Source organism: Pseudorhodoferax aquiterrae (genome assembly GCF_014652235.1).
GTDB lineage: Bacteria > Pseudomonadota > Gammaproteobacteria > Burkholderiales > Burkholderiaceae_C > Pseudorhodoferax > Pseudorhodoferax aquiterrae.
The window spans coordinates 1-55,392 of sequence record NZ_BMYK01000033.1; the positions used below are offsets into that span (position 1 = coordinate 1).

Here is a 55,392-nt window from a genome sequence, read left to right on the forward strand (position 1 = left end):
CGCGCCTCGGCACGAGGCTGCCGACCCCTTCTTCACGAAAGATCCGGGCTAGAGCGTGAGAGGCAATTGATTGGGCTCACGACGCGGTGCCCAAAGGCGCCGGGCAAGGCGCGTCGCGCGGCCCATATCGGGATATGGGCAAGCGGCGCAACGCCGCCCGGCGCCTTTGGGGGCCGCGGCCCGAAGGGCAAGACCTCGCACCCCTCGGTCGGCATGGAGAACTGCGTCTGAAGAGGTCTTGCGTGAGTTCAAGCGATTGCCTCTCACGCTCTTAGGCGACCTTGCCGGTCCAGCTGTCGCGCAGTTCGCGCTTGAGGATCTTGCCGATCGCGCTGCGCGGCAGCTCCTCGGTCAGTACCAGGTCGGACAGGCGCTGGGTCTTGCCCACGCGCGCGTTGACCCAGTCCTTGAGTTCGGCGGCACCCACGGACTGGCCGGGCCGCAGCACGACGAAGGCCACGGGCGTCTCGCCCCAGGCTTCGGACGGCACGCCGACCACGGCGCTTTCGAGCACGGCCGGGTGCTCGCGCAGCTGGGCTTCCATGTCGCTCGGGTAGATGTTGAAGCCGCCCGAGATGATCATGTCCTTCTTGCGGTCGAACAGCACGAGGAAGCCGTCGGCGTCGAAGCGGCCGATGTCGCCGGTGCGGATGAAACGCTTGCCGCTGGGGTCGAACCATTCGGCTTCGCGTGTCTTCTCGGGCTGGCGGTGGTAGCCGTTCATCATGCCGCCGGAATGGCCGACCACCTCGCCGGCCTCGCCGGCGGGCACTTCCTTGCCGGCATCGTCGATCAGGCGGATGTCGCTGGTGGCGGCCGGCCTGCCCACGGTGTGCAGCTTGTCGGGGTGCAGGTGGGCGTCCAGGATGCAGCTGCCGCCACCTTCGGTCATGCCGTAGAACTCGACCAGGCCGCCAGGCCAGCGCTTGAGCACGTCGGCCTTGAGCGCGGGCGAGAACGGCGCGCTGGTGCAGAACTTGAAGCGGTAGCTGGACAGGTCGTGCGCGTCGAAGTCGGGCAGGGCCAGGAGGCGCTGGTATTGCACGGGCACCAGCATGGTGTGGCTCACGCGGTGGCGCACGGCCAGCTTCAGGTACTCGGCCGCGTTGAACTTGGCCATCAGCAGCACGGTGCCGCCGAAGGCCAGCGTCGGGAAGAACAGCACCAGCGTGGTGTTGGAGTACAGCGGGGTGGACAGCAGCGTGACGGTCTGCGGGCTGTAGTCGTACTGCCGGCCGCGCTGGATGTGGGCCCAGCGCATGCCGTGCGATTGCACGATGCCCTTGGGCGCCCCCGTGGTGCCCGAGGAATAGATGATGTTGAAGGGGTGCGACGCTTCCACCGGCGCGGGCTGCGGCGTGCGGCCTTCGGCGGCCAGCCAGTCCGCCAGCGGGCGGCCGGCGGCGGCGTTGCCGTCCAGCGCGATGCGCTGCGGGTTCAGGCTGCCGGTGGCGATCTCGCTGGTGGCGTCGCAGAACAGCAGCCGGGCCTCGGCGTTGTCCACCATCTGGGCCAGGCCCTGCGGCGTGGTGCTGGGCGCGAGCGGCGCCACGACCACGCCGGCGCGCAGCGCGCCCAGGAACACCGTGGCGTAGGCGATGGACGTGGGTGCACAGATGGCGATGGCCTCGCCCGGGCGGATGCCTGCGTCCTGCAGGGCCACGGCCACCTGGTCCATGCGGCGGTCCAGCGTGGCGTAGTCCAGGCGCTCCTCGCCCTGCACGAAGGCGGGGTGCTGCGGCTGGCGCTGTGCGTGCTGGGCGATCAGGTCGGCAATGCGGGCGAAGGGCTGGTCGATGGTGTCTTGCATGGTGTGAAGGCGATGGACGGACGCGGCGCACAGCATGGGGAGCGCGCGGCTACCATCGCCTGCTTCCATGACGACCGATACCGCTGTCTCCGCGCCCGACCCGGCGCTGCGCGCGCCGATTCTGCGGCCAAGCGCGCGTTTCATGCTGTCGCATCCGGCGCATTGGATCGCGCTGGGCTTCGGGTCCGGTCTCTCGCCCAAGGCGCCCGGCACGGCCGGCACGCTGTGGGCCTGGTTGGCGTACTGGGTGATGCAGAGCCGGCTCGACACGGCGCAGATCGGCTGGCTCATCGCCGCCTCGCTGCCGCTGGGCTGGTGGGCCTGCACCACCTGTGCGCGCCACCTGCGCGTGGCCGACCCCGGCGCCATCGTCTGGGACGAGATCGTCGCGTTCTGGCTGGTGCTGTGGCTGGTCATGCCCACGGGTTTCTGGGGCCAGCTCGCGGCCTTCGCGCTGTTCCGCTTCTTCGATGCCGCCAAGCCCGGGCCCGTGGCCTGGGCCGACCGCCAGTTCAAGGGCTTCGGCGCGCGCGGCGGCTTCGGCATCCTGTTCGACGACCTGGTGGCGGCCTTCTGCACGCTGCTGGTGCTGGCTTTGTGGAGGTGGGTATGGTGAACGACTCCGTCGATGTGTTGGTGCCGCGCCTGGCCGATGTGCTGCGCGCGCGCGGCCTCCTGCTGGCCACGGCCGAAAGCTGCACGGGCGGGTTGATCGCCGGCGCCTGCACCGATCTGGCGGGCTCCAGTGACTGGTTCGACCGCGGCTTCGTGACCTACTCCAACGCGGCCAAGACCGAGATGCTGGGCGTGGACGCCGCGCTGATCGCCGCCCATGGTGCCGTCAGCGAGCCGGTGGCGCGGGCCATGGCCGAGGGGGCCGTGCGGCATGCCCGTGCCCAGCTGGCTGTGGCCGTGACGGGCGTGGCCGGGCCGGGCGGCGGCAGCGTCGAGAAGCCCGTGGGCACGGTGTGGTTCGGCTGGCGCCTGCCCGACGGCACGCACAGCGAGCAGCGCCGCTTCGGCGGCGACCGCGCCGCCGTGCGGGCGGCGACGGTGCAGTACGCGCTGGAACGCCTGCTGATCCTGCTGGGCTGACTTTCGCGCCGATGCATTTTGTTACTCGCAATTATGTTGCGTGCAATTTAATTGCGAATTAGAATTCAGCGCATGGCATCGAACCCCGCACTCGGCGAACAGGCATTGCAGCTGGACCACCAGCTCTGCTTCGCGCTGTATTCGGCCTCGCTGGCGATGACCAAGCTCTACAAGCCGCTGCTCGAGCCGCTGGGCCTCACCTACCCCCAATACTTGGCCATGCTGGCGCTGTGGGAAGAGGACGGCGCGATGGTGTCCACGCTGGGCGAGCGGCTGCGGCTGGATTCCGGCACGCTCACGCCCTTGCTCAAGCGGCTGGAGGCGGCCGGCCTGGTGCAGCGTGCGCGCGCGGCGGCGGACGAGCGCCGCGTGCACGTGCACCTGACGCCTGCCGGCCGTGCCCTGAAGGCCCAGGCGCTGGACATTCCCGCTTGCGTGCTGCAGGCCAGCCAATGCACGCTGGCCGAGATCTCCGAACTGACACAGCAGGTGCGTACGCTGCGCGACCGCATCGCCTCGGTTTCCGTTTCACCCCCAACCGCTTCGACCGAAGCACTTTCCCAGGAGTCACCATGACCACCACGCTCGACAAGGTTCTGTACACCGCCCAATCCCACACCACGGGCGGCCGCGATGGCGGCGCCGGCAAGTCGTCCGACGGCAAGCTGGACGTCAAGCTGAGCTCGCCCGGCACCTCGGGCGCGGGCACCAACCCCGAGCAGCTGTTCGCCATCGGCTACTCGGTCTGCTTCATCGGCGCCATGAAGGCCGTGGGCGGCATGAAGAAGATCACCGTGCCGGCCGACGTGGCCGTGGATGCCGAGGTCGATCTGGGCCCGACCGCCAAGGGCTACGGCATCGCCGTGCGCATGAAGGTTTCGCTGCCCGGCATGGACCGCACCGCCGCCCAGGAACTGGTCGATGCGGCCCACCAGGTCTGCCCGTACTCCAACGCCACGCGCGGCAACATCCCGGTCGAGATCACGCTGCTCTGACACCGGCAGGGCATCCGCCAGCGCGGCGGGTGCCCGGCGACAATCGCGCGATGTCTTCCGACACCCTCTTCACGGACGCATCGCGCCACCCCTATGACAGCCTCACGCCCGACCGCGTGCTCGACGCGCTGGACAGCATCGGCCTGGTCGGCGACGGCCGGCTCATGGCGCTGAGCTCCTACGAGAACCGGGTCTACCAGGTGCAGCTGCAGAGCGCGCCCGCGGGCGTGCCCGAGACCGTGGTCGCCAAGTTCTACCGACCCGGCCGCTGGAGCGAGGCGCAGATCCTCGAGGAGCATGCCTTCGCCGCCGAGTTGGAGCAGGCCGAGGTGCCGGCCGTGGGGCCGCTGGCCATCGCCGGCGCGACGCTGCACCGTTTCGAGGACTTCTGGTTCGCGGTCAGCCCGCGCCGTGGCGGCCGCGCACCCGAGCTCGACGACTTCGAGGTGCTGGAATGGATCGGCCGCTTCCTCGCCCGCATCCACAGCGTGGGTGCCGCGCAGCCGTTCGCCGAGCGACCCACGCTGGACCTCCAGAGCTTTGGCACCGCGTCCAGGGACTGGCTGCTGGCCCACCACATGGTGCCGCTGGACGTGCAGGCCGAGTGGGAGCGCGTCTGCACCGAAGCGCTGCAGCGTGTCGAGGCCAGTGCCTTGCTGCAGGTCGGCCAGGCCGGCGGCATCGCCAGCCTGCGCCTGCATGGCGACTGCCACCCCGGCAACATCCTCTGGACGCCGACCGACCGTCCCGGCGGCGGCCCGCACTTCGTCGACCTGGACGATGCGCGCATGGGCCCGGCGGTGCAGGACCTCTGGATGCTGCTGTCGGGCGACCGCAAGCAGCGCACGCTGCAGCTGTCGGGCCTCCTGGACGGTTACGAGCGATTCCGTGATTTCGACCGGCGCGAACTGGCGCTGATCGAGCCGCTGCGCACGCTTCGGCTGATCCACTACAGCGCCTGGCTCGCGCGCCGCTGGAGCGATCCGAGCTTTCCGGCGAACTTCCCGTGGTTCGGCAGCAGCGACTACTGGCAAGGCCAGGTGGTGCTGCTGCAGGACCAGATCGAGGCGATGGACGAGGCGCCGCTGAGCGCCTGAGCGCGCGGGGCTATGGGCCGCCGACGTTGTCGGCGTTGGTGTTGGCCGGCGGGGCCCGGCGAGGGTCCTTGGGGTCGTAGATCACGGTGCCGGTGCCCACGCCGGCGCCCACGCGCGCGCCGCTGTTGCCCACACCCGTGCTGACGCCCACGCCAGCGCCGGCCGAGACCTGGCCGCGCTGGTTGACCCCCACGCCCACGCCGACGGGCCCGACACCGGTGCCCACGCCCACGTTGACATTGCCGCCCGAGCCCACGCCCACGCCGAGCGAGACCCCCGGAAACACGGGCACGCTGACGCCCACGCCGGCCGCGCAGCCGCCCAGCAGCACAGCGCAGGCGAGGGCGGCAGGGACGGTGCAGCGGCGGGTGGCGTGGGTCATGCCAGCTTGGACCTTCAGGCCAGCAAGGCGTTCACCCGGCGCACGTAGGCCGCGGGATCGTCCGGCAGTCCGCCTTCTGCCAGCAGGGCCTGGTCGAACAGGATGTGGGCCAGGTCGTGGAAATGCACGGAGCCGTCCAGCTTCTTGACCAGCGGGTGCTCGGCGTTGACCTCGAGCACGGGCTTGACGTCCGGTGCCTTCTGGCCGGCCTGCTTGAGCATGCGGGCCAATTGCGTGCTCATGCCGTGGTCCTGCACCACCAGGCAGGCGGGCGAATCCACCAGGCGGGTGGTCACGCGCACGTCCTCGGCCTTGTCCTTGAGCGCTTCCTTGAGCTTGGCCAGCAACGGCTTGAAGGTCTCTGCGGCTTCCTCGGCGGCCTTCTTTTCCTGCTCGTCCTGCAGCTTGCCCAGGTCCACGGCGCCCTTGGCGACGGACTGCAACGGCGTGCCGTCGAACTCGGTGAGGTAGTTCAGCGCCCACTCGTCGACACGATCGGTCATGAGCAGCACCTCGATGCCCTTCTTCTTGAAGACCTCCAGCTGCGGGCTGTTCTTGGCCGCGGCCAGCGTGTCGGCCGTGATGTAGTAGATGGCCTCCTGGCCTTCCTTCATGCGGCTCTTGTAGTCGGCGAAGGAAACGGTGACGGCATCGGACTGCGTACTCGCGAAGCGCAGCAGCTTGGCCAGGCGTTCACGGTTGGCGAAGTCCTCGCCCAGGCCTTCCTTGAGCACCGAGCCGAACTCGGCGTAGAAGCGCGCGTACTTGTCCGATTCGTCGGCGAACTGTGCGGCGGCGTCGGCGGCCGTGGCGGTCTTGTCCACCACGTCGGTGACCTCGGCGTTCAGGGCCTCGGTCGGCTCGGGCGCCGGCACGGCGTCGCCCGACCCCACGTCGATCTTGCCTTCCTGGCTCTCGGGCGCGGTCTTCTGCTTCTTGGCCAGGTCTTCCAGCATGGACAGTACGCGGCGCGTGTTGCCGTCGCGGATGGCGCGCACGTCGCGGCTTTCCTGCAGCAGCTCGCGGCTCACGTTGAGCGGCAGGTCGGCCGAGTCGACCACGCCCTTGACGAAGCGCAGGTAGCTGGGCAGCAGGGCCTCGGCCTCGTCCATGATGAACACGCGCTTGACGTAGAGCTTGAGGCCGCCCTTCTTGTCGCGGTTCCACAGGTCCATCGGCGCCTTGGCCGGGATGTAGAGCAGCTGGGTGTACTCGGTGCCGCCTTCCACGCGGTTGTGCGAGTGGGCCAGAGGCGCCTCGTGGTCGTAGCTGATCTGCTTGTAGAACTCGGCGTATTCCTCGGCCGTGATGTCCTTCTTGGGGCGCGCCCACAGGGCCGTCGCCTTGTTGACGGTCTCCCACTCGTCGGTGAGGACCATGTCGCCGCCCTTGTTGTCCTCGCCTTCCTTCCACTCTTCCTTGCGCATCAGGATGGGCAGGGAGATGTGGTCGGAGTACTTGCCGATGATGGACTTGAGCTTCCAGGTGTTGAGGTATTCCTCGGCATCGGGGCGCAGGTGCAGCGTGACGCTGGTGCCGCGCGCGGCGCGCGTGATGGTCTCGACCTCGAAGTCGCCCGTGCCGCCGGAGACCCAGCGCACGCCCTGCTCGGCGGGCAGGCCGGCGCGGCGCGATTCCACGGTGATCTTGTCGGCGACGATGAAGCCGGAATAAAAGCCCACGCCGAACTGGCCGATCAGCTGCGCGTCGACCTTCTGGTCGCCCGACAGCTTGCCCATGAACTCCTTGGTGCCGCTCTTGGCGATGGTGCCCAGGTTGGCGATGGCCTCGGCCTCCGACAGGCCGATGCCGTTGTCCGTGATGGTGATGGTCTTGGCCGCCTTGTCGAAGGAGACGCGCACTTCCAGGTTGGGCGCGTCCTCGTAGAGCTTGCCGTCGTTGAGCGCTTCGAAACGCAGCTTGTCGCAGGCGTCCGAGGCGTTGGAGATCAGCTCGCGCAGGAAGATCTCGGGATTGGAGTACAGCGCATGCGTGACGAGGTGCAGCAGCTGGGCCACTTCGGCCTGGAAGGACAGGGTTTGCTTGGTCATGTCTTTGTCGGTGTCAGGTCAGGCGCCCGGGCGGCACGCCGGGCAGGGCCGCAATTATGGGCGGCGCAAAAGTCTTCAAGTCCGTGAACTAATCCGTCGTGGCTTGCCAACTGGTTACAAACTGCGCGAAAGCGGTTACATGTTGCGTGCAGTTACGTGTCGACAATTTTTCGTCCCGTGCATGTGCACTGCATCCACCTTCAAGAAAGATCAAACAGATGGACAGCAACATCAAGAAATGGACGGCTGAATTCCTCGGCACCTTCTGGCTCACCTTCGGCGGTTGCGGCAGCGCCGTGCTGGCCGCGGCGTTCCCCCAGGTCGGCATCGGCCTGCTGGGCGTCTCGCTGGCTTTCGGCCTGACGGTGCTGACCGGTGCCTATGCCTTCGGGCCGATCTCGGGCGGCCATTTCAACCCGGCCGTGTCGGTCGGCCTGGCCGTCGGTGGCCGTTTCCGCTGGGCCGAGCTGCCGGGTTATGTCATCGCCCAGGTGTTGGGCGCCATCGCCGCCGCGGGCGTGCTGTACCTGATCGCCACGGGCAAGCCGGGCTTCGAGGTCGGCGGCTTCGCGAGCAACGGCTTCGGCGAACTGTCGCCCGGCAAGTACGGCATGACGGCCGTACTGATCGCCGAAGTGGTGCTGACGGCCGTGTTCCTGCTCGTCATCCTGGGCAGCACGGCCAAGCGTGCGCAGGGCGGCTTCGCCGGCCTGTCCATCGGCCTGTGCCTGACGCTGATCCACCTGGTCTCCATCCCGGTGTCCAACACCTCCGTCAACCCGGCGCGCAGCACGGGCCCGGCGCTGTTCGCCAGCACTGCAGCCATCGACCAGCTCTGGCTGTTCTGGGTCGCGCCCATCGTCGGCGCCGTGCTGGGCGCGCTGATCTACCAGGCCGTGCTCAGCGACGACTGAAGTTCAGAAACTCTCGCCGGGGGCCAGGTAGCGCCACTGCCCCGGCGGCAGGCGGCCCAGCAGCACCCGGCCCATGCGGATGCGCTTCAAGCCCACGACCTTGAGGCCGACCTGCTCGCACATGCGGCGGATCTGGCGCTTCTTGCCTTCGGTCAGCACGAAGCGCAGCTGTTCGGCGTTCTCCCACTCCACCACGGCGGGCTTGAGCGGCTTGCCGTCCAGCGACAGCCCGTGCCGCAGCCGGGCGAGCTGTGCGGCCGGGAAGGCGGCGCGCACGTCCTGGGCCAGATCGCCCCATTGCACGCGCACGAGGTATTCCTTCTCCATGCGGCTGTCTTCGCCGATCAGCTGGCGCGCGACGCGGCCGTCCTGCGTGAGCACCAGCAGGCCCACGGAGTCGATGTCCAGCCGGCCCGCAGGTGCCAGGCCCCGCAACTGCGCAGGAGTGAAGCGGATCGGTGTGCGGTCCTCGGCCCAGCGGTTCTGGGCCGTGACCAGCGTGACGGCTGGCGCATGGCCGTCTTCGGCCTGGCCGCTGACATAGCCCACGGGCTTGTGCAGCAGGATGGTCACTTGGCGCGCCTGCTGGCCCTGGGCCGCGCGTTCCACGGTGACGCGGTCCGCGGCCGAGACCTTCTGGCCCATGGTGGCGGGCTGACCGTTCACGCGCACCCAGCCGCGCTCGATCCAGTCGTCGGCCTCGCGGCGCGAGCACAGGCCCTGGTCGGCCATGCGCTTGTTCAGGCGCACGGGCTCGGATGGGCCACTGGCGGGAGCGGCCGCTGCGGCTTTGGGAATGCGGCGGATCGCTGGCGGAGAGGGGGGCTTGGGAGCGTTCATGCGAAAAGCCGGCGCGGGCGCTGCGGGCGGCGGCGCAGTCTACGCCAGGCCTTGGCCGCGAGGGTCTTGCGCGCCAGCGGCCGACGGCGGCGCCCATGCACGCTAAAATCGCTGCCCTCGCCACGCGGCAGCTTGCCGATGCGGCGAACGGGTCCGGCGCGCTGCGCCCCTCGACCTGCCTCTGACCGGCTGGCTGCGCCGATCGCCAGTTTGCCGATTCCCTGCGAGCGGCGAACGCCCGGGCCGGCGCTTCCCATTTTTCCGTCCCAACTGTTGCCAGGCGGCCAGCCGTCTGGCGTGTGCGTCCGGCCGATGGCGGCCGGGCCGTGTGATGAACCGAAGGCCGTGCCTGCAGCAAGCAGCACGGCCACTGCGAGGAGCTTTGAATGAGCAAGGAAGAACTGATTGAAATGCGCGGCAAGGTCGACGAGGTCCTGCCCGACTCGCGCTTCCGCGTGACGCTGGAAAACGGCCACCAGCTCGTGGCTTACACCGGCGGCAAGATGCGCAAGCACCGCATCCGCATCCTGGCTGGCGACAACGTGTCGCTGGAACTGTCGCCCTACGACCTGACCAAGGGCCGCATCACCTTCCGCCACCTCGAGACGCGCGGCCCGGCGCCCACCTCGCGGCCTGGGTCGCGCTGACCGGGTGACAAAAACGTCAGGTCGTGTTCCATAAATGGCCGGAACATGCGGGCCTGGCGTCCGTTTTTGGGTGGAAAAGCGAGAAAAATGTCGCAATCCATGGGGCTGGAGGCAGCGATTCGAAGCTGGCACGCAACCTGCACGGAAGTGCCGGTTGTTTCATCCACCAGTTTCGAGGAGTTCCGAATGAAGCGTTCCATGCGCTCCCTGCAGAAGGGTTTCACCCTGATCGAGCTGATGATCGTGGTCGCGATCATCGGCATCTTGGCGGCGGTGGCGCTGCCGGCGTATCAGGATTACACGGTGCGGGCCAAAGTTTCGGAAGTGATCCTGGCGGCATCGTCTGCGCGGACGTCCATCGCGGAAGCTGCGCAGGTAAATGGCACCATGCCGTCCTCGACGGCTAGCGTTGTTGATACGCAGTCGTCTACTTATGTCGACAAGGTCGAATACGCGCAGGGCTCCACTGCATCGATTGGCGTCATAACCGTCACGGCCAAGGGTGATTCCAAGATCTCTGGCAAGACGATTCGGATGACTGGCACGCTGCAGACTAATGGCCAGGTGACCTGGACCTGCGGCCCCGGCGCGAGCAGCCCCATCGACACGAAGTATTTGCCTGCAAGCTGCCGATCAGCTACCTGAAGCAGCGCTTGATTGCATCGAAAGGGCCCCGGTAGGGGCCCTTTTCTATGTAGGCATGAGGGTCGGCTGTTTAGCCCACTGATGAAGGCTTCATGACTTCCCTTTGGCTGCCTCTATGGGCGTGCCTGCTCGCCGTTGGCTGGCTGCTGCCCAATCATTACTTGCCCTGGTCCGCATTCCATCTGGAAGCCTGGTCTGCCGTGGCGATGCTGGTCGGGTCGGCTGCCCTCACATTTCGGGTCCGGCGCCGGTTCAGCTGGCATCCGATTGACTGGATGTTGGTGGCGCTGGTCTTGGTTCCCCCATTGCAATATGCCTTCGGCCTGGTGACGTTTCTGGGCCAGATGGTCGTCGTGACCAGCTACCTGTTCGGACTGTGCCTGGCTGTGCTGGTTGGCCGGCGCTGGGAAGAGATGTATTCCCGTCAGGCAGCCAATGGTCTGTTCCTCGCAATTGCCCTTGCGAGCCTGGTTTCCGTCAACCTGCAGCTGAGAACATGGTTGGGCCTGATGCAAACCGGCATGTTCGACATCTGGTCCATGGGGCTCAGCGGCTCGCGCCCTTACGCGAACATCGGGCAGCCCAATCAATTGGCAACGCTGTTGCTCTGGGGTGTCCTGGCCAGTGCTTGGGCCTTTCAATCTCGCCTGGTCGGTGCACTGGCCTCCACGACCATGGCGGGTTTCTTCCTGCTTGGCGTTGCGTTGACGCAGTCCCGGACGGCCTGGATCGGCCTGGTGCTTTTGCTGGCATCGACTTGGGCCTGGCGCGCCTATTGGCGATCACGGGCACTGCCGTGGGTGGCCAGCAGTCTGTTTCTGTACTTCTGGGTCTGCTACTTCGCTCAGCACTTCCTGGCACTGTGGCTGGACTTGAGAGATGACGATGGCCAATTGCGGGGCGCGATTGGCGGTGACCTGAGATTCCCGGCTTGGCGAATGCTGGCGGCCGCGGCCGCGGAGCGCCCCTGGTTCGGCTATGGCTGGGCAGAAATTGGTCAGGCGCACTGGGCGGTCGCAGACAGATTTCCCACGCTGTTCCCCGTGTTTGGGTATTCCCACAACATAGCGCTCGACCTGATGCTCTGGCTGGGTATTCCGCTCGGCCTTGGGGTGTTCGCTGTTCTAGTCATCTGGTATTTCAAACGGCTCTGGGCGGTGAACAATGCTTTCGATGCCTTGCTGGTCATGCTCCTAGGTGTGGTGGGCGTCCACGCCATGCTCGAGTTCCCACTGCACTATGCTTACTTTCTGCTGCCGGTCGGCCTCGTGGTCGGTGTTTTGACGCGGCAGGCCCTAGGCCTGCGTGGCTGGAGCCTTCCCGGTTGGACGCTGGCCGTGGGCTGGTGTGTCGGGGCGGTCCTGACGGTTGGCATCGTTCGCGACTATTTCAAAGTGGAAGACAGCCATCGGGCAGCGCGCTACGAAGCTGCGCGTATCGGTACATTGCCAATCGGCGATCCGCCGGAAGTGCTGCTTCTTACGCAACTGCGGGACAACATCAATTTCATGCGCTACGACGTCCGTGCAGGAATGACGCAGTCCGATCTGGATGCATTGGCATCTGTCGCAACGGCTTATCCCGGCCCTGGAAGGGCGTACAAGGTTGCGAGGGCGCTGGCACTCAATGGCCACCCTAAAGAAGCCGGGGCCTGGTTGCAGAAGATCTGCAAGATCACGGACCCGGATCAGTGCGCGTTGATCCAACGCGTCTGGTCGAAAGACTCCGAGGAAAACGTGTCCATTGCTGCAGTTCCGTGGCCGGCACTGAATTGAAAGGTGCAGCGTACCAGACCGGTGTCGTCAGCCTGCTCTGCACACTGCCCTGGCTCAACCCGTTCGCTTTCGGGCCTGTCGCGTCAGTCCCTCCCTGGCTCTCCAGTGCGTTTGCAGCAGCTTTGGCTGCGCTGGCATCGTTGCTGCTGGCAAAGCCCTGCCCAAGATCTCAGGGACCATGGTGGTGTTTGGGGGGCGCCGCCGCACTCCTAGTCCTGGCCGTGTTCCCACGTGCCGCCACGTTGCAGCCCTACGAGGCCTTCGCCCTGGCCGGCGCATTCGGCCTCATCGGCCTGGCCACGGCGTTTGCCCGGCAGTGTCCTCTTTCGACTGCTCCCGGTGGCTTGCCCTGGCTTCGGTGGTGCATGCTGGTCCCCTGGATCGCTGCCGGTCTCGTCAGCAGCGCTTTCGCTCTGCTGCAGTACTTCGATCTGGCAGGCCTGTTTGCCCCCTGGATCAATTCGGCTCCGATGGGCGAAGCCTTTGCCAACCTGCGCCAGCGCAATCAGTTCGCCTCGCTGACCAGCATTGCGCTGGCTGTCTTGCTCGCGGTCTGGGTGCTGGCGCCGCACCGTCGCGTGCACGGTCAGCGTGTCTGGTTGGCCATTGCAATGGCTTTGTTGGTGATCGCCAATGCAGCCTCTTCCTCGCGTACTGGCCTGATGCAACTGCTGGTGCTGTCCGTCGTCGCGTTGGTCTGGCGGCGCGACGGGCGCACCTTTGCCTGGCTCGGCGCCATGTTGGCCTGCTACGCCATCGCCACTCTCGTTCTCCCCTGGCTCGCAGGCCTCGACCCCGCCACCCACGGCATGTTCTCCCGCCTGCGCGAAGGCGACACCCTGTGTGCCAGCCGCCTCACGCTGTGGCGCAACGTGCTGCATCTGATCGCGCAGAAGCCCTGGCTGGGCTGGGGCTGGGGCGAACTGGACTACGCCCACTACATCACGCTCTACGACGGTCCGCGCTTTTGCGACATCCTCGACAACGCCCACAACCTGCCGCTGCACCTGGCCGTGGAACTGGGCATTCCCGCGGCCGTCCTGGTCTGCGGCGGCGTGCTGGTCTGGATCCTGCGCGCCCGGCCCTGGCGCGAGACCGACGCCGCGCGGCGCGCGGCCTGGATGGTGCTGGCCGTGATCGGCGTGCACAGCCTGCTCGAGTACCCGCTCTGGTACGGCCCGTTCCAGCTCGCGCTGGGGCTGTGCCTGGGCCTGCTCTGGCGTGACGACCCGGCCGCACGGCCCGCCCCGGCCGCGGCGCGCCACCTGCCCACGGTGCTGGCCGTCGTCTCGCTGGCCCTGGTCGCCTACGCCGCCTGGGACTACCGGCGCATCAGCCAGGTCTACCTGCCACCGGACCAGCGGGCTCCCGCCTACCGCGACGACACGCTGGCCAAGGCGCAGCAGAGCTGGCTCTACCAGCGGCAGGTGAAGTTCGCGGCGCTCAGCGTGGCGGAGGTGACGCCGGACAACGCCGTGTCCATGCACGCGCTGGCGACCGAGCTGCTGCACTTCTCGCCCGAGCCGCGCGTCATCGAGAAGCTGCTCGCCAGCGCGCAACTGCTGGGCCTCGAGACCGAGGTCGCGTTCCACAAGCCGCGCTTCGCGGCAGCCTTCCCGAAAGACTACGCGCGCTGGCTCGCCGCTCAGCCCGACGATCCGCCCGCCAGGTAGTCCCCCGATTTCCCGCCGCGCTTCTCCAGCAGCCGCACGTCCGTCATGACCATGCCGCGGTCGGCCGCCTTGCACATGTCGTAGATGGTCAGCAGCCCCACCTGCACGGCGGTCAGCGCTTCCATCTCCACGCCCGTGGGGCCGATGGTTTCGGCCGTCACGGTGCAATCGACCCAGGCCGCGCTCTCGTCCTCGCCGGGCAGCGCGAACTCCACGGCCACGCGCGTCAGCGCCAGCGGGTGGCACAGCGGGATCAGCTCGCTGGTCTTCTTGGCCGCCTGGATCGCGGCGATGCGCGCGATGCCCAGCACGTCGCCCTTCGTGGCGTTGCCCTGGCGGATCAGAGCCAGCGTGGCGGGCTGCATGGCGATGCGGCCGGTGGCCACCGCCACGCGACGCGTGGCGGGCTTGTCGGCCACGTCCACCATGTGGGCCTGGCCGTGGGTGTCGAAATGTGTCAGCGTGCTCATGGGGGGAAAAGGGCAGAGGCGGCGCGCCGGTGGACTGAACCCGGCGCCGGATCGCGCATCATAGAGGGCATGGTTTCCACATTCCTGCGCGGTGCGCAGCGCCTGGTGTGCCTGGCACTGGCCTGCTCCATGACCCTGTCCACGGCCCAGGGCCTGCCCAGTCTGGGCGACGGCAGTTCGATGACCACGGCGGCCGAACGCAAGCTCGGCGAGCGCATCGCGCGCGAGCTCTACCGCGATCCGGACTACATCGACGACGCCGTGCTCGAAGACTATGTGCAGAGCATCTGGCAGCCGCTGCTGGCGGCCGCCCGGCAGCGCGGCGAGCTGACGTCCGAGCTCGACGAACGCTACGCCTGGGAGATCCTCATGGGCCGCGACCGCACGATCAACGCGTTCGCGTTGCCGGGCGGCTACCTGGGCCTGCATCTGGGCTTGATCGGCGTCGTTGCGTCGCGCGACGAGCTGGCCTCGGTCCTCGCGCACGAGCTGAGCCACGTCACGCAGCGCCACATCTCGCGGCTGATGGACCAGTCCTCGCGCGTTACGCCCCTGGCCATCGGCGCCATGATCCTGGGTGCGCTGGCCGTCAGCAGGAGCCCGGACGCGGCCGGCGCCGTGATCATGGGCGCCCAGGGCGCCGCGGTGCAGAGCCAGCTGAACTTCTCGCGCGACATGGAGCGCGAGGCCGACCGCATCGGCTACGGCGTGGCCACGCAGGCCGGCTTCGACCCGGCCGGCTTCGTCAGCATGTTCGACAAGCTGCAGCAGGCCAGCAAGCTCAACGACAACGGTTCCTTCCCCTATCTGCGCAGCCACCCGCTGACCACCGAGCGCATGGCCGACATGCAGGCGCGCCAGGCCTTGCTCGAGCGCCGGCCCGCGGCGGCCCAGCCCGATCTCGTGCACGCCATGATGGCGGCACGCGCGCGTGTGCTCTCCAACCCCGGCCCGGACCGGCTGCGCTCCTGGGTCGGCGAAGCCGGTGCGCTGGGCGAGGTGCCCGCGGCGCAGGCCGTGCCGGTGCTGTACGCAGGCGCGCTCTCGGCCAGCCGCTTGCGCGACGATGCGGCGGCGCGCAGCCTGGTCGTGCGTCTGCGCGCGGCGGTGCAGTCCGATCCCAAGGCCCTGCGCCAGGTGGCGCTGCTGGATGCCGAACTGCGCGCCGTGGCCGGCGATGGCAGCGGCGCGCTGGCGGCGCTGGCCGCCATCCCCGCGGAACTGGTGGGCCGGCCCGAGATGCTGCTGGCCGCGCCGCTGCAGATCCGCAGCGGCCATGCGGCCGAGGTGGCGCAGCGGCTGCAGGCGCGCGTGGCGCTGGACCCGCGCGATGCCGCTGCCTGGCAGCAGCTGGCCAATGCCTACGAACAACAGGGGCAGACGCTGCGCGCCATCCGCGCCGAGGCCGAACTGCAGGTCGCGCGGCTCGACTACGCCGGCGCGCTGGACCGCCTCAAGGCTGCGCAGAACTACGCACGCGGCCCGCGCCAGGGCAATGCGCCCGGCGACCACATCGAGGCCTCGATCATCGACGTGCGCGCACGCGCGATCGAAGCCATCGTCAAGGAGCAGGAGAAGGAGCGCCAGGCCGAGCGTTGAGCCGGCCGGGCCTCACTCCGCCAGCACCAGCATCAGGCCGAACATGCCGGCCACGGCCCCCGGCAGCGACCAGGGGCGCTTTGGTTCCGCTGCGGCCGCCTGCGGCGGCGCGACGACAGGCGCCATGTCGTGGCCCAGCTTGGGCCGGCGCGCGTCCAGCAGGTGCTGTGTGCAGTGTTCGGTGGCCAGCTGGGTCTGCAGTTCCGTCAGCGGCCCCTTGGCCAGCACTTCGGTGATGCGGTCGCCGCGCTGGCGCAGCCAGGGCGACACCTCGTTGAACAGTTTCTCGGACCACTTGGCGCGCCAGTGCTCGCGTGCGCTGTGGCTCACCCATTTGCTGATGCGGTGGGTCATGCGCGGCGCGCAGGCCACCAGCACCCAGTGGACGGGTGGCAGCGGCGTGTCGGTCGCACCGGCGGCGAGCACGCTGGCCAGTTGCTGGCGGGCGTAAGCAGCATCGTCGATGTACACAATGACCGTTTCCATGGGGTCTCCAGTCCAGGTCGGCGGGTGGGGGGTGGGGCACCGGACTGCCGCCGCAATCCAGTGCCCGGGTCAGGCCGCTCAGGCCGCCTGCTGCCGGCCGACGTCGCGGCGCTCCTTGAGCCAGCCTGCGGCCAGCACGCCGACGATGACGGCGGCCGTCAGGCCCCAGCGGGCGGCCGGATTCTCGGAGAACGTCGTGCCCAGCACCGGCTCGTTGACGATCATTTTGGCCGCGGTGAACGCCAGCACCGCAGCACCAACCTTGATGATCATGGGGAAACGCTCGACCAGCTTGAGCACCATGGTGCTGCCGAAGACGACGATGGGCACGCTGATCAAGAGGCCGATGACCACCAGGTCCATGGCGCCGTGCGCGGCACCGGCCACGCCCAGCACGTTGTCCACGCCCATCAGCGCGTCGGCGATCATGATGGTCTTCATCGCGCCCCAGAAGGTGGTGGCCATGGGGCCATGGTCCTCTTCGCCGCCCTGGTTGTCCGCCAGCAGCTTGTAGGCGATCCAGACCAGGCCGAGGCCGCCGACCAGCATCAGGCCGGGGATCTTGAGCAACCAGACCACGCCCACCGTCATCACGGCGCGCACCGTGATAGCGCCGACCGTACCCCAGATCACGGCCTTCTTCTGCAGGTGCGGCGGCAGGTTGCGGGCCGCCAGGGCGATGACGATGGCGTTGTCGCCGGCCAGGACCAGGTCGATGAGGATGATGGCCAGCAATGCCGACCACCATGCGGTGGACATGAACTCCATGAACAAAACTCTCCGTGTTGTAGATCAAGTACAACCAGAAACAGGCGAGCCTTGGCGGAGTGGTGGGGGATGCCACGCAAGCGCGCTTCGACCGCGCCCCTTCCAGGCGTGGATCGAAGGTCTTGCTCGGCATGTCGTTGTCCGGTGTCTGCCCGACCTGCCGGAAGCGTGCGCTTCGTCATGACGGCGAGGTCGAATGGGAGCTACTCCCCTTCGCGGCGCGGATTAGAGCACCGGCTGCAGCATTTGCTTGCAAGTCCCCGCGCCGCGCAAGGGGCTTGACGGGACGGCGCAAGGGCCACTACGCGCGCGACCGCTGCCCCCGGTGCCGGCGGCGCTATGATCCGCGCCCCTATGGCCGGCATCCACATCACCGACATCGAAGCCGCCATCAACTTCTGGCGCGAGCGCACGCCCTCGCCCGATGGCATCACGCTGGGGCCGGAGCTGCGCGCCCTGGCCGAGGTCTATGCCTTGATGGTCTACTACCACGAGGACGAGGCCGACGAAGCCACCATGCCCGCGAAGGCCCGCCAGGCCTGGCTGGACTGGTACGCCACCCAGCCCGACACGCCCTGCATCGCGATCTGCTCCACGAGCCAGGGCGACGACGACTGCAAGGGCTGCGGCCGCACCTTCGAGGAGGTGCAGCTGTGGCCCGAGATGACGCCGGCCGAGAAGCGCGCCACCTGGCGCCGCATCACGCTGCACGGCCAGGCCTGGCGCTTCAACCGCTATGCCGAGCGGGCGGCCGAGAACCAGGCCGCAGACCCGCCCGACCCGGCCTGATCAGGGCCGCCAGCGTTCGCAGTTCAGCTCGAGCGTCTGGCTGGCGTTGGACAGCAGCAGCTGGCCGTCCTGCACCGTGGCCTGCAGTTGCATGCTGCGCTCCGCCATCGCGGCCAGTGCCTGGCTCGTGGCCGTCGGAATGCGCCAGACCGTGAGCTTGTCCAGCCGCGTGAGCTTGCCGCGGATGCCCTGCCACCAGATCTCGGCCGGACTCTGGTAGGCGTAGACCGCTACCGCGTCGGACTTGCCGCAGGCCTTGGCCAACGCGCGTTCCTCGGGCAGGCCGACCTCGATCCAGAGCCGGGTCTGGCCCGTGAAGTCGCGCAGGATCACGTCGGGGTCGTCGGGGTCGGACAGGCCGGCGCCAAAACCCAGGGTCCCGTCGCCGTTGCAGACCGTCTGCAGCGCGTGGGCGTTGAGCGCCAGCGCAGCCAGCCGCACCATCATGCGTTCGTCGGTCTCGCTCGGGTGGCGGGCCAGCGTGAAGGCGTGGTCGGCGTAGTAGTTGTGGTCGATGTCGGCGATCGACAGCGCGGCCTTGAAGACCGTGGACTTGAGGGCCACGGTTTAAATGCGCTTGGCCAGGTCGATGGCCTTGCCGATGTAGCTGCCCGGCGTCATGGCCAGCAGGCGATCCTTCTCCGGTTGCGGAATCTCCAGCGAGCGGATCAGCGCATGCAGGTCGGCAGCCTGCACGGTCTTGCCGCGCGTGACTTCCTTGAGCTTCTCGTAGGCACCCTGCACGCCGAAACGGCGCATCACGGTCTGGATCGGCTCGGCCAGCACTTCCCAGGCACTGTCCAGGTCGGCGTCCAGCGCCTCGCGGTTCAGTTCCAGCTTGTTCAGGCCGGTCAGCAGCGACTGGTAGGCGAGCACGGCATAACCCAGCGCCACGCCCATGTTGCGCAGCACCGTGGAGTCGGTCAGGTCGCGCTGCCAGCGGCTCACGGGCAGCTTCTCGGACAGGTGGCGCAGCAGCGCGTTGGCCAGGCCCAGGTTGCCCTCGGCGTTCTCGAAGTCGATCGGATTGACCTTGTGCGGCATGGTCGACGAGCCGATCTCGCCGGCCTTCAGGCGCTGCTTGAAGTAGCCCAGGCTGATGTAACCCCAGACATCGCGCGACCAGTCCACGAGGATGGTGTTGGTGCGCGCCACGGCGTCGAACAGCTCGGCCATGTAGTCGTGCGGCTCGATCTGGATGCTGTAGGGTTGGAAGGTCACGCCCAGGCCCAGCGGCTCGGGCGTCTCGATGACCTTGCGGCTGAAGGCCTCCCAGTCGAAGTCGGGCCAGGCCGAGAGGTGGGCGTTGTAGTTGCCCACGGCGCCGTTCATCTTGGCCAGCAGCTGCACGCCGGCGATCTGCGCGCGCGCCTTCTCCAGGCGGCGCAGCACATTGGCCACTTCCTTGCCCACGGTCGTGGGGCTGGCGGTCTGGCCGTGCGTGCGCGAGAGCATGGGCACGTCGGCAAACGCCTGGGCCATCTCGCGCAGCTTGGCCAGGATGGCGTCCAGCGCGGGCAGCAGCACGGTCTCGCGCGCGGCCTTGAGCTGCAGCGCATGGCTGGTGTTGTTGATGTCCTCGCTGGTGCAGGCGAAATGCACGAACTCGGCGGCGGCCAGCAGTTCGGGCCGGGCCTCGAACTTGGACTTGATCCAGTACTCCACGGCCTTCACGTCGTGGTTGGTCGTCTTCTCGATCTCCTTGATGGCCTGGGCGTCGGCCTCGCTGAAGTTCTTGACCAGGCCCAGCAGGTAGGTGCGGGCGCCCGGCGTCAGCGGCTTGAATTCGGCGAAGCCGGCATCGCTGAGCGCGATGAACCAGGCGATCTCGACCTGCACGCGCCGGTGCATGAAGCCCTGTTCGCTCATCAGGGGGCGCAGCGGCGCGAGTTTGGCGGCATAGCGGCCGTCCAGCGGGGAAAGGGCGGAGATCGTCGAGAGGCTCATGGGGCCGAATTGTAGGTTGCGCACCACGCCGGGCCCGGACCGGCCGCCTAGAATCTGCCCGCCTGGGGCCTTGCCCAGGCGGCCCCCCAAACCCCATGCCCATGAAACTGATCGGTTCCCTCGCCAGCCCCTACGTCCGCAAGGTACGCATCGTCATGGCGGAGAAAAAGCTGGACTACCAGTTCGTGGACGAGGACGTCTGGGCCGACGCCACCACCATCGCGCGCTCCAATCCCCTGGGCAAGGTCCCCTGCCTGGTCATGGAAGGCGGCGAGGCCGTGTTCGATTCGCGCGTGATCGTCGAGTACCTGGACACCTTGTCGCCGGTCGGCCGGCTGATCCCGACCCAGGGCCGCGAGCGTGCCGAGGTCAAGACCTGGGAGGCGCTGGCCGACGGCGTCATGGACGCCGGCGTACTGGCCCGGCTGGAGGCCGGCTGGGCGCACCGCGCCGAGGGCGAGCGCAGCCAGGCCTGGATCGACCGCCAGCTCGGCAAGGTCCACGCCGGGCTCAAGGCCATCAGCCAGGGGCTGGGCGACAAGCCCTATTGCAGCGGCATCCACCTGAGCCTGTCGGACATCGCGGTCGGCTGCGCGCTGGGCTGGCTGGAGTTCCGCTTCCCCGACATCGCCTGGCGCAACACCCACCCCAACCTGGCGCGGCTGCAGGACAAGCTCATGCAGCGCGTCAGCTTCGCCGACACCGCGCCGCGCTGAAGCGCAAGGTGCAGATCAGAACAGGGCCCCGCGGGGCCCTGTCGTCATTGGCGGTGTATGAAAGGCTGCGAAGCGCCCCGGAGCGAACGAGGGGGAGGGAGGAGGAGGAGAACCACTCCGGGATTGCTTCCATCGAAAGGAAGGCTTCGCAGCGAAAAAGGGCGATGCCCTACAGGCACCGTACCCCATGGAGCACGGAGCGCGCGGGAAAGTTCCGGCAATGTTCCGCCCGGGCCGTAAAAAAATGTTCACGCATCGGTGCTTGCCCTGGGACCGGCGCGGAAAAAGGCCCCTCCAGGGCCCGCTTGCCTACAATCCCCGCCTCAATGAAGACTGCCATGCTGTACCCGGAACTGTTCAAACAACTCGAAGCCGTGCGCTGGAACATGGAGAAGGACATCCCCTGGGACCAGTTCGACGCCGCCAAGCTCACGGACGAACAGGCGCAGACCATCAAGATGAACGCCATCACCGAGTGGTCGGCGCTGCCGGCCACCGAGATGTTCCTGCGCGACAACCAGGGCGACAGCGATTTCTCTGCCTTCATGTCGGTCTGGTTCTTCGAGGAGCAGAAGCATTCGCTGGTGCTCATGGAGTACCTGCGCCGCTTCCGGCCCGAGCTGGCGCCCACCGAGGAAGAGTTGCACGAGGTGCGCTTCGAGTTCGACCCCGCGCCCGCGCTGGAAACGCTGATGCTGCACTTCTGCGGCGAGATCCGCCTGAACCACTGGTACAGGCGCGCCAGCGAGTGGCACACCGAACCCGTGATCAAGAAGATCTACGACACGCTCAGCAAGGACGAAGCCCGCCACGGCGGCGCCTACCTCCGCTACATGAAGCGCGCGATCCAGAACGCCGGCAACGAGGCGCGGGCCGCCTTCACCAAGGTCGGCGTGCTGATGGCCAGCGCGCGGCGCACGGCCCAGGCCCTGCACCCGACCAACCTGCACGTGAACCAGGCCCTGTTCCCGCGCGACACGGTGCAGTCGCGCCTGCCCAACCCCGAGTGGCTGGAGCACTGGCTGGACCAGCAGATCAAGTTCGACGCCGTCTGGGAAGGCAAGGTCGTCGAGCGCATCCTGCACAACCTGAGCCTGCTGATGGACCGCAGCTTCAAGACCGTGCAGGAGCTGAACCGCTACCGCAAGGAAATCACGCGCGAGCAGGCTGCGGCGGCGCCCAGCGCCGCCTGATCAGACCAGCGCCAGCAGCCGGTCCAGCGGCACCTGGACCTTCACCTCGCGCTGCGGCACGCTGGCCGCGATCTTGTACTGCGGCAAGGCCGTGTCGCGCAGCATCATGGTGCCGGCCGGCAGGCCGTCCCGGTTGACCAGCACGGCCACGCGCGGCGTGCTGGTGTTCTTGCCGCGCTGGACCACCACCGCCAGCTCGTTGTTGACCAGCCGCACGTACAGGCCCGGGGAATAGACCCCCACGGCCTTGATCAGCGCGGCGCCGGCCTCGTCCACCTGCTGCGCCTCGTCGAAGTAGCAGCCCTGCATGGCGGCCGAGGTGGACATGGGCGTGCGCGACACGCGCGGCGCCAGCCGGCTCGTGAACATGTCGGCGCGCTGGATCAGCCGCGCCAGCCGCAGCGGCACGGTCTTGGCAGCCAGCGGCCCGGGCGCCCGGTCGTGGTGGTGGCGCACGGCCAGCAGCCAGTTCTCGTCGGTCACCCCGAGTGCCAGCAGCTGCGAGAAGCTGCGCTGCGCGTGCTGCTCGATGGCCTCGATCTGGGCGGCCGTCAGCGCATCGGCCTGCTGGGCCAGCTGGTCCTGCAGTACCGTCATGCTGATGTTCATGGTCAGCGCGGCCTTGCCCAGGGCTTCGTCGAGTTCGGCCGGCCACTGCAGCACCTCGCGCGCGGCCAGGCTGCACACCGCGTAGACCACCATGGCGTGGGTGGCGCTGTACAGCCGCGTCTCGGTGGCCGACAGGTGGTTCAGCGCGAGCAGCGTCGCGTCCGGGTGGTGCTGCAGCGCCTCGCGCAGCTCCTGGTAGAGCCTGTCCAGCCGGCCCAGGAAATCTTCGCCCTGCACGTCGCGCAGCAGGCCGTTGGCGCGCGATTGCAGCGCCACCCAGTCGGGCCGGTCGGGCTTCTCGGGGCGCACGTTGCTGGAGAACAGGTCGTCCGGCGCGATCTTCACGTTCTGGATCTCGCCCAGCGTGCGCTCGGAGCGCACCATGTCGTGCAGCTTGCCCATGTAGGCACGCTGGCGGTCGTCGCTGGCGTCCATGTCGATGCACACCGTGATGCCGCGCGAAGTCCATTGCGTGAACTCTTCGCGCGTCTGGATCACGTAGCCCTTGTGGGCCAGCAGCACCCCGCGCTCGGTGCGCAGCTCGAACGGCAGCGGATGGCCGAGCTTGATCGAGTTGATGTTGACTTCGACAAGGTTCATGGACGCACGATTATGGGAGCCGCGGCGCCGGCCGCACGGCCCGAAATGGCAGGCCATGGCGCGCCATTTCGGCTGCTAGCATCGCCGCCCATGAGCGCCTTCGCCCCGCCCGCCTTCCTGGACAAGATCTGCGCCCGCCGCGACGCGCCCGCGCGCCTGGCCGCCTTGCCGCGCCCCTGGGTGTTCACCAACGGGGTGTTCGACGTCCTGCACCGCGGCCATGTGCAGTACCTCGCGCAGGCGCGCGCCCAGGGCGGCAGCCTGGTCGTGGCGCTCAACAGCGATGCCTCGGCGCGGCGGCTGGGCAAGGGGCCGGACCGGCCGCTCAACGCCGAAGCCGACCGTGCCGTGATGGTGGCCGCGCTCGGCGCCGTCGACCTCGTGACCTGGTTCGACGAAGACACGCCGCAGGCGCTGATCGGCGAACTGCGGCCCGACCTCATCGTCAAGGGCGGCGACTACGACATGGACAAGCTGCCCGAGACCGCGCTGGTGCGCAGCTGGGGCGGCGCTGCGCTGGCGATCCCGTTCGTGGACGGCTACTCGACCACCGCGCTGGTGGCACGCATCCGCGACACACCGTAGGCCGCCAGCGCGCAGAGCAGCCCGGCCAGCGCGCCCGTGAGGTGCGCGCCCGTGGCCACGGCGAAGCCCCATTCGGGCTCGAACACCAGCGGCCGGTTCCAGGCGCCCTCGGCCAGCAGCTTGGCCGCGAGGCCCGCCCCCAGCAGGCCCGCCCACACCTGGTGCCCGCGCGTGAAGGCGCAGTGCACCACGAGCACGGCGACCGCCGCGTGCAGCACGCCGGACAGGCCGGCGTAGCGCTCGATCTGCGGGAACAGCAGCAAACCCAGCGTGGACAGCGGCCAGGCCGCGAACAGGGCCCAGGCCTGGGCCCGCGGCACCTGCAGCGCCAGACCCAGCACGGCCACCGCCGCCAGCGCCAGCAGGTTGGCCAGCCAGTGCGCGGGCGAGCGGTGCACGAGCGCGGCGACCCACCAGGTCATGGCGTCGCCCGCGAACTCGGGCCACCACTCCCATTCCAGCGGGTTGCCCTGCCACCAGGCCAGCCCGCTGCCGGCGCCCAGCAGCAGGCACAGCGCGGGCCAGGACCAATCGTCGTTGCGGTTCACATGCTCAGTGTGGCACGGGCGCGGCCTCGGGGGGCTGGCGGCGCAGCCGGCGCACGCTGCGGCGGACCCACTGCTCGAAGTCGTCCACGTAGGTGAACACCGCCGGCACCACGAGCAGGCTCAGCACCGTGGAGGTGATGAGGCCGCCGATCACCGCCGTGGCCATGGGCGAGCGGAAGCTTGCGTCGGCCGCGCCCCAGCCGACCGCGATGGGCAGCATGCCCGCGCCCATGGCCAGCGTGGTCATGATGATGGGCCGCGCACGCTTGTGGCAGGCGTCCAGCAGGGCTTCCCAGCGGTTCATGCCATGGTCGCGCCGCGCCACGATGGCGTACTCCACGAGCAGGATGGAGTTCTTGGTGGCGATGCCCATCAGCATGATGAGGCCGATCAGCGAGGGCATGGAGAAGCTCTTGTCGGCGACCATGAGGCCCACGAAAGCCCCGCCCAGCGACAGCGGCAGCGCCGCCAGGATGGTCACCGGCTGCAGGAAGTCCTTGAACAGCAGCACCAGCACGATGTAGATGCAGACCACGCCGGTCAGCATCGCCAGGCCAAAGCCCGTGAACAGCTCGCCCATGGCCTCGGCGTCGCCCACGTCGATGATGCGCACGCTGGCCGGCAGGTTCTTCACGGCCGGAAGCATGCGCACCGCCTCGGTCACGTCGTTCAAGCCGCGCGTGGACAGCTCGATCTCGTAGTTCATGTTGCGCGCGCGGTCGTAGCGGCTGATCACGGCCGGCCCGCCGGCCAGCTCCAGCGTGGCCACCTCGCCCAGGCGCACCGGGCCGTGCGCGCCGGGCACGGCCAGGCTTTCCAGCAGCGCCAGGTCCTGCCGCGCGTCGTCGCGCAGCTTGACCATGATGGGCACCTGGCGCTCGGGCAGGTTGAGCTTGGCGAGCTGGTTGTCGTAGTCGCCCATGGTCGCCACGCGCAGCGTGTCGGCAATCGCCGCACTCGTGACGCCCAGGTCGGCCGCGCGGGCGAAGTCGGGGCGCACCACGATCTCGGGCCGCACCAGGCTGGCCATCGACGTCACGTTGCCGATGCCCGGGATGGTGCGCAGTTCGCGCTCCACGTCGGTGGCGGCCTGGCGCAGGGCCTGCGGATCCTGGCTGGACAGCGCCAGCACGTACTTGTCGTTGGAGCCGCCCAGTCCCACGCCCGTGCGCGCGCCGGGCAGGTCGGCCAGCGCCTGGCGGATCTGCTGCTCGATCACCTGCTTCTTGGGCCGCGCGCCGCGCGGCGCGAGCTGCAGCGTCAGCGTGGCCTTGCGCGCCTCGACGAAGTTGCCCGAGAACGGGTCCGCCCCCGCGCTGCCGGCGCCGATGGCCGTGTAGATGTCGCCGATGTGGTCGATGTGGAGCAGGCGCTGGCGCACCTGTTCGGCCATGGCCATGGTCTGCTCCAGCTTGGCGCCGGGCGGCAGCTCCACGCGCACCTGGGTCTGGGCGTTGTCGTCGGGCGGGATGAAGCCCGAGGGCAGCAGCGGGATCAGTGCCAGCGATCCGAAGAAGAACAGCGTGGCGCCCACCATGGTCAGGAAGCGGTGTCGCAGGCAGGCCTGGGCCATGCGCATGTAGCGCGCCAGCCAGGCCGGCTCCTTCTCCTGGCCGACCAGCGGCTTGAGCATGTAGGCCGCCATCATGGGCGTGAGCAGCCGCGCCACCACGAGCGAGGCGAACACCGCCAGCGAGGCGGTCCAGCCGAACTGCTTGAAGAACTTGCCGACCACGCCGCTCATGAAGGCCGTGGGCAGGAACACCGCGATCAGCGTGAAGGTGGTCGCCACCACGGCCAGGCCGATTTCCTCGGCCGCCTCCATCGCGGCCTGGTAGGGCGTCTTGCCCATGCGCAGGTGGCGCACGATGTTCTCAACCTCGACGATGGCGTCGTCCACGAGGATGCCCACCACGAGGGACAGCGCCAAGAGCGTGATGATGTTGATCGAGAAGCCCAGCAAATACATGCCGATGAAGGCCGGGATCACCGACAGCGGCAGCGCCACTGCGGAGACGATGGTGGCGCGCCAGTCGCGCAGGAACAGCCAGACCACCAGCACCGCGAGGACGGCGCCCTCGTAGAGCAGCTTCATCGAGGCGTCGTATTCCTCGGAGGCGATCTTCACGAAGTCCAGCGTGCGCGTGAGCCGGATGTCGGGGTGGTCGGCCTGCAGCTTCTTCAGCGCCTCTTCCACGCCGGCGCCGACCTCGACCTCGCTGGCGCCGCGCGAGCGCGCGACCTCGAAGCCCACCACCTGCTTGCCGTTCAGCACGGCCGTGGCGCGCTGCTCGGCCACCGTGTCTTCCACCGTCGCCACGTCGGAGAGCAGGATGCGGCGCCCGTCGGACAGCGGGATCTGCATGCGCCGCAGCTCGTCGGCAGATTGCACAGTGCCGATGGTGCGCACGGGCTGCTCGCTGCCGCCCAGGTCGGCCCGGCCGCCCGCACTTTCCAGCTGCACCTGGCGCAGCTGGCGCGACACGTCGGCCGCCGTGGCGCGCAGCGCCTGCAGCTTGGCCGGGTCCAGCGCCACGCGCACCTCGCGCGTCACGCCGCCCACGCGGTTGACGGCGCCCACGCCGCGCACGGCCAGCAGCCGGCGCGCGATGGTGTCGTCGACGAACCAGGACAGTGCCTCGTCGTCGAGCCGGTCCGATGAGATCGCGAAGGCCAGGATGGGCTGGGACGCCAGGTCCAGCTTGGTCACGATGGGATCGCGCAGATCCGTCGGCATGTCCGAGCGCACCCGGCTCACGGCCGAGCGCACGTCGTCCACGGCCTCCTGGATCGGCTTTTCCAGCACGAACTCGGCCGCGATGGTCGCCGAGCCATCGGTCAGCGTGCTCGTGATGTGCTTGAGGCCCTGCAGCGTGGCGATCGAGTTCTCGATCTTGCGCGCCACGTCGTTCTCCAGCTGCGCGGGCGAGGCGCCCGGCAGCGCGGCGGTCACGATGACCACGGGCAGGTCCATGTCCGGGAAGTTCTGCACCTTCATGGAATGGAAGGCGAACAACCCGCCCAGCGTCAGCAGCACGAACAGCATCGCCGCCGGGATGGGGTTCTTGATCGACCAGGAAGACAGGTTCATGGCAGGTCCCGTTTCACTTGGCCGCGCCCGGCGCCTCGGCCGGCGCCGCGTCGACCACGCGCACGAGGTCGCCGTCGTTGAGGAAGCCCGCGCCCTCGGTCACCACGCGCGCGCCGGCCGGCAGATCCCCGGTGATCTCGATGCGCTCGCCGATGCGCCGTCCGGCCTGCACCTTGCGCATCTGCACGCGGCTGTCGGCCTGCAGCACCATCACGGTGTTGAAGCCGTCGCGCGGCACCACGGCGGCCTGCGGCACGGTCTGCGCGGCGCTCTTGCCCAGCGCGAACTCGCCACGCGCGAACATGCCGGCCTTGAAGCCCTTGTGGGCCTGCACAGAGGGGATGTCCACATAGACCAGGCCGTTGCGCGTCTGCGCGTCCACGGTCGGCGCGATGCTGCGCACCTTGCCCTGCACCTGGGCACCGCCGGGCGCCGTCACGCGCACGGGCATGCCCACGGCCAGGCGGCCCAGCTCGGCCGCGCCGACCTCGGCGCGCCACTCGAGCCGGCCCTGGCGGATCAAGCGGAACAGCTCGGTGCCCGAGCCGACCACGCTGCCCACGGTGGCGCTGCGCGCCGAGATCACGCCGTCGTCCGGCGCCAGGACCTGGGTGTTGCGCCCGCGCACCTGCTGGGCCGCGAGCACTGCCTCGGCCGCCTCCACGCGCGCCTTGGCGGTCTGTTCGGCGGTCTGGTACTGGGTGATCTGCTGCTGGCTCAGCGCGCCGGTCTTCTCCAGCGTGCGCGCACGGGCGGCGTTGCCGGCCGCGTCGGCGGCGGTCGCGCGGGCCTCGGCCAGCGATGCCTTGGCCTGGGCCACGTCGGCATCCACGGTCTCGGGCGCGAAGCGGGCCAGCACCTGGCCGCGGCGCACCACGTCGCCCACGTTCACGCGCACCTCCGCCAGACGCAGGCCGGCGGATTCGGAGCCCACGCTGGCCTCCTGCCAGGCGGCGATGTTGCCGTTCGCGGCCAGCGTGATGGCCAGCTCGGCCGGCTCGGGCGCGGCCACGCGCACGGTCAGCGCCGGGCGGGGCTGGGCTGCGTCGGCCTTGGCCGGCTGCGGCGCTGCTTCGGAAGCGGGCTGGCGCGTGAACCACCAGCCGGCGGCCACCAGGGCCAGCACGACGGCGGTGATGGAAAGATTGCGTTGGGTACGGGTCATGGTCAACGGGTCTGCGCTGCGGCAGCGGGGGAAGTGGTGTGGAAGGCGGTCTGGCCGTCCTCGGGGCGGGTCCAGCCGCCACCGAGCGCGCGGTACAGGCTGACCCAGGCTTCGGTGCGTTCGCGCTGCAGCGCCACGCGCGCGGTCTGCGCCGCGAACAGCGTGCGGCGCGCGTCCTCGAGCTCGAACAGGCTGGCCAGGCCGCCGTCGTAGCGGGCCTGCGTGGCGTCGAACGAGGCCTGGTAGCCGGCCACGGCGGTGTCGGCGTCGCCGGCGCGCCGGGCCGTGTCCTGCAGCCTGAGCAGGGCTTCCTCGACCTCGCGCACGCCCTGGCGCACCTTGGCGCGGTACAGCGCCACGGCCTCGTCGTAGCGCGCGCGGGCGGCCTCGGCATTGGCCGCCCGCGTGCCGCCGTCGAAGATGGGCAGGCTCAGTTGCAGCGGGCCGATGCTCCAGCTGTTGACGGTCTCGCTGGCGCCGGCGCCGCGCACGTGCAGCGCCGAGATGCTGCCCGAAAGCGACAGCCGCGGGTAACGCTGGGCCTGCGCTGCACCGGCATCGAAGCTGGCGGCCGCCACGGCCAGCTCGGCCGCGTAGACATCGGGCCGCTGCGCGAGCGCGCGCGCGGGCACGCTGTCCACGCTTTGCAGGGCGGGCAGCGCCAGGTTGCCGGGGCCGGCGTCCAGCCGCTGCGCCAGGGCCGGCAGCTCCCAGCCCGTCAGCGCCACCAGGGCCTGGCGCTGCAGGGCGCATTGGGTGCGCTGCTGCGTGAGCCGGGCCGCGGCGTCGGCGGCGCTGGCGCGCGTCAGCGCCGCATCGGCCGGCGCGGCGAAGCCGGCCTGCTCCGACAGCGCGGTCAGGCGCGCGCTCTCGCGGCGCGAGGCCGTGTCCTGTTCGCTCACCGCGAGCTGCCGCGCGCAGGCGCGCTCGGCGAAGTAGGCATTGGCCGTCTCTGCGGCCACGGCCACACGGGCCTGGTGCCACTGCGCCTGGCTGGCCGAGAGCCGCGCGCCGGCTGCGTCGCGCGTGGCGGCCAGGCCGCCGAACAGGTCGATCTCCCAGCCCGCCTGCAGGCCGGCCTGCGCGTTCGTGAAGGTCGGCAGCGAGGCCGTGCCGCCCGAGACGCCGCCGCTGCCCGTGGACAAGGTGTTGCCGCGGCTCAGCGACAGGCTGCCGTCCAGCGTCGGACCCATGGCCGCGCCGGCCTGCACGCGCGTGGCGCGGGCCTCGGCGATGCGCGCGGCCGCGCTGGCGACGTCGGGGCTGGCGGCCTGCGCGGCGGCGATGAGCTCGACCAGCAGCGCGTCGCCGGACTGGCGCCACCAGTCGGCCAGCTGCGGCACGGCGCCGCCATGCGGCAGGCCGGTCTGCGGTGTGTGCCACTGCGCAGGGGTGGGCGCCTGGACGGCGGCCGGTGGCCGCGCGACGCTGCACGCGGCCAGCAGCAGCGGCAGCCCGGCCAGGGCCAGGCGCCGCAGCGCGGGGGAGGGGGAAGAGGACAGGTTCATTCTTTTTTGCGTGTCTTGGCCGCAGCGCTCGCACTGCGGCGCTGCTTCTCGGCGTCCACGAGCGCCAGCGCATAGCCCACCAGGCGTTCGGCCCAGCGGTCGATGGCAGCGTCGTCGCGCATCAGCCCGGGGTGGACCACATCGACCACGTCGTGCGTGACGAACAGCTGCATCGCCAGGCCCGTGATCGCGAAGGCCAGGCGGTGCAGGTCGTCGTCGGCGCGCACGCCCAGGTGGCGCGCGAGGATGTCCACCAGCACCAGGTGCGGGCCCTTGATGTCGCGCTCGACCTCCTGCGCCCACTGGCTGGTGGGTTCCAGCATTTCGCGCAGGTGCAGGCGCATGCACTGGCGCACGATCTCGCCCTGCTTGAGCGGCTCCACATAGCCGGTCAGGAACAGCCGCAGCGCCTCGGCCACGGGCAGCTCCGGCGCGCCGCACAGGCGCGTCAGGTCGCCCGCGTTGCCGCCCAGCGGTTCGGAAAAACAGGCGGCGTACAGCCCGGCCTTGTCGCCGAAGTAGTAGCGGATGGCGGCCAGGTTCACGCCCGCGGCCTGGGCGATGGCGCGTGTCGAGGTCTTGGCGAAGCCCTGCTCGGCGAACAGCGCGAGCGCGGCGGAGAGCAGCTGGGCGCGTGCCTCCTGGCCATCGCTGCGTGCGGCGGCCTGGCGGGCGGCTGGGGCGGGCGCGGGCTTGGTCATGCGGCGCGGATTACAGCACAATTCAATCGATTGATTGAACTGTTCCAGCGGCGCCGGCAGGGGTATCCAGGCGTTACGGCGCCGCAGCGTCGGCGCGGTCCTGCGCATGCTCGCGCGCCAGTGCGCCCTGCAGCAGCTCCTGCGTCACGCGCATCTGCGCGCCGGCGGGCGACATCTGCGTGGTCGGCACGAAGGGGGCCACTGGCGCGGGCTCAGGCCGCACCTTGTGGCGGCGCAGGAAGAGGGCGGCAAGGCCGGCGTTGAGCACCAGGAAGGCCCAGAACAGGCCTTGCTCGCCGGCCTGCGCCATGAGCGGCGAGATCGCCAGCGGGCTGATCGCCGAGCCGATGGAGTTGATCAGCAGCAGCCCCTGGATGGTGCCGACCAGGGCGCCGGCCGGGGCCTGGTCGGCCGCATGGCTCACGGCCACCGGGTACACCGCGAACACACCGCCGCCGAGCAGGAACAGCAGCACCACCAGCACCGTCTGGTGGTCCGGCAGCGCCAGGACGAACAGCGACAGCAGCGCACAGTACCCGCTCAGCGCTGCCAGCACGGCGCGCCGGTCACGCCGGTCCGACCAGCGGCCGATCGGGTACTGCAGCACGACCGCGCCCAGGATCACGCAGGCCATCAGTTCGCCGACCTGGCCCACGTCCATGCCCACACGCTGCAGGTACAGCGGCAGCAGCGTGTAGACGGCCGCGATCGCGATGCCCGAGCCGAAGCAGCCGACCACGCCCGTGGGGGACATGCGCAGCAGCCGCAGCAGCCGCAGCGGCTCGGTGCGCTCGGCCGCCGGCGCGATGCGCGGCACGATGACGATGGGCAGCACCGACAGCGCAGCCAGCATGCCCGCCACCATGAAGGGCACGGTGTCGCCCCCCGCATGCAGCCGGCCGAGTGCGGCCTGGCCCAGCATGCCCGCGCCATAGAAGGCGATCATGTACAGCGCCAGCAGCCGCCCGCGCGTCTTCTGGTCGCCGGCCAGCAGCAGCCAGCTCTCCACCACCAGAAAGATGCCCAGCGTGGCCCAGCCGTTGACGAGCCGGAACACGGTCCAGGCCGTGGGATCGAAGACCATGCAATGCAGCAGGAAGGAGGCCGCGGTCAGCGAGGCGAAGCCGCTGAAGGCGCGGATGTGGCCGATGCGGCCGATCAGCCGGTCGCAGGACACGGCGCCCAGGGTCAGGCCGATGAAGTAGGCCGAGGAGACCACGCCGATCAGGTGGGCCGGCACACCGGCGGCGTCCAGCCGCAGCGTGCTGAGGGAGGCGATGAAGCCGTTGCCCAGGCTCACGATGAACAGGCTGAGCAGCGGGCCGAGGAGCAGGGGGAGCAGGTGGCGCGACACGGAGGCAGACAGGCGGGGACGCCGATGCCCTTTCATGGCGCAGCGGCCTCGCCGCGCGGAAGGCCTCGGCGTCCGGCAAACCTGGCAGTTTAGCGGTGCGGGATGTCGGTCTCCTGGCTGCTCAGCGGCGGCGCGATGTCCTCGAGCGACCGGCGTTCGGCGTCGATGCCGTAGCGCCAGGCGATCGCCGCGGCCACGATCACGAGCGCGGCGCCGACCGCATAGCCCACGAACACATTGGCGCGGCTGCCGGTCTCGATCAGCGCGCCGAACAGCGCGGGCGCCGCGAAACCGCCCATGCCGGCACCGACGGCGAAGAAGAGCGAGATGGCCAGCGCCCGCATTTCCAGCGGAAACAGCTCGCTGGCCGTCAGGTAGGCCGAGCTGGCCGCGGCCGAAGCCAGGAAGAACACCGCTGACCAGGCCAGCGTCTGCGTCACTGCATCGAACCAGCCCTGCACGAAGCCCCAGCCCGTCAGCAGCAGGGCCAGGCCCGACAGGCCGTAGGTGGCGGCGATCATGGCGCGGCGGCCGCGGTCGAACAGCGGACCCAGCAGCCAGGGCCCCAGCACGTTGCCGGCCGCGAACGGCAGGATGTACCAGCCCACGGCCGTGGCCTGTACGCCGTAGAAGCGCGTGAGCACCAGCGCGTAGGTGAAGAAGATCGCGTTGTAGAAGAAGGCCTGCGAGACCATCAGCGCCAGCACCACGGCGCTGCGTCGGCGGTAGTGGTGCAGCAGCACGCGGGCGACCTGGGCCAGGCCAGGCAGCGCCTTGCGCGTCGGATCGTCGGCCATCGGCAGCGGCGGCGCCGGGCGCCAGTGCGGATGCTGTGCCTGCACCTCGGCCTCGATCGCGCGCACGGTACGTTCGGCCTCGGCCGCGCGGCCGTGCGCGAGCAGCCAGCGCGGGCTCTCGGGCACATGGCGGCGCACCACGAGCACGGCCACGGCCAGCACGGCACCGAGCAGGAAGCCCAGGCGCCAGCCCAGCGCCACGTCGAGCCAGGGCAGGTCCAGCAGCACCAGGCTCAGCGCCGCCCCCATGCCGGCGCCGATCCAGAAGCTGCCGTTGATGGCTAGGCTCACGCGGCCACGCACGCGCGCCGGGATCAGTTCGTCGATGGCCGAGTTGATGGCCGCATACTCGCCGCCGATGCCCACGCCGGTGGCGAAGCGGCACAGCGCGAACCAGCCGAAGCCGGTCGCGAAGGCCGTGGCCATGGTGGCCGCCATGTAGACCACGAGCGTGAGCAGGAACAGCCGCTTGCGCCCCAGTCGATCGGCCATGCGGCCGAACCACAGCGCGCCCACCACGGTGCCCAGCACGTAGAGCGATCCGGCCCAGCCGACCTGGCTGGCCGACAGCGCCAGCGTGTCGGGCCGCTCCAGCACGCTGCCGAAGGCGCCGACGATGGTGACCTCCAGCCCGTCGAGCACCCAGGCCACGCCCAGGGCCAGCACCACGCGCCAGTGCCAGTGCGACCAGGGCAGTGCGTCCAGGCGGGCGGGGAGGGTGCTGGGGGCGGTCACCCGCGCATGCTGGACCGCAGGCGCCGCCGATGCTGCCGGACGGGGCCGCGCGCGGCCGTCGGCGCCGGTGTTCGGCTGCGCTTCTACAATCCGCGCCCTTTGTGCAGCCCTGCCTCCCACGCCACCCATGGACATCGTCGTCAACGAAGAACTCAAGGCCTACATCGATCCGCTGACGCCGGATGAATACGAGGCGCTCGAGCGCAGCCTGCTGGCCGAGGGCTGCCGCGACGCGCTGGTGCTGTGGGGCGATGTGCTGGTGGACGGCCACAACCGCTACGGCATCTGCCGCAAGCACGGGCTGCCGTTCCAGACCGTGCAGAACACGCGGTTCCAGTCCATCGAGGACGTGCACCTGTGGATGATCGACCAGCACCTGGGGCGGCGCAGCGTGTCGGACTTCCAGCGCGGCGTGCTGGCGCTGCGCAAGCGCGAGATCGTGGCCAGCCGGCGCGAACGTGCCAAGGCAGCACCGGCCGAGGACGCAGGCGCCGCGCCGCCGGAAGCTGCCGCGCCGCTGCCCAAGAACGAATCGCTGGACAGCCGCGAGGCCTTGGCGCGCGCCGCGCGGCTCAAGAGCAGCCAGGTCGTCATGATCGAGAAGATCCAGCAGAGCGCGGCGCCCGAGGTGGTGGCCGCCGTCAAGTCCGGCGAGATCACGCTAAGCGCCGCGGCCGCCGTGGCCAGCCTGCCCGTCGAGGAGCAGACCGCCGCGGCCGCCGCCGGCAAGGACGAGCTCAAGCAGGCCGCCAAGCGCGTGCGCGAGGGCAAGCGCAAGCCGGCGCGCGAGAGCAGCGAAGAGGCCGGCTCGGCCGAATCCGCGGTACCGCCCGGAGAGGACGAGGTGGCTGCGCTGCGCAAGCGCGTGCGCGAGCTCGAGGCCGAGAACGCGGCACTGCGCAAGCAGGTGCTCACCCTGCTGGGCAAGCCGGGCCAGAGCGCGGCACCGGCCTCTGCGCCAGGCGAGGACGCCGACGCACCGTTCTGAGCGGGATGCGCGGGCCTGTGCGGCGGCGCGGTGAGGGGCCAGAATGCGGCCATCGCTCCCTTCGTCCGAGGCCGCCATGTCCCGCACCACCCGCTTCGTCCTGCTGCTGGGTTCGCACCTGGCCGTGCTCGGATTCGGTTTTGCGCTGGGTGTGTACTTCCTGCCGGTGCTGACGGCCCCGCCTGCGCCCAGCGCCGCCGAGGTCGCCGCCCAGGCCCGGGCCGCGCAATGGACTGCGCGGTTCCGCCGCGATCTGAAGGACAGCGACGCGCTGCACTGGGGCGAGGGCACCGTCACGGTGGCGGCGCGCAGCATCGCGTTGGCCGGTGAGCTGGCCCCGGGCCCGGACTACAAGCTCTACCTCTCGCCCGAGTTCGTCGAGACCGAAGCCGACTTCCTGCGCTTGAAGGCCGCCATGGTGCGCGTCGGCGATGTGCGCACCTTCCGCAACTTCGTGGTGGCCGTGCCCGAACCCATCGACGTGGCGCGCTACACCACGGTGATCGTCTGGTGCGAGAGCTTCGGCCAGTTCATCACGGCGGCCCGCTATCGCTGACCCGTACACCGCGCCGTCCATGCCGGCGTCGCGCCGGATCGGCGTGCGCCGTCTCGGCGCAGGGGCCGCGCGCAGGCCGGGCTGCGGCACACTCGGCCCATGACCGTTGTCCAGATCCGCCCCGCCCGCTCCGCCGATGCCGATGCCATCGCCGCGTTGATCCTGCCGATCCAGCAGCAGGAATTCGGCATCCCCATCACGCGTGAAGCCCAGCCGGACCTGGCCGACGTCCAGGGCTTCTACCAGCAGGGCAGTGGCAACTTCTGGGTGGCCGAGGCCGGTGGCGCCGTGGTGGGCAGCATCGGCTTGCGCGACATCGGCGGTCGGCAGGCCGCGTTGCGCAAGATGTTCGTCGCGCCGGCCTGGCGCGGCGCACACCACGGCGTGGCGCAGGGGCTGCTCGACACGCTGCTGCAATGGGCGGCCGCGCAGGCCGTGGCAGAGGTCTACCTGGGGACCACGGCGCAATTCCTGGCCGCGCACCGCTTCTACGAGAAGAACGGCTTCGCCATGGTCGACCGCGCGGCGCTGCCGCCGGCCTTTCCCGTCATGGCGGTGGACAGCCGTTTCTACCGCCTGCGCCTGGGCTGAAGGCCATGGACACGCTGGTCTTCGTCTACGGCACCCTCAAGCAGGGCTTTCCGAACTTCTTCCGCAACAGCGGGCGCCGCATCGGCGGGACCTACCGCACACAGCGTCCCTATCCGCTGTATGTGGTGCAGCTGCCCAACGAAGACCGCGCCCCCTGGCTCGTGGACCTGCCTGGCCAGGGCCAGCAGGTGGCGGGCGAGGTCTACGCGGTGGATGCCGCGCTGCTGGCGGCCATGGACACCTTCGAGGAGGTGGGGCTGCCGGGCGGCTACGTGCGCGCGCAGATCGCCGTCCAAGCCCTCGAAGCGCCGCACACCGTGCTGCACGTGCAGGCTTATCTCAAGCCGCCGGCGCAACTGGTGCCCGGGCAGCCGCGCGAAGGGCCGTTCGCCGCCTACACCAAGGCGCTGGCGGTGGGCTACCGCATCGATCCGGGCTGAGAGCGTCTGAGTCAGACCCTCGCCGCCCCGCGTGCAGGCAGATCGATGCGGGCCATGGCCAGCCATGGTGCCAGCGTGCTGTGCCAGGCGGTTGCCCCGGTGCGGGCCTGCAGCTCCTCGGCCCCTGCGATCCAGCGCACGGCGGGCGCGCGCTGCGCCTGTTGCCACAGCAGCGCCTGGCCGCCCGCCGGCAGGCTGGCGATGCCCTCCAGGAACAAGGTGCCGCCTGCGGCCAGCTGCACGAGCCCGGGGAGCATGCTGTCCAGCGGCGCGCCTCGCAGCGTCGCGCAGTGCAGGGAAATGAAGGGGCGTCCACGGCGCGGGCCGAGGTAGTGCACGGCGCGCGCCACGCGTGCGCGGCCGCTGCTGTGCTCGCCGCTGATCAGCAGCGGCGTGTCATCGGCGGCATGCGCGCGCGCCGTCTCCATCGCGGTGGCCAGCAGGCCGACCGCGTCGGCCTGGCCCAGGCCCGGGGCTGCTGAAGTCTCTGGCGCCGCGCCGCTGGGGCGCAAAGAACTCACGGAGCTTGCGTGCATGCCTGGTCGTCCCCCTGGCGGGCTGGCGCCCTGTTGTTCGGCTTGTGCACCGAACTGTAGGTCTGCGCTGTGCTCCTTGTGTTGCGATCGTGTTTTGTCACAAAAGGAGCGTTTGGATACATCTCGCGGAGAGCCGTGCGCCGCGCCTCATGCCCACGCCAAGCCGTACCGCAACAGCCATTCCCAGGGCTCGCGGTAGACCGGGCGACCTTCGCTGAGCAAGCGCAAGGCGATGGGCGCGCGGTGGCCGAGCAACGCGGCGCATTCGGATGCCCAGCCTTGCAGCTGCGGCGTGACGACCAGCTCCTGCAGGCCGGAGACAGGATGGCGACGAAAGTCGTGGTGGGGGGTGGGAGGAAGCGCGGGGCTCGAGGCGAAGGGCATTCACCGCCGTTGCATGAGACGGTGGGTGCGCGCCAGGCCGTGCGGCTGCGCGAACAAGACGTTCAGGTTCATGGCGGTGCATTCTGTCCAGCACGATCGCTTCCGCCTACATCAAATGATGCAGCTACGAACCACGTGGGACGCCTACCGCATGCGCCGCGCGGTGATGCCTCCAGCAAGCTGCGGCACTGTCCCACATCTCGGAACCGGTGCGGGTTCTAGCCTCCCGGCACACCTACCGCTGCACTCCATGCCACAAGCCATTTCCGCGACGCTGCCGACGCCGCCCCAGATTCCTCAGTCGCATGGAGCGCCGACGCACGCCGCCAGCTCCTGGCAACGCTTCCTGCAGTTGGCCAAGCCGTTCTGGTTCGGCGATGCGCGGATGAAGGCCTGGGGCCTGCTTGCCACGCTGGTGTTGCTCATGTTGTGCGAAACCCGGCTGGCCGTCCTGTTGAACGACGAGGCCGGTGAACTGATGTCGGCCCTGGCGGGCCGCGAGTCCGACCGGTTCTGGAGCGCCGTGCGGACCACCCTGGTGCTGGTCGCGATCGCAGCGCCGTGCTATGCCATCTACTACTTCATGCGTGACACCTTCGCCAACCATTGGCGACGCTGGCTCACGGGACGCTTTCTCGACGGTTACCTGGCCGAGCGGCGCTACTACAGCCTGGCGCAACAGTCCGAGCTGGACAACCCGGACCAGCGCATCGCCGAGGACATCAACACCTTCACAGGGCGCTCGATCCATTTCCTGCTGATCCTGATCGGTTCGGTGATGCAGCTGGCTGCCTTCAGTGCGGTGCTGTGGTCCATTTCCGAAGCGCTCGTCGGCTTCCTGGTCGTGTACGCGGTGGCGGGCACCGTGGGCGCGATGTACCTGTTCGGCCGGCCGCTGATCACGCTCAATTTCGCCCAGCTGCGCAAGGAGGCCGACCTGCGCTTCAGCCTGATCCAGGTGCGCGAGAGCGCCGAATCCATCGCCTTCCACCGCGGCGAGGCGCAGGAACGGGCCCAGATCGATGCGCGCTTCGACGCCGCCTTTCGCAACTACGCCCGTCTCGTGCGGCGGCAATGTGCATTGAACCTGTTCCAGCGCGCCTTCACCCAGCTCACGCTGGTGCTGCCGGCCGTCATCCTCGCTGCTGACGTGCTGGCGGGCCGCCTGGAAGTCGGCCGCGCCGTGCAGGCCGCTGGCGCATTCGCCATGGTCCTCGGGGCAGTCGCGCTGATCGTCGACAACTTCGAGAGCCTGAGCCGCTTCGTCGCCGGCATCGACCGGCTCGACGAGTTGTCCCGGCGCGTGCTGGCGCCAGCGCAGGACGCAAAGGTCGATGCCGTGGCCCGCGCGCCGGCGGCCGAGCAGCCGGACCCCCAGATCAGGCACGACACGGCGGACTTCGTCGGCGCACAGTCGTTGTGCGTCACCGTGCCGGGGACGCAGCGCGTGCTGATCGAGCAGCTCAGCTTCGCACTGGCGATGCGTGATGCGCTGCTGATCACGGGGGTGAGCGGCTGCGGCAAGAGCTCTCTGCTGCGCGCGCTGGCAGGGCTGTGGCGCGAAGGGTCGGGCAGGATCTGCCATCCCTCGGACAAGTCCTTGTTCTTCCTGCCCCAGCGCCCCTATGTGCGCGGCGGCAGCTTGCGCGGCCAGCTGCTCTATCCCTTTCCCGACGCGGCGGTTCAGGATGCCGACCTTCTTCGCGCGCTGCAGGATGTGCAACTGGGCCACCTCGCCGGCGAGCCACCCGCACTGGACGCCGAGCAGCCCTGGGACAAGCTGCTGTCCATGGGCGAGCAGCAGCGCCTGGCGCTGGCGCGTGTCCTGGTGCACAAGCCCGACGTGGTGGTGCTCGACGAGGCCACCAGCGCGCTCGATGCCGAGAACGAGGCTGCCATCTACGCGCGCCTGCGGAGCAGCGGCGCCTGCCTGGTGAGCGTGGCCCACCGGGAGGCGGTGCGGCAGTTCCATACCCACCATCTGTCCCTCACGGGGGGCGGCCGTTGGCAGTTCGGGCCGATCGTCGGCGAGCACGCTTAGCGTGGGGCCCGCGCGCTCGGTTGCGACCGGTTACCAATCCGTGCCGGTGCGCGGGCCACATCGCTTAGCCGCAGGCCTGCGCTCGTCGCCATCCAGTGGCATGCCACCTGAAGTCCGCACCCTGCTGGTCCGTTTCCGCGATGCGCTGGCGCGCACGCGGCTCCCCGACGACGCGCACGGGCTCGCTAACGATCTGGTGAACCACCTGATCGCGCTGCACGACGCCGGCACGCTGACGGCCCCCTTCCTCAAGATGGCGCTGGAGCCGTTCCACGAGCTGCCGCAGGTGGCGCAGATCGTGGGACCGCTCGTGCGCTTCGCGGCCCACCAGTCGGCCGCCATGGGACACCGGGAGTTCCGGCGCAGCGATTCGCTTCCGTGGATCAGCTCGTCCTACGCCAGCCTCGAGCCCAAGGGCGTCCTGGACGGGCTCTCGGGCTTCAGGCCTTCGGACTTTCCTCAGGACTAGATGCAGGGGCCTCAACGCGCCCGTGGCCGGCGCGGTGGCGGCTCCAGCGCCAGCAGCTCGGCCGGCAGGCCGTCGTTCCACACTTCGCGGAAGTAGGCCCGGTCACTGGGCACCAGCTGGGGCAGGGATTCGCGCAATGCCGCCAGCGCCTGCGCGGCGAGCGCCAGCTTGCCGGCGTGCGCGGCGAACCAGGCCTGCTCGAGCAGCAGGCCGCAGTACTGCAGGCCCGGATAGCGGCGCGCGCCGCTGCGGTGTTCGGCCAGGCGCTGGCCGGCCACCTGGACCCAGTCGTCCGGCCAGTCGGCACCGCGAAACACTTCGGCCAGCGGACCGGCTTCGCGCGCCAGGGTGGTGGGCGTCAGCGGGGCCAGCGCACGGAACTGCGCCAGCGTGCAGCGCGGTGGTGGCTGACAGGCACCGCGCGCGATGCGCAGCAGGTAGATCGCGTTCCAGGCCGAGCGGCCCTGCAACTCGGCCTGGCCGCTGAGCCACTCGCTGAACGCGATCCACTGGATGGCGCGCGGCCGGGCACGGTCCACGCCGGCCTGCAATCCCACGCGCTCGAACAGCCAGACCGCCATGCCCATGTTGGCCGCCACGTGCTGGGCCGCGTCGAAGGAGTGCGACTCGAAGGCCGCCGCCAGTGCGCGGCCGAAGTGCTGCAGCGACTCCTCGGCCTGCGCGGCGGCCTGCGTCGGTGCCTGGGCTGCGCTGCCCAGTGCCTGCGACCGGCAGGCCAGCGCCCACAGGTTGCTCCATTCGAAGCGCACCTGCGGATGGTGGGCCAGCAATGCGCCCTGGGCCGGATCGCGCGCGATGGCCTGCAACTGCGCGCGCGCGGCCGGCAGGTCGCGCGCCGTGTAATCGCACCAGGCCGAGACGATGGCGGCCATGGCGCCCAGGTAGTCGTGGCCGGCCACGTGGCGTGCCAGGCGCTGGCGCGCCAGCGCCTGCACGCGGCGGCGCGCCTGGGCGTCGTCGCCGATGCGGCGCCACAGCAGCGCTTCGTTGAGCGTGACCAGCGCGCGCTGGAAGTCGCTGCCGGCCAGTTGGGCCGCACGGCGCATGGCCTGCAGCGCGCTGGCCGGCGCGGGTGTGCCGCCGGCCGTCAGTTGCGCGGCCCAGCGGCCCTGGCGCATGGCCTGTTGCGCGGCCACGAGCTGCTGCCAGAAGCCGGCGTCCTGCAGGTGCACGGCCTCGGGCGGCGTGCCCGGAGCCGCGCCGGCGCAGGCCAAGGGCGCCGGCAGGCCCAGGAAGGCGGCCCGCTCGGCCGGCGTGGCGGGCCGGCCTTCCACCTGCAGCTGCACCCGCCGTGCCTGGGCCTCGGGCAACCAGAACGGGCCCTGGCTGCGGCGCTCCGCATTGAGAAAGCGCGGGTCGCGCTGGCGGTCCTCGCCCCAGCCGACCGCCAGGCCCCAGGCCTTGAAGTCGCGGAAGGCGCGGCTGACCAGCATGCGCTGCGTGCGCGCCGCCGACACCTGCCCGCGCAGGTCGTCGATGCGCACCGGCTGGCCCGCGGCATGGGCATGCAGCAGGCGCGCCAGCAGCCACAACGATTGGTAGGTCGCGGGCCGGCCATCCACGGTCTGCGGGGAGCTCAGTTCGACGGTGACGGTGGCAGTGCGCATGTGACACAGGTTACACCCGTGCAGGGCGGTCGTGCCCGGAGCTTGGTGCGGCGCGCGCGGCTGCCTAGCATGCGCAGCGTCGCGACACCTCTCTTCCTTCCAACCCTTCTTCGGAGACCCTTCGATGCATCCACCCCGTTTGCGCGGCCGCCGCCGCTTGCTGCTGGCCGCCGCCGCCATGCCGCTGTTCAGTGCCTGTGCCGCACCGGCGCGCCGCACTGGCCAGGCGCAGGCCGAACGCGAACTCGCCGCCCTGGAGCATGACTTTGCCGGCCGCATCGGCGTCTGCGCCATCGACACCGCCGACGGCGCGCTGCTGGGCCAGCGCGCCGACGAGCGCTTCCCGATGTGCAGCAGCTTCAAGGCGGTGCTGGCCGCGGCCATCCTGGCGCGCAGCAGCGCCGAGCCCGGCCTGCTGGCGCAGCATGTGCGCTACCAGCGCGGCGATCTGCTGTCGCATTCACCGGTCACCTCGCAGCACCTGGCCGAGGGCATGAGCGTGGCCGCGCTGTGCGAGGCCACCGTGCAGACCAGCGATAACGCCGCCGCCAACCTGCTGCTGCAGCGTGTGGGCGGGCCGGCCGGGCTCACGGCCTTCATGCGCAGCATCGGCGATACGCAGTTCCGGCTCGACCGCTGGGAGCTGGAACTCAACAGTTCGATCCCGGGCGATCCGCGCGACACCACCACGCCGCGCGCCATGGCCGAGAGCCTGCGCAAGCTCGCCGTCGACGACGCGCTGGCGCCGACGCAGCGCGCGCAGCTGGCCACCTGGTTGCGCGGCACGGTGACGGGCGCGGCCCGCATCCGTGCCGGCATGCCGGCTGGCTGGGTCGTGGGCAACAAGACCGGCACCAGCGGCCAGGGTGCCTACGGTTCGGCCATCGACGTGGCCGTGGTCTGGCCGCCAGCGCGCGCACCGCTGGTGCTGGCGGTGTTCACGACGCGGCACGCGGCCGATGCGCTGGCGCTGGACGCGCCGATCGCGCAGGCGGCGCGCATTGCGGCGCGCTGGGCAACGCGGGCCTAGCGGCCGGGGCGCCGGCGTTCAACGCGCGCTGCGCCGCTGCAGCAGCATCAGCCCCAGGCCGGCCGCGCCCTGCACGAGGGCGAGCACGCCGTACAGCAGCGAGACCGCCACCGCGGACGCCGAGGCCACGCCGAACGGCGCCAGGCTCAGCGCGGCCGCGGCCTCGCGCGTGCCCCAGCCGCCGAAGCTGACGGGCAGGGCCGCCATCAGAAAGGTCGGTGCTGCCGCGATGGCATAGGCCCAGTAGGGGGTGTCCAGGTGCAAGGCCCGGCCGCAACAGGCCAGCGCGCCGACCGACAGCAGCTGCACCAGCGCCGATTGCAGCAACTGGCGGCCGAACTCGCCGGCGGTGTCGGGGCGCTGGGCCAGCACGGCGTTGCGGCCCCGCAAGGGCCCGCGCTGCAGGGCCCACAGCACGGCCGCCGGCAGCGCCAGCAGCAACACGGAGGCGGCCAGCGGCAACGCCATGCCGAAGTCCGGCAGGCCCCAGCCGACCAGTGCCGCCTGCGCGCCGCCGTGCCAGCTCCAGGCGGCCACCACGGCCGCCAGCACCCAGAGCATCCACAGGCCGCTGAGCCGGTCCAGCAGCACCGACAGGCCCGCGGACCAGGTCTCCATGCCGCCGCGGCGCAGCGCCACGGCGCGGAACACGTCGCCGCCGACCACCGCACCGGGCAACAGCGCGCTGAGCGCCATGGCCTGGAAGTACAGGCGCAGCGCGCGCCCGAGCGCCAGCCCGTGGCCGAGCCAGCGCACCAGAGAACGCCAGCGCCAGGCCGAGACCATGTTGGACGCGACCGCGCTGGCCAGCGCCGCCGCGAGCCAGCCGGGCTGGGCCTGGCGCAACTGGCGCGCCACGTCGCCGAGGTCGACGAACCACAGCACGCCCAGCAGCAGGACGGGCGCGATCGCGATGCGCAGCCAGACCATGGGGTCAGGCGGCCGGACCGGGGCTTTCGGGCTCGTCGCGCAGGTGGTACTGCCTGCCGCCACCGCCTTCGTAGTAGATGCGCATCATGACCTCGCCGATCAGCCCGGCGACGACCAGCTGCATCCCCACCAGCACCAGCATCACGCCGGCCAGCAGCAGCGGGCGCCCGCCGATGGCCTCGCCCGCCAGCTTCTGCACGAACAGCCAGGCCAGGATCAGCACGCCCGGCGTGGCCAGCCACAGGCCCAGGCCGCCGAAGGCGTGCAGCGGACGCTGGCGGTAGCGCAGGAAGAACAGCACGAGCACCAGATCGAGCACGACGCGGAAGGTGCGGTCGATGCCATACTTGGACTTGCCCTTGGCGCGCGCATGGTGGCGCACGGGCACCTCGGCGATGCGCGCGCCGGCATCGTGCGCCAGCAGCGGCAGGAAGCGGTGCAACTCGCCATAGAGATGGATGCGGTCGACGATGTGGCGCCGGTAGGCCTTCAGCGCACAGCCGTAGTCGTGCAGCTGCAGGCCCGTGGTGCGCGAGATCAGCCGGTTGGCCAGCATCGAGGGCAGCTTGCGCGACAAGGCCTTGTCCTGCCGGTTCTGGCGCCAGCCCGACAGGGAGTCGAGCTCGGGCTCGGCATCCAGCCGGTCCAGCAGCGCGGGGATGTCCAGGGGGTCGTTCTGCAGGTCCGCGTCCAGCGTCACCACGTAGCGCCCGCGCACGCGGTCGAAACCGGCCTGCAGTGCGCAGGACTGGCCGTAGTTGCGCGCCAGGCAGACCGGGCGCAGCCAGGGCCGCTCGCGCGCGAGCTGGCGCAGCAGCGCGGGCGAGCCGTCGCGCGAGCCGTCGTCGATGGCGATCAGCTCGAAGCTGCGGCCGCTGGCCTGCATGGCCTCGCCCACGCGTGCGACCAGGTCGGGCAGGCTCTCGGCCTCGTTGAACATGGGCACGACGATGGACACCTCCGGCGGCTGCGGTGCAGCGGCAGGGTGCAGGAGCGTGGGATCGGGCAAAGGGGCGGTGGGCATCGTTGGAGGGAGCTGCTTTCTGGGGAGGCGGGCGCGAGCGCCGGCGCCACGGCTGCCGGCCATTGGTGGGCGAGGGCCGCTATCATCGCGCGCGAATTCGAGCTTCCCCACGATGGCCGGCACCCCCCCTGCGCTTGCGCGCGCACGCATTCTCCCCGCAACGGCCATGCCGCCCTGGGGCTGGCTGCTGCTTTATTTCGCGGCCCATGTGCTGGGCCGTGTGCTGGTGTCGCCGGCGCTGGAGCTCGACGAGGCCGAGCAGGCCGTCTGGACCCAGCACCTGCAATGGGGCTACGGCGCCCAGCCGCCGCTGTACACCTGGCTGCAGTGGGCCGTCTTTCAGCTGCTGGGTGCCTCGGTGTTCACGCTGTCGCTGCTCAAGAACGGGCTGCTGGCGCTGGCCTACGTCTGCGTCTGGCTGGCCGGCCGCACGCTGATGCCGGCCGGCCTGGCGGCCCTGGCTGCGGCCACCATGCTGCTGTTGCCGCAGATCGGCTGGGAGGCCTCGCGCGATCTCACGCACTCGGTGCTGCTGACGACCGTGTCAGCCGCCACGCTGGCCGTGGTGCTGGCGCTGCTGCGCAGCCCGCGCCCCGCGCTGTACCTGCTGACCGGGGTCGTCGCAGGTCTCGGAATGCTGTCCAAATACAGCTATGCGGGCTTCCTCGGGGTGCTGCTGGCGGCCCTGCTGACCGGGCGCGACACGCGCGCCGTGCTGCTCAACCGCTGGACGCTGGCCGCCGTGGCCGTGGCCGCGACGATGGTCGTGCCGCACGGCCTGTGGGTGCTGCAGCATTGGGGGCTGGCGGTGGAATCCACGGCCGGCAAGCTCACGAGCGCGGTTCCGGTGGGCTTCTTCCAAGGGCTGTGGCGCGGCCTGACCAGCCTGGTGCTGGCGGTGCTGGCCTTCGCCGGTCCCTGGGCGCTGGCCATGGGCCTGCTGTTCGGCCGCGGCGCGTTGCAGGCCTGGTCGCGGTGGTGGCGGCCGCAGGCTGCGCCGGCCGGGAGCGGCCTGCACCTGCAAGCGCTGTGGCAGCGCTACTTCGTGGCGCTGGGCCTGCTGTTCCTGGCGATGATGGTGTTCGGCGAGGTCACGCGCTTCAAGGACCGCTGGATGATGCCCTTCCTGTTCCTGCTGCCCGTGGCCTTCTTCGGCTGCGCGCCGGAACTCGCGCAGCATGCGCGGCTGCCACGCCTGCGCCGGGTGCTGGCCACGGTGGCCGTGCTGGTGCTGGTGCTGCTGACGGCCCGCGTGCCCTACAACGCCATGCGCGACAAGCCCGACGAGCTGAACCAGCCCGTGCGCGAACTGGCCCAGGCGCTGCGCGCGCGCGGCTATGCGGGCGACGGCATCATCCTGTCCAACGACCGCACGCTGGCCGGCGCGCTGCGGCTGCAGTTCCCGCGCGCGCACATCGAGGTCGACGACGGTGACGGCAACCTGCCGACGCAGCGCCCGCTGCTGTGGGTCGAGCCGCTGACCGACGCGCTGCCCACGCGGCCGCACGACCTCGTGCTGCCCTACCTCTTCTCGGCCACGGGCGACGTGCCCGCGCGCTACCGCTACGCGCTGCTGCCCTGAGCGGGCGGAAAATCCAGCAGCACTGCCAGTCCCCGCCCGTCCAGCCCGTCGGCGAAGTGCAGCCTGGCGCCGTGCAGCGCCGCGATGCGCGCGACGATGGACAGGCCCAGGCCGTTGCCGCTCTGGCCGGTGCCCAGCACGCGGAAGAAGCGCTCGCCCAGGCGCGCGCGCTCGGCCGGCGCCACGCCCGGGCCGTCGTCGCGCACGGCCAGGCGCACGCCGCCGTCCGGCAGGGGCGTGGCGCTCAGCTGCACCTGGCCGCCGGGCCGGCCGTAGCGCACGGCGTTGTCGAGCAGGCCGCGCAGCGCGCTGGCCAGCAGCGCCGGCTCGGCCTGCACTGTGCTGGCCTGCAGCGTCTGCGTGACGCGCATGCCGCGCGCCTGCGCGGCGCTGCGGTCCAGGCTCTCGAACAGCGCCGCCAGGTCCACGTCCTGGCGTGCCAGGGCGGCATGCTCGGGGTCGAGCCGGGCCAGCGCGAGCAGGCTCTCGACGAGCGCCGTGCAACGGTCCACGTCCTCGCGCAGGGCACGCAGGGGGTCGGCGGGCCCGGCCTGCTGGCGTTCGAGCAGCTGCACGCGCATGCGCAGCGCGGCCAGCGGCGTGCGCAGCTCGTGCGCGGCATCGGCCGTGAAACGGCGTTCGGACGCCAACGCCAGCTCCAGCCGGGCCAGCAGCGCGTTCAGCGCATCGAGGATGGGCCGCAGCTCGCGCGGCTGGCCGGCGCCGGCCACGGGCGAGAGGTCCTGCGGCGACTTGGCAGCGATGCCTGCGGCCGTGCGCTCCAGCGGTGCCAGCTGGCGCCGGATCGCCAGCCAGCAGACCGTACCGAGCAGCAGCAGCAATGCCAGCGCCGGCCAGGCCAGCTTCTCGGCCATCTCCTCCAGCAGTTCCAGCCGCTCTTTCCAGGGCTGGCCGACCTGCGCCGTGAGGCCGCTGCGCGCGTCGCGTTCGACGTAGACGCGCCAGTAGGCGCCGTCGGCCCAGACGTTGTCGTGGAAGTCGCGGCGGGCGTCGCCGCGCACGAAGGGCTGGGCCGGCGCATCCTCGGCGCGGCTGCGCACGCGGCCCTCCGCATCGACGAGCTGGTAGTACAGCTTGAGCCGGCTCTCGCCCTGCAGCGCTGCGCCCGGTCGCGTGGTGGTGCCGCGCTGCGACGGATCCGCGCCCAGCGCCAGCGCCAGGCGCGCGGTTTCCTCGAGCGCTTCGTCGAAGACCTCGCTGGACCCATGCCAGGCCACGCCCACCACGATGGCCAGGCTGACCAGCCAGGCCGTGACGCTGGCGCCCAGCACCCACGCGAGCAGGCGGCGCCGCAGCGAATAGGAAGACTTCACGCGGCCGCCAGCCCGTAGCCCTGGTTGCGCACGGTGGTGATGAAGCCGCTGCCCAGCTTCTTGCGCAGGTTGTAGATGTGCACCTCGATGGTGTTGCTCTCCACCTCCTCGCCCCAGCCGTAGAGCGCCTCCTCGAGCTGCGCGCGCGAGAGGATCTGCCCGGGCCGGCGCATCAGCGCGCGCAGCACGGCGAATTCGCGTGCCGTCAGCGCCAGCGGCGCGCCATCCAGCAGCACGCGCTTGGCCGCGGTATCCAGCACCACGGCGCCGTGGCGCAGTTCCGTGCTGCCCTGGCGCGCCTCGCGCCGCAGCAGCGCGCGGATGCGGGCCGAGAGCTCCTCCAGGTCGAAGGGCTTGACGAGGTAGTCGTCGGCGCCCAGATCCAGCCCCTGCACACGGTCGTGCAGGGTATCGCGCGCGGTGATGACGATGACAGGCACCAGCCCAGCCGGTGCGCCACGCTGGCGCAGCGCTGCCAGTACTGCATCGCCTTCCAGGCCGGGCAGGCCGCGATCGAGCAGCACGCACTGGTAGTCGTGCGTGGCCAGTGCGGCGGCGGCCTGGTCGCCGCGCTGCAGCCAGTCCACGGCGTAGCCGTCCAGCTGCAGCCAGGACTGCAGCGAACTGCCGAGCGAGCGGTCGTCTTCGAGGAGCAGGATGCGCACAGCCGCGAGGCTACACCCTGCGGCTGAAGCGAATCTGATGCCCCGCGTTCAGCGGGCCTTGAGGGCCGTGTCCGGGAAGTCGCTGAAGACACCGTCCACGCCGGCGGCGTAGAAGCGCTTGTACTCGTTGACGGGGTCGCCCTTGTCGTCCGAAGGCAGGCCGGTCACCTCGTTGCGGAAGGTGTAGGGCACGACCATGAGCCCGGCCGCATGCGCGTCCTTGATCACGTTGGTCACCGGCATCACCACACGGTCGCGCTCGTCGATCTTGCCGTCGCCGTTCAGATCATCGGGCTGGCCGTCGTTGTTGGCATCGACCTGCTTCGTGGGGATCAGGTAGGGCTTCCAGGGGCCGATGATGTCCGCATAGGTCTTGACCTCGCGCAGGCCCTCGGGCGTCAGCAGGCTGGCGAAGGTGCGCGGGTCGCCCGCGACGGCGAAGTCGTAGGGCTTGTCGTAGGGGGCCACCAGCTGCATCTGGCCGTTCTTGTCGACCGAGTCGCCGTCGACGAGCTGCACCAGGCGGATCTGGCTCTTGCTGCGCAGGTACTTGAGGTTGGAGACCTCGAAGGACTGCACGATCACGGGCGAACTCTTCTGCGTGTAGCCGTAGCTGGCCAGCAGGTCGAGCAGCCGGTCCTCCAGCTTGAGGTTGAGGTTGGCGTGGAAGGTCGGGTGCTTGGTCTCGGGGATCACGCCGACCGTGCGGCCCAGGCGCGCGCTTTCGGACTTGGCCAGGTTCAGCACCTCCTGCAGCGTGGGGATGCGGAACTGCTGGTTGTAGCTCTGGTCGCGGGCGGGGTTGGCCTGCTTGGCGAACAGGGTCTTGAGTTCGGCCAGCGTGAAGTCAGAGGCGAACCAGCCTTCTTCGCTCACACCGTCGACCACCTTGGTGGTCTTGCGGTCGGCGAACTCGGGGCGCGTGGCCACATCGGTGGTGTTGGTGATGTTGGGCTCGTGGCGCGCGACGAGCACGCCGTCCTTGGTCGCCACGAGGTCGGGCTCGATGAAGTCCGCGCCCATGTCGATGGCCAACTGGTAGGAGGCCAGCGTGTGCTCGGGCCGGTAGCCGCTGGCGCCACGGTGGCCGACCACCAGGGGCTTGTCGCCGCTCAGCGTGGGGTAGTCGTCACCGCCGCCGCCGCCGCAGGCGGAAAGCAGGGCGCAGGCGGCCAAAGTGGCGGCCAGGGGGCGCAGGGTCACACGCAGGAAAGGGCGCTGGTTCAGCGGCGGCATATCGGTCCTCCTTGTTGTTGGGCGGCGAGTCTCCGCAGCCACTATGACAAGGCCGTGAACCGAACGGCAGCAGATTTGCAAGGAGTTGTGACGCGCAGGCCGCGCCGCGCAGGCCAGCCGTCAGATATCGACCGGCACCTTGAGCCGGGACACCGGCACCAGGCCCTGGTCTCCGTCTTCGTAGACCAGGTAGACGGCGGTCGACACCAGGCTCCAGCAGGCGGTGTAGCGCCGGCCCTGCAACGTGGCCGAGGCGGTGCGGAACAGCGGCCGGTCGCCGGGATCGATGCGCTGCAGCACGGCCTCGTTGCTGCAGGCCGCATCGGTGAAGCGGATCGAGTCGGCGCCTTCGTTGACGACCAGGTCGTTGGCGTGGGCCGCGGTGGCCAGCAGTGCCGCGCAAAGCACTGGGAGCAAAGCGGTGGTTCGCATGGTGTTCTCCTGTGGGTGCGCGGCGGGCTGTCGCGCCATGGTTTCATTCTGGTCGGCGCCTGCCCGGGCGCTGTAGGACGCGGCGCGCTCCACGCGTTGCCGCGGGCGGACCCCGTTGTCCGACGCCGCGCACGGGCCGGACACTTTGGCCGCTTGGGGCAACAATCGATGGCTTCGCCCCCGCTCTTCCATGCCCGTTCTCTCCCCTCCCACCATCCGTCCCGTCTGGCTCACGGCCAACCTCGTCGCGCAACTGGCCCTGGGCCTGCTGGCCATGACGGTGTGCCTGCCCTCCATGCAGCAGTGGCCTGCCGAGTTCGGCGCGACCCAGGCCGAGGTGCAACTGGGCTTCGGCGGGTATGTCGCGGCCTACGGTGTGTTCCAGCTGGTCTACGGCGCGGTGTCGGACCGCATCGGCCGCAAGCCCGTGCTGCTGGCCGGGCTGACGCTGGCCCTGCTGGCATCGCTGGCGGCCGCGCTGGCGCCCAGCCTCGCGGTGCTCAACCTGGCGCGGACCGTGCAAGGCGCGGGCTGCGCAGCCGGCATGGTGATCGGCCGGGCGATGGTGCAGGACCTGTTCACGGGCGCCGAGCGCACGCGCGTGATGGCCTTCATCGGCATGATGATGGGCCTGTGTCCGCCCACGGCCATGCTGCTGGGCGGGCAGATCCATGCGCGCTGGGGCTGGCAGGCCAACTTCGTGCTGATCGCCGGGCTGGCCGCACTGCTGCTGGTGGCGGCCTGGCGCTGGCTGCCGGCCACGCAGCCGCCGGCACACACCAGCGGCGCCAGCGTGGCGGCGCTGCTGGGCGGCTACGCGCGGCTGGCGCGCGAACGCGCCTTCGTGCTGTACGTGACCATCCTCGCGATGACGGCTGGCACGTTCTATACCTTCCTGGGCGGGGCGCCGCTGGTGCTGGCCAGCTACGGCGTGGGGCCGCAGCAGATGGGGCTGTACATCATGACGCCGCCCATCGCCTACGTCGTCGGCAACCTGCTCACGCAGCGCCTGCTGCGCATGGGCCGCAGCGACCGCTTCCTCATGAACCTGGGCCAGGCCGTCACGCTGAGCGGCCTCGTCGCGGTGCTGGTGCTGGGCCTGGCGGGCCTGCACCACCCGCTTGCGCTGTCGCTGCCCATGCTGGCGATGGGCATCGGCCACGGCCTGCTGCTGCCGCCCACGCTGATCGGCACGGTGGGCCTGGTGCCCGCGCTGGCCGGCTCGGCCGCGGCGGTCGCCGGGCTCATGCAGCAGCTGACCGGGGCCGTGGGCGGCTTCGCCGTGAGCCTGGTGCCCATGGACGGGCCGGTCTGGCTGGGGGTTCTGATGTTGGGCTGGGCCGCTGGCGGGCTGCTGGCCCAGGTGCTGCTGTGGCGGCGCGGCCATGTCGTGGAGCGCTGAGGCCGAGCGCGCTGCATCTGCGCGTTTTTCATCCTGCTGACGTGGGCCATTTGCTCAAATATGATGCTGGGGCCGCAGCCGCGCAGGGTGGTTGGTGGCGGGGGGCGGGTGCCCGGAGGGCAAGCATGAGGTCACTGACATCGTGGTGGACAGGACGTGGCGGCCGCCGGCTGGCGGGCTGGGCATTGCGTTTCTGATGTTTGCCCTGACCGATGCAGTATGCGCACAGGTGCCGATTCCGCTGGTTGAGACAGGCCAGCACACCGGGGTGATCAACAGCATTGCGGTGGATCGCGCTGAACGCTGGCTGGTCACGGCATCGGAAGACAAGACCGCGCGGGTGTGGGATTTGAACAGTGGCCGCCTGGAACGCGTCCTGCGCCTGCCGATCCGTCGTGGTTTGGCAGGCATGCTGTCTGCAGTGGCGATCTCTCCGGACGGATCCCTGGTGGCGCTCGGTGGCGCCACCGGCAGTGCTGGTGCGGCACATCCCATCTATCTGTTCGAGCGGCACAGTGGCCGTTTGCTTGGGCGCAGCGGGCCCTACCTGGATCTGGCCATCCAACTGGTGTTTTCTCCCGATGGGCGTCGGCTCGCCGCCACGTTTGGTGGCGGCAGCATGCGGATCCTTGATACCGGAAACCTGTGGCATGAGTTGACGATCAGTGCCGCCTGCCGGGCTGGGAGCCATGGCGCTGACTTTGCTTCGGACGGCAGGTTGGTCATGGGCTGCCTGGACGGCACGGTGCGGTTGTTCGATACCCAAGGCGAGCTCTTGGGCGAGCGCAAGGTTGGCGACAGGCCGTCCAAGGTGCGGTTTTCGCCGAATGGCCAGCACATTGCCGTTGGTTTCGAGCGCGCTCCGTTCGTCCAGGTGCTTTCGGGACGCGATCTGACCTTGTTGGCGAAGCCCGACCATCGACTCGTGACCACGGGTGGTCTTTCTCAAGTGGCGTGGTCGCATGATGGTGAACGGCTCTATGCGGCGGGCACCTTCCAGCGCGACTCTGTCTACCCTGTTGTGTCCTGGTCCCAGCAGGGCGCGGGTGCGCCCGTGCTGCTCGATGCGACGACCGATACCTTGTCCGGTCTGGTGCCGCTGGCCAGCGGTCGGCTGGCCTTTGGGTCGTACAGCTCCGTCTGGGGGATCCTGGACGCCCAGGGCCGCCGTGAGCCCCAGGCGCTGCAGCCGGTGCTCGACTTCCGCGATAGTGCGGATCGCTTCTCCGTGTCGGGTGACGGCCGACGCGTGGAGTTCAGTGGCACGCGCTGGCACGGCGATCAGTGGTCCCGGTCCCTGGCGCGCTTCGACCTGGCCACGCGTACCCTGGAAACCGAAGTGGAGCCCGAGCCGGGCCTGCGCCTGCCGGGTAGCGATGGCCTGCCGGTTGCGGGCTGGGAGTACAAGGAGGGGACCTTGTTCGACGGAAATCGTGTTCCGGTGCTGGCTTTCGGGGAGAGGCCGCACGCCTTGGACCAGGCCGACGATCGCAGCGGGTTCGTGCTCGGCGCCAGCTGGTCGCTGCGTCGCTTCGATGCCGATGGCAGGGAGGTGTGGCACACCTTCCTGCTCAGTTCAGCGTTGGCCGTCAACCTCAGCACGAACGGGCGTTTCGTGGTGGCAGCGCTGGGAGATGGGACATTGCGCTGGTACGACGCGGCCAACGGTGCCGAACGGCTGGCACTGTTCATCCACGCCGAGGACAAGCGATGGGTGCTGTTCACGCCGGAAGGCTTCTACGAGGCCTCCGCTGGCGGCGATGCGCTGATCGGCTACTGGTTCGAACCGGAGCGCGACCGCGAGGGCCAGTACGTCGACTCTGCACAGCTTTCAGGCATCTACTTCCGGCCTGACCTGATCAGCCGGCGGCTGGCCGGCGACGAGGCCGCCATCGCCGAAGCTGTGGCCGCCATCGGCGACGTGCGCCAGGTGCTGGCCGGCGGTTTGCCGCCCACCGTCACATTGCTGTCGCCAGCCGAAGCCGACAGCAGCGGCGAGTACGAATTGAAGCTGCGCGTCGACCCGGCCAATGCGGGTGTCGGAGAGCTCAAGCTGTTCATCGACGGCGCAGAGGTGCGCGCGCGCACCGTCGCGCCGCCAGGCGGCGGGGTGGTGACGCAGCGACTGAGCCTGGGGCCGGGCGCCCATGTGGTGGCGGCGCGTGCCATGCGTGCCGACGGCAAGGTGGCCTCTAACGAGGTGCAGGCGCGGGTCACGGTGCAAGTGGCGGCGCCAAGGCCGGTGCTGCGCGTATTGGCAGTCGGTATTAGCAAGTACGACGACGCGAGCTTTCGCAACGGTGTGAAGTTCGCCACCGCTGATGCGACCAAGCTGGTAGAGCGGCTGCGCGCCGGTGCCCAGGGCTTGTATCGGGATGTCGATACCCGCGTGCTGGTCAAACGCGCCGACACCTCGCTGGCCCGCATCCAGGCTGAACTCGACGCGCTCGTGCAGCGGTCGCGGCCGGAGGACGTTGTGGTCATCTTCCTGGCCGGCCACGGCAAGGCGCCTGATGGCAAGTACCACTTCATCCCGGCGGATTTTGTCTACGACGGAGACCAGGCCTTCAACGGCCAGCGCACGCTGTCGCAGGACCGGCTTGAGCTGGCGTTGAAGAACCTGGGCGCCGGCAAGAGGCTGCTGATCCTGGACACCTGCGATTCGGGCACGGCGGCCCAGGCTTCGCGCGACGGCAGCAGCGAGCAAAAGGACGCCATCGTGCGGCTGATGCGGGCCACCGGGCGCTACATCCTGGCGGCGGCCTCGCCCCAGGGCAAGGCGCTGGAGGATGGCTTCAACGGCCACGGTGTGTACACCGCAGCGCTGCTGGAGGGCATGGCCGGCCGGGCCGTCTCGCCGCAGAGCGCCATGATCGACGTGGACGCCCTAGCCAATTACGTGGCAGACCGCGTGCCGGAGCTGACGCGTGCCAAGGGCTACGAGCAACGCCCGATGAAGACGTCGTTCGGGCAGAACTTCCCGATCACGCAGCGGGTGCCCTGACCATGCCGTCGCCCGGGCGGCCGTTGTCGGTGTTCGTCGTTTATTCGCACCGCGATGATGCGTGGCGGGCGCGTTTGCAGGCGCAACTCGACGTTCTGCGCGGCGAGCAGGTCATCGGTGCATGCCACGACCGGCGCATCGCCCGGGGGCGCGAGTGGGCCGGTCGCGTCGATGATGCGCTGGAGCGTGCCGACGTCGTGCTGTGGCTGGTCAGCGCGAATCTGCTGGACTCCGACTATGCCCGCGATCGGGAGATGCAGCGTGCGCTGGAACGCCACGACCGGCAGTCCGTTTTTCTGCTGCCGGTGCTGCTGGGACCGTGCGACTGGGGCGCTTCGACTTTCGCGCGCGTGCCATCCATGACGTTGGATGGCAATGCCCGAACGGACCAGGCCATGGTGCCCGTGGCAGGCGCCCTGCGGCGCATGGCCCCTGCTGCGCCCGCGCCGAAACCCGGCGCCGTCCACCAGCCGGCACTCCCTCCGGCGGCCAGTCCTGCGCCGATACCGTTCAGCATTGGCGTCGTCAAGCTCTTCGGTTTCATCGAGCTTGGCGCCATCGAGTGGCGTGGCAGCCGCGCAGCGTTGTGGCGTTGGAGTGGCGGCCTGTTGGCCCTGGCCGTCGGCGCCGCGGCGCTGGCCTACAACCTGATCATTGCCTCACCCCTCGAGGAGGCGCGCAACCTGATGCGACGCGGTGACCATCTGCGGGCCGAGCAGACCTTCGCAGCCATGCCGGCGATGACAGGCCTCTGGCCGGCCGTCGCTGCGCTTAAGCGCCAGGCGGCCTTCGGTGTGCGGCTGACGAAAGGCGAGCACGTGCGTGAACTCGCGCCGGAACTGGACGAACTCAAGCGGGCATTCCCCGACGCGCCAGACGTGCTGGTGTTCCAAGGGCTGTCTGCCTACTGGCTGGGCGGGGACATCGAGACGGCGGCCACCTACTTCACCCGTGCCGCCGACGTCGATGAAGCCCACGTCTGGTCTCACTTTCTCGCCGCCGATCGGCGGCTGGATCTGGCCTACCAGGCCTTGGAAGGCGGCGATGCAGGTGCCGCGCGGACGCAGGCCGCGCACGCCCAGCACATCATTGATCGTGCCGTGAAGCGCGCGTCGTTCGCGGGCACACAGCCCAGCTACGCCAACCAAGTGGCCGCGCTGCAGGATTTCGTCGGGCAGACCGACGCGGCCTACCAGGGTTTTGCGCAGCTGGCGGCGCTACACCCGCTGTCGGCCTTGCAGGCGGCCCTGCTGGCATGGCGGTTGGTCGAGCCGGAGGCCGCATTGCGCAACAGCCAGGAGGCGGTGGAAGGCGCGATCCAGTTTCTCGAACGCCAGCCTGCCGAGCAGGTCGCGCGGGAAGGCTGGGCGCTGCGCCTGGATGCCACCCATGTACTGGCCGTCTATCCGCGCGACGAGAAGCTCTGCCTGCTTGGCTGGGTACAGCAACTGTCCAGGGCCTTGCAGGGGGCATCTGTCAGCGCTGCGACGCCCGTGCCCGCGCAGGCTCCCCAGGTGTGCGGCAGCGGCCTGGCG

General features: G+C 70.0%; 52 protein-coding genes (1 of these 52 only partly in view). 26 read left to right on the forward strand and 26 right to left on the reverse strand.

Translation table 11 applies throughout. From position 1 onward, the window contains the following. Positions 1-271 precede the first annotated feature (271 nt). A complete protein-coding gene (locus tag IE209_RS29210; protein WP_189690404.1) occupies positions 272-1,810 on the reverse strand; it encodes a class I adenylate-forming enzyme family protein in 1,539 nt (512 codons plus the stop codon). A gap of 67 nt (positions 1,811-1,877) precedes the next feature. Between IE209_RS29210 and IE209_RS29215 the strand changes: the two genes are divergently transcribed. From IE209_RS29215 to IE209_RS29235, 5 genes are all read left to right on the forward strand, one after another. After that, the gene (locus tag IE209_RS29215; protein ID WP_229883120.1) at positions 1,878-2,426 is read left to right on the forward strand and encodes a phosphatidylglycerophosphatase A family protein; all 549 of its coding nucleotides are present in this window, start codon (positions 1,878-1,880) and stop codon (positions 2,424-2,426) included. Continuing rightward, entirely contained in the window at positions 2,420-2,905 is a 486-nt protein-coding gene (locus tag IE209_RS29220; protein ID WP_189690406.1) for a CinA family protein, read from the forward strand. The genes IE209_RS29215 and IE209_RS29220 overlap by 7 nt, the downstream gene beginning before the upstream one ends. A gap of 72 nt (positions 2,906-2,977) precedes the next feature. Continuing rightward, complete coding sequence (locus IE209_RS29225; protein ID WP_189690407.1) at positions 2,978-3,481, forward strand: MarR family winged helix-turn-helix transcriptional regulator; 504 nt, start codon at positions 2,978-2,980, stop codon at positions 3,479-3,481. Further along, complete coding sequence (locus tag IE209_RS29230; protein ID WP_189690408.1) at positions 3,478-3,900, forward strand: organic hydroperoxide resistance protein; 423 nt, start codon at positions 3,478-3,480, stop codon at positions 3,898-3,900. Before IE209_RS29225 ends, IE209_RS29230 begins: the two co-directional genes overlap by 4 nt. 50 nt (positions 3,901-3,950) lie before the next feature. Next, positions 3,951-4,997 (forward strand): serine/threonine protein kinase, encoded by a 1,047-nt coding sequence (locus tag IE209_RS29235; protein ID WP_189690409.1) that lies wholly within the window; start codon positions 3,951-3,953, stop codon positions 4,995-4,997. Between the two features lie 10 nt (positions 4,998-5,007). On the opposite strand, the gene IE209_RS29240 is transcribed toward IE209_RS29235, so the two are convergent. Together IE209_RS29240 and htpG are read right to left on the reverse strand one after the other, a co-directional pair. Beyond that, on the reverse strand, positions 5,008-5,379 hold the full coding sequence (locus tag IE209_RS29240; RefSeq protein WP_189690410.1) for a hypothetical protein: 372 nt from the start codon (positions 5,377-5,379) through the stop codon (positions 5,008-5,010). Between the two features lie 14 nt (positions 5,380-5,393). Beyond that, positions 5,394-7,430 carry a molecular chaperone HtpG gene (htpG, locus tag IE209_RS29245; protein ID WP_189690411.1) on the reverse strand — a complete coding sequence of 679 codons (2,037 nt, stop codon included), beginning with the start codon at positions 7,428-7,430 and terminating at the stop codon, positions 5,394-5,396. Between the two features lie 218 nt (positions 7,431-7,648). Here htpG and aqpZ point away from each other — a divergent pair, with 218 nt between their 5' ends. Beyond that, positions 7,649-8,344 carry an aquaporin Z gene (aqpZ, locus tag IE209_RS29250; protein WP_189690412.1) on the forward strand — a complete coding sequence of 232 codons (696 nt, stop codon included), beginning with the start codon at positions 7,649-7,651 and terminating at the stop codon, positions 8,342-8,344. Positions 8,345-8,347: 3 nt separating this feature from the next. Here aqpZ and IE209_RS29255 read toward each other — a convergent pair whose 3' ends face one another. Next, positions 8,348-9,094 carry a pseudouridine synthase gene (locus tag IE209_RS29255; RefSeq protein ID WP_229883121.1) on the reverse strand — a complete coding sequence of 249 codons (747 nt, stop codon included), beginning with the start codon at positions 9,092-9,094 and terminating at the stop codon, positions 8,348-8,350. 476 nt (positions 9,095-9,570) lie between these two features. On the opposite strand from IE209_RS29255, the gene infA reads away from it, so the two are divergent. From infA to IE209_RS29275, 4 genes are all read left to right on the forward strand, one after another. Next, positions 9,571-9,831, forward strand: coding sequence for a translation initiation factor IF-1 (gene infA, locus IE209_RS29260; protein ID WP_189690414.1), 261 nt, complete (start codon positions 9,571-9,573; stop codon positions 9,829-9,831). Positions 9,832-10,017: 186 nt separating this feature from the next. Then, positions 10,018-10,476, forward strand: coding sequence for a pilin (locus tag IE209_RS29265; RefSeq protein WP_308433234.1), 459 nt, complete (start codon positions 10,018-10,020; stop codon positions 10,474-10,476). Between the two features lie 92 nt (positions 10,477-10,568). After that, positions 10,569-12,251: a PglL family O-oligosaccharyltransferase gene (locus tag IE209_RS29270; protein WP_189690415.1), complete on the forward strand. Its 1,683-nt coding sequence runs from the start codon at positions 10,569-10,571 to the stop codon at positions 12,249-12,251. A 221-nt stretch (positions 12,252-12,472) separates the two neighbouring features. Then, positions 12,473-13,924 carry a PglL family O-oligosaccharyltransferase gene (locus IE209_RS29275; protein WP_229883122.1) on the forward strand — a complete coding sequence of 484 codons (1,452 nt, stop codon included), beginning with the start codon at positions 12,473-12,475 and terminating at the stop codon, positions 13,922-13,924. Here IE209_RS29275 and moaC read toward each other — a convergent pair. Then, positions 13,897-14,394: a cyclic pyranopterin monophosphate synthase MoaC gene (gene moaC / locus IE209_RS29280; protein WP_189690416.1), complete on the reverse strand. Its 498-nt coding sequence runs from the start codon at positions 14,392-14,394 to the stop codon at positions 13,897-13,899. The genes IE209_RS29275 and moaC overlap by 28 nt on opposite strands. 69 nt (positions 14,395-14,463) lie before the next feature. Between moaC and IE209_RS29285 the strand changes: the two genes are divergently transcribed. Beyond that, a complete protein-coding gene (locus IE209_RS29285) occupies positions 14,464-15,993 on the forward strand; it encodes a M48 family metalloprotease (protein WP_373305454.1) in 1,530 nt (509 codons plus the stop codon). A 12-nt stretch (positions 15,994-16,005) separates the two neighbouring features. On the opposite strand, the gene IE209_RS29290 is transcribed toward IE209_RS29285, so the two are convergent. Beyond that, a complete protein-coding gene (locus IE209_RS29290) occupies positions 16,006-16,479 on the reverse strand; it encodes a hypothetical protein (protein WP_189690417.1) in 474 nt (157 codons plus the stop codon). A 78-nt stretch (positions 16,480-16,557) separates the two neighbouring features. Further along, positions 16,558-17,247 (reverse strand): TerC family protein, encoded by a 690-nt coding sequence (locus IE209_RS29295; protein WP_189690418.1) that lies wholly within the window; start codon positions 17,245-17,247, stop codon positions 16,558-16,560. Between the two features lie 354 nt (positions 17,248-17,601). On the opposite strand from IE209_RS29295, the gene IE209_RS29300 reads away from it, so the two are divergent. Next, a complete protein-coding gene (locus IE209_RS29300; RefSeq protein ID WP_189690453.1) occupies positions 17,602-18,036 on the forward strand; it encodes a DUF3717 domain-containing protein in 435 nt (144 codons plus the stop codon). Here IE209_RS29300 and IE209_RS29305 read toward each other — a convergent pair whose 3' ends face one another. Then, positions 18,037-18,600 carry a YaeQ family protein gene (locus IE209_RS29305; RefSeq protein ID WP_189690419.1) on the reverse strand — a complete coding sequence of 188 codons (564 nt, stop codon included), beginning with the start codon at positions 18,598-18,600 and terminating at the stop codon, positions 18,037-18,039. A gap of 3 nt (positions 18,601-18,603) precedes the next feature. Next, positions 18,604-19,983: an adenylosuccinate lyase gene (gene purB, locus IE209_RS29310; RefSeq protein WP_189690420.1), complete on the reverse strand. Its 1,380-nt coding sequence runs from the start codon at positions 19,981-19,983 to the stop codon at positions 18,604-18,606. Between the two features lie 101 nt (positions 19,984-20,084). Here purB and IE209_RS29315 point away from each other — a divergent pair, with 101 nt between their 5' ends. Both IE209_RS29315 and IE209_RS29320 read left to right on the forward strand, forming a co-directional pair. Beyond that, the gene (locus tag IE209_RS29315) at positions 20,085-20,699 is read left to right on the forward strand and encodes a glutathione S-transferase N-terminal domain-containing protein (protein WP_189690421.1); all 615 of its coding nucleotides are present in this window, start codon (positions 20,085-20,087) and stop codon (positions 20,697-20,699) included. Positions 20,700-21,037: 338 nt separating this feature from the next. After that, positions 21,038-21,892, forward strand: coding sequence for a ferritin family protein (locus IE209_RS29320; protein WP_189690454.1), 855 nt, complete (start codon positions 21,038-21,040; stop codon positions 21,890-21,892). Here the strand turns inward: IE209_RS29320 and IE209_RS29325 are convergent, their stop codons facing one another. Further along, positions 21,893-23,101, reverse strand: coding sequence for an HD-GYP domain-containing protein (locus tag IE209_RS29325; protein WP_189690422.1), 1,209 nt, complete (start codon positions 23,099-23,101; stop codon positions 21,893-21,895). It lies immediately after the preceding gene. 90 nt (positions 23,102-23,191) lie between these two features. Between IE209_RS29325 and rfaE2 the strand changes: the two genes are divergently transcribed. Continuing rightward, complete coding sequence (gene rfaE2, locus IE209_RS29330; protein ID WP_189690423.1) at positions 23,192-23,686, forward strand: D-glycero-beta-D-manno-heptose 1-phosphate adenylyltransferase; 495 nt, start codon at positions 23,192-23,194, stop codon at positions 23,684-23,686. Here the strand turns inward: rfaE2 and IE209_RS29335 are convergent. The 7 genes from IE209_RS29335 to IE209_RS29365 all read right to left on the reverse strand — a co-directional run bounded on the left by IE209_RS29335 (position 23,641) and on the right by IE209_RS29365 (position 33,585). Continuing rightward, on the reverse strand, positions 23,641-24,234 hold the full coding sequence (locus IE209_RS29335; protein ID WP_189690424.1) for a rhomboid family protein: 594 nt from the start codon (positions 24,232-24,234) through the stop codon (positions 23,641-23,643). The genes rfaE2 and IE209_RS29335 overlap by 46 nt on opposite strands. Before the next feature lie 4 nt (positions 24,235-24,238). After that, the gene (locus IE209_RS29340; protein WP_189690425.1) at positions 24,239-27,325 is read right to left on the reverse strand and encodes an efflux RND transporter permease subunit; all 3,087 of its coding nucleotides are present in this window, start codon (positions 27,323-27,325) and stop codon (positions 24,239-24,241) included. Positions 27,326-27,338: 13 nt separating this feature from the next. Further along, entirely contained in the window at positions 27,339-28,490 is a 1,152-nt protein-coding gene (locus tag IE209_RS29345; RefSeq protein ID WP_189690426.1) for an efflux RND transporter periplasmic adaptor subunit, read from the reverse strand. A 2-nt stretch (positions 28,491-28,492) separates the two neighbouring features. Next, positions 28,493-29,998: an efflux transporter outer membrane subunit gene (locus IE209_RS29350; RefSeq protein WP_189690427.1), complete on the reverse strand. Its 1,506-nt coding sequence runs from the start codon at positions 29,996-29,998 to the stop codon at positions 28,493-28,495. Beyond that, positions 29,995-30,699 carry a CerR family C-terminal domain-containing protein gene (locus tag IE209_RS29355; RefSeq protein ID WP_189690428.1) on the reverse strand — a complete coding sequence of 235 codons (705 nt, stop codon included), beginning with the start codon at positions 30,697-30,699 and terminating at the stop codon, positions 29,995-29,997. The genes IE209_RS29350 and IE209_RS29355 overlap by 4 nt, the downstream gene beginning before the upstream one ends. Before the next feature lie 73 nt (positions 30,700-30,772). Further along, entirely contained in the window at positions 30,773-32,053 is a 1,281-nt protein-coding gene (locus IE209_RS29360; protein WP_189690429.1) for an MFS transporter, read from the reverse strand. Between the two features lie 89 nt (positions 32,054-32,142). Further along, positions 32,143-33,585, reverse strand: a complete 1,443-nt coding sequence (locus IE209_RS29365; protein WP_229883123.1) for an MFS transporter — start codon at positions 33,583-33,585, stop codon at positions 32,143-32,145. Between the two features lie 127 nt (positions 33,586-33,712). Here IE209_RS29365 and IE209_RS29370 point away from each other — a divergent pair, with 127 nt between their 5' ends. From IE209_RS29370 to IE209_RS29385, 4 genes are all read left to right on the forward strand, one after another. Beyond that, complete coding sequence (locus IE209_RS29370) at positions 33,713-34,573, forward strand: ParB N-terminal domain-containing protein (RefSeq protein ID WP_229883124.1); 861 nt, start codon at positions 33,713-33,715, stop codon at positions 34,571-34,573. Positions 34,574-34,649: 76 nt separating this feature from the next. After that, positions 34,650-35,129, forward strand: coding sequence for a DM13 domain-containing protein (locus IE209_RS29375; RefSeq protein ID WP_189690430.1), 480 nt, complete (start codon positions 34,650-34,652; stop codon positions 35,127-35,129). A 99-nt stretch (positions 35,130-35,228) separates the two neighbouring features. Further along, complete coding sequence (locus IE209_RS29380; RefSeq protein ID WP_189690431.1) at positions 35,229-35,720, forward strand: GNAT family N-acetyltransferase; 492 nt, start codon at positions 35,229-35,231, stop codon at positions 35,718-35,720. 5 nt (positions 35,721-35,725) lie between these two features. Next, the gene (locus IE209_RS29385) at positions 35,726-36,160 is read left to right on the forward strand and encodes a gamma-glutamylcyclotransferase family protein (protein ID WP_189690432.1); all 435 of its coding nucleotides are present in this window, start codon (positions 35,726-35,728) and stop codon (positions 36,158-36,160) included. Between the two features lie 11 nt (positions 36,161-36,171). Here IE209_RS29385 and IE209_RS29390 read toward each other — a convergent pair whose 3' ends face one another. Continuing rightward, positions 36,172-36,681 (reverse strand): sigma 54-interacting transcriptional regulator, encoded by a 510-nt coding sequence (locus tag IE209_RS29390; RefSeq protein ID WP_189690433.1) that lies wholly within the window; start codon positions 36,679-36,681, stop codon positions 36,172-36,174. 162 nt (positions 36,682-36,843) lie between these two features. Continuing rightward, positions 36,844-37,080 carry a hypothetical protein gene (locus IE209_RS29395; protein ID WP_189690434.1) on the reverse strand — a complete coding sequence of 79 codons (237 nt, stop codon included), beginning with the start codon at positions 37,078-37,080 and terminating at the stop codon, positions 36,844-36,846. A 70-nt stretch (positions 37,081-37,150) separates the two neighbouring features. Here IE209_RS29395 and IE209_RS29400 point away from each other — a divergent pair, with 70 nt between their 5' ends. Further along, positions 37,151-39,121, forward strand: a complete 1,971-nt coding sequence (locus IE209_RS29400; RefSeq protein ID WP_229883125.1) for an ABC transporter ATP-binding protein/permease — start codon at positions 37,151-37,153, stop codon at positions 39,119-39,121. Positions 39,122-39,221: 100 nt separating this feature from the next. After that, the gene (locus tag IE209_RS29405; protein WP_189690435.1) at positions 39,222-39,590 is read left to right on the forward strand and encodes a hypothetical protein; all 369 of its coding nucleotides are present in this window, start codon (positions 39,222-39,224) and stop codon (positions 39,588-39,590) included. 11 nt (positions 39,591-39,601) lie between these two features. Here IE209_RS29405 and IE209_RS29410 read toward each other — a convergent pair whose 3' ends face one another. Beyond that, positions 39,602-41,218, reverse strand: coding sequence for a hypothetical protein (locus IE209_RS29410; RefSeq protein ID WP_189690436.1), 1,617 nt, complete (start codon positions 41,216-41,218; stop codon positions 39,602-39,604). Between the two features lie 124 nt (positions 41,219-41,342). Between IE209_RS29410 and bla the strand changes: the two genes are divergently transcribed. Continuing rightward, positions 41,343-42,248, forward strand: coding sequence for a class A beta-lactamase (gene bla, locus IE209_RS29415; RefSeq protein WP_189690437.1), 906 nt, complete (start codon positions 41,343-41,345; stop codon positions 42,246-42,248). 18 nt (positions 42,249-42,266) lie between these two features. Here bla and IE209_RS29420 read toward each other — a convergent pair whose 3' ends face one another. Further along, the gene (locus IE209_RS29420; protein ID WP_189690438.1) at positions 42,267-43,178 is read right to left on the reverse strand and encodes a lysylphosphatidylglycerol synthase transmembrane domain-containing protein; all 912 of its coding nucleotides are present in this window, start codon (positions 43,176-43,178) and stop codon (positions 42,267-42,269) included. A gap of 4 nt (positions 43,179-43,182) precedes the next feature. Beyond that, positions 43,183-44,202: a glycosyltransferase family 2 protein gene (locus IE209_RS29425; RefSeq protein ID WP_189690439.1), complete on the reverse strand. Its 1,020-nt coding sequence runs from the start codon at positions 44,200-44,202 to the stop codon at positions 43,183-43,185. Between the two features lie 112 nt (positions 44,203-44,314). On the opposite strand from IE209_RS29425, the gene IE209_RS29430 reads away from it, so the two are divergent. Beyond that, positions 44,315-45,784 carry a glycosyltransferase family 39 protein gene (locus IE209_RS29430; RefSeq protein ID WP_189690440.1) on the forward strand — a complete coding sequence of 490 codons (1,470 nt, stop codon included), beginning with the start codon at positions 44,315-44,317 and terminating at the stop codon, positions 45,782-45,784. Here IE209_RS29430 and IE209_RS29435 read toward each other — a convergent pair. The 4 genes from IE209_RS29435 to IE209_RS29450 form a co-directional block, all read right to left on the reverse strand. Continuing rightward, on the reverse strand, positions 45,766-47,118 hold the full coding sequence (locus IE209_RS29435; protein WP_229883126.1) for an ATP-binding protein: 1,353 nt from the start codon (positions 47,116-47,118) through the stop codon (positions 45,766-45,768). The genes IE209_RS29430 and IE209_RS29435 overlap by 19 nt on opposite strands. Continuing rightward, a complete protein-coding gene (locus IE209_RS29440) occupies positions 47,115-47,783 on the reverse strand; it encodes a response regulator transcription factor (protein ID WP_189690441.1) in 669 nt (222 codons plus the stop codon). The genes IE209_RS29435 and IE209_RS29440 overlap by 4 nt, the downstream gene beginning before the upstream one ends. A gap of 48 nt (positions 47,784-47,831) precedes the next feature. Next, a complete protein-coding gene (locus tag IE209_RS29445; RefSeq protein WP_189690442.1) occupies positions 47,832-49,019 on the reverse strand; it encodes a glycerophosphodiester phosphodiesterase in 1,188 nt (395 codons plus the stop codon). A gap of 120 nt (positions 49,020-49,139) precedes the next feature. Continuing rightward, on the reverse strand, positions 49,140-49,451 hold the full coding sequence (locus tag IE209_RS29450) for a hypothetical protein (protein WP_189690443.1): 312 nt from the start codon (positions 49,449-49,451) through the stop codon (positions 49,140-49,142). Positions 49,452-49,641: 190 nt separating this feature from the next. On the opposite strand from IE209_RS29450, the gene IE209_RS29455 reads away from it, so the two are divergent. The 3 genes from IE209_RS29455 to IE209_RS29465 all read left to right on the forward strand — a co-directional run. Next, positions 49,642-50,853 carry an MFS transporter gene (locus IE209_RS29455; protein ID WP_189690444.1) on the forward strand — a complete coding sequence of 404 codons (1,212 nt, stop codon included), beginning with the start codon at positions 49,642-49,644 and terminating at the stop codon, positions 50,851-50,853. A gap of 196 nt (positions 50,854-51,049) precedes the next feature. Beyond that, on the forward strand, positions 51,050-53,857 hold the full coding sequence (locus tag IE209_RS29460; RefSeq protein WP_189690445.1) for a caspase family protein: 2,808 nt from the start codon (positions 51,050-51,052) through the stop codon (positions 53,855-53,857). 2 nt (positions 53,858-53,859) lie between these two features. After that, a protein-coding gene (locus tag IE209_RS29465) for a toll/interleukin-1 receptor domain-containing protein (RefSeq protein ID WP_189690446.1) crosses the window boundary here: on the forward strand, positions 53,860-55,392 show its 5' portion. The gene runs 216 nt beyond the window's last position; 1,533 of the gene's 1,749 nt are visible here — the first part of the coding sequence; it begins with the start codon at positions 53,860-53,862; the stop codon falls past the right edge of the window.

Bases quoted from the DNA above. Each gene is read 5' to 3' on its own strand.
- IE209_RS29420 (WP_189690438.1), bottom strand. From the start codon at position 43,178: ATGGTCTGGCTGCGCATCGCGATCGCGCCCGTCCTGCTGCTGGGCGTG.
- IE209_RS29395 (WP_189690434.1), bottom strand. From the start codon at position 37,080: ATGCCCTTCGCCTCGAGCCCCGCGCTTCCTCCCACCCCCCACCACGAC.
- IE209_RS29425 (WP_189690439.1), bottom strand. From the start codon at position 44,202: ATGCCCACCGCCCCTTTGCCCGATCCCACGCTCCTGCACCCTGCCGCT.
- aqpZ (WP_189690412.1), top strand. From the start codon at position 7,649: ATGGACAGCAACATCAAGAAATGGACGGCTGAATTCCTCGGCACCTTC.
- IE209_RS29240 (WP_189690410.1), bottom strand. From the start codon at position 5,379: ATGACCCACGCCACCCGCCGCTGCACCGTCCCTGCCGCCCTCGCCTGC.
- IE209_RS29345 (WP_189690426.1), bottom strand. From the start codon at position 28,490: ATGACCCGTACCCAACGCAATCTTTCCATCACCGCCGTCGTGCTGGCC.
- IE209_RS29350 (WP_189690427.1), bottom strand. From the start codon at position 29,998: ATGAACCTGTCCTCTTCCCCCTCCCCCGCGCTGCGGCGCCTGGCCCTG.
- IE209_RS29385 (WP_189690432.1), top strand. From the start codon at position 35,726: ATGGACACGCTGGTCTTCGTCTACGGCACCCTCAAGCAGGGCTTTCCG.
- IE209_RS29370 (WP_229883124.1), top strand. From the start codon at position 33,713: ATGGACATCGTCGTCAACGAAGAACTCAAGGCCTACATCGATCCGCTG.
- IE209_RS29220 (WP_189690406.1), top strand. From the start codon at position 2,420: ATGGTGAACGACTCCGTCGATGTGTTGGTGCCGCGCCTGGCCGATGTG.
- IE209_RS29460 (WP_189690445.1), top strand. From the start codon at position 51,050: ATGTTTGCCCTGACCGATGCAGTATGCGCACAGGTGCCGATTCCGCTG.
- IE209_RS29405 (WP_189690435.1), top strand. From the start codon at position 39,222: ATGCCACCTGAAGTCCGCACCCTGCTGGTCCGTTTCCGCGATGCGCTG.
- IE209_RS29445 (WP_189690442.1), bottom strand. From the start codon at position 49,019: ATGCCGCCGCTGAACCAGCGCCCTTTCCTGCGTGTGACCCTGCGCCCC.
- bla (WP_189690437.1), top strand. From the start codon at position 41,343: ATGCATCCACCCCGTTTGCGCGGCCGCCGCCGCTTGCTGCTGGCCGCC.
- IE209_RS29320 (WP_189690454.1), top strand. From the start codon at position 21,038: ATGCTGTACCCGGAACTGTTCAAACAACTCGAAGCCGTGCGCTGGAAC.
- IE209_RS29375 (WP_189690430.1), top strand. From the start codon at position 34,650: ATGTCCCGCACCACCCGCTTCGTCCTGCTGCTGGGTTCGCACCTGGCC.
- moaC (WP_189690416.1), bottom strand. From the start codon at position 14,394: ATGAGCACGCTGACACATTTCGACACCCACGGCCAGGCCCACATGGTG.
- IE209_RS29235 (WP_189690409.1), top strand. From the start codon at position 3,951: ATGTCTTCCGACACCCTCTTCACGGACGCATCGCGCCACCCCTATGAC.
- IE209_RS29410 (WP_189690436.1), bottom strand. From the start codon at position 41,218: ATGCGCACTGCCACCGTCACCGTCGAACTGAGCTCCCCGCAGACCGTG.
- IE209_RS29230 (WP_189690408.1), top strand. From the start codon at position 3,478: ATGACCACCACGCTCGACAAGGTTCTGTACACCGCCCAATCCCACACC.
- IE209_RS29400 (WP_229883125.1), top strand. From the start codon at position 37,151: ATGGCGGTGCATTCTGTCCAGCACGATCGCTTCCGCCTACATCAAATG.
- IE209_RS29210 (WP_189690404.1), bottom strand. From the start codon at position 1,810: ATGCAAGACACCATCGACCAGCCCTTCGCCCGCATTGCCGACCTGATC.
- purB (WP_189690420.1), bottom strand. From the start codon at position 19,983: ATGAGCCTCTCGACGATCTCCGCCCTTTCCCCGCTGGACGGCCGCTAT.
- IE209_RS29455 (WP_189690444.1), top strand. From the start codon at position 49,642: ATGCCCGTTCTCTCCCCTCCCACCATCCGTCCCGTCTGGCTCACGGCC.
- IE209_RS29430 (WP_189690440.1), top strand. From the start codon at position 44,315: ATGGCCGGCACCCCCCCTGCGCTTGCGCGCGCACGCATTCTCCCCGCA.
- IE209_RS29325 (WP_189690422.1), bottom strand. From the start codon at position 23,101: ATGAACCTTGTCGAAGTCAACATCAACTCGATCAAGCTCGGCCATCCG.
- htpG (WP_189690411.1), bottom strand. From the start codon at position 7,430: ATGACCAAGCAAACCCTGTCCTTCCAGGCCGAAGTGGCCCAGCTGCTG.
- IE209_RS29295 (WP_189690418.1), bottom strand. From the start codon at position 17,247: ATGGAGTTCATGTCCACCGCATGGTGGTCGGCATTGCTGGCCATCATC.
- IE209_RS29215 (WP_229883120.1), top strand. From the start codon at position 1,878: ATGACGACCGATACCGCTGTCTCCGCGCCCGACCCGGCGCTGCGCGCG.
- IE209_RS29300 (WP_189690453.1), top strand. From the start codon at position 17,602: ATGGCCGGCATCCACATCACCGACATCGAAGCCGCCATCAACTTCTGG.
- IE209_RS29290 (WP_189690417.1), bottom strand. From the start codon at position 16,479: ATGGAAACGGTCATTGTGTACATCGACGATGCTGCTTACGCCCGCCAG.
- infA (WP_189690414.1), top strand. From the start codon at position 9,571: ATGAGCAAGGAAGAACTGATTGAAATGCGCGGCAAGGTCGACGAGGTC.
- IE209_RS29450 (WP_189690443.1), bottom strand. From the start codon at position 49,451: ATGCGAACCACCGCTTTGCTCCCAGTGCTTTGCGCGGCACTGCTGGCC.
- IE209_RS29340 (WP_189690425.1), bottom strand. From the start codon at position 27,325: ATGAACCTGTCTTCCTGGTCGATCAAGAACCCCATCCCGGCGGCGATG.
- IE209_RS29355 (WP_189690428.1), bottom strand. From the start codon at position 30,699: ATGACCAAGCCCGCGCCCGCCCCAGCCGCCCGCCAGGCCGCCGCACGC.
- rfaE2 (WP_189690423.1), top strand. From the start codon at position 23,192: ATGAGCGCCTTCGCCCCGCCCGCCTTCCTGGACAAGATCTGCGCCCGC.
- IE209_RS29225 (WP_189690407.1), top strand. From the start codon at position 2,978: ATGGCATCGAACCCCGCACTCGGCGAACAGGCATTGCAGCTGGACCAC.
- IE209_RS29380 (WP_189690431.1), top strand. From the start codon at position 35,229: ATGACCGTTGTCCAGATCCGCCCCGCCCGCTCCGCCGATGCCGATGCC.
- IE209_RS29285 (WP_373305454.1), top strand. From the start codon at position 14,464: ATGGTTTCCACATTCCTGCGCGGTGCGCAGCGCCTGGTGTGCCTGGCA.
- IE209_RS29315 (WP_189690421.1), top strand. From the start codon at position 20,085: ATGAAACTGATCGGTTCCCTCGCCAGCCCCTACGTCCGCAAGGTACGC.
- IE209_RS29270 (WP_189690415.1), top strand. From the start codon at position 10,569: ATGACTTCCCTTTGGCTGCCTCTATGGGCGTGCCTGCTCGCCGTTGGC.
- IE209_RS29265 (WP_308433234.1), top strand. From the start codon at position 10,018: ATGAAGCGTTCCATGCGCTCCCTGCAGAAGGGTTTCACCCTGATCGAG.